We start from the raw sequence: 55134 nt of genomic DNA, 5'->3' as shown, positions 1-55134 counted from the left end.
GTGTTCTGCCGAGTCGGCCCGTCCTTACCTGGAATCTCGCCGAGTCGGCTCGTTATGACGAGCCGACTCGGCCTGGTTTTGCGTCAGGATGCGTCGACTCGGCGTTGGGATCGCCGTCAGCCGACGAGGTGGGGGTCGGGGGCGGTGATGAGGTCGCCTTCGATCCAGACGCTGCGTACGTCGGCAGGGGTGCCTAGGGCGAACATCTTGGCTAGGGCGTCGGCGGGGTCGGCGGCGTGGGCGAGGCCTACGTCGAGGGGGGTGCTGGGGGCGGGCTTGATCCACTGGGCGTCGAAGCGGCGGCCTACGGAGAAGTCGCCGATGGCGGCTCCCAGGCCCAGGGCTTCGGCTCCGGCAACCGTGGCGAGGTGGAGGAGGTGGGTGGGGGTCAGGGGGTGACCAGCTTCGCCGAGGAGCTGCTGGGCGACGTACGCCCCCAGGCCCTCCTTGAGCAGGGAGAACCCGGTCCCGGCGCCGACGTCGGAGCCCATCGCGACGCGCACGCCGTGGGCGCGGTGGCGGGCGAGCGGGAAGAGGCCGCTGCCGAGGGCCGCGTTGCTGGAGGGGCAGTGTGCGACGGCGGCTCCGCGCGCGGCCAGCAGTGCGAGCTCGGGGTCGGTTGGGTGCACGTTGTGCGCCAGTACGGTGCCGGGGCCGACCAGGCCGTGGCGGTCGTAGGAGGTCACGTAGTCGCAGCCGAACAGCGCCTCGACGGTCTCGATCTCACGGAGGTTCTCGTTGACGTGAGAGGTCAGCATCGCCCCGGGCACGGCCCGCAGCACGTCGGCGCAGGCCGCGAGCAGGTCGTCGGTGCACGACAACGAGAATCGCGGGGTCACGGCGTAGCGGGCTCGGCCGACGCCGTGCCAGCGGGCGGCGAGCGCGAGCGACTCTTCCCGCGCGCGAGACGGGTCGGTGAACAGGTCCTCGCGGATGAGCCGGTCGCTGACCACCAGGCCGCTGGTGATCCGCAGCCCGACGCGAGCGGCCTCGGCGAACACCGTGTCCACGGCGGGTGCGAAGTGGCTGCCGAAGACCAGCGCTGTGGTGGTTCCCGCGCCGACCAGGCCGCGTACGAAGTCGGTGGCCACGCCCGCGGCGTAGGCCGGGTCGGCCAGGCGTGCCTCCTCGGGGAGGGCGGTCCGGTCGAGCCAGTCGAGCAGCGGCATGCCGAGGCCGCCGATGACGCGTACCTGCGGGAAGTGGACGTGGGTGTCGACGAATCCGGGCAGCACGAAGCCGCCGGTGAGGTCGACGACCTCCTCCTGGGGGTGCTGTCCGCGCAGGTCGGCGAACGACCCGCGGGCGCGGATCACGCCGTCGCGTACGAGCAGCGCGCCGTCCTGCTCGGTGCGAAGCCGACCACCGGTGAAGGGGTCGTCGGGGGTGTCGAGGAAGGTCCCTCGGTAGAGCGTCATTCGGGATGTCACCTTGATTGTTGTTCGGTCTTCGCGGGGTCGCCCGCGAAGAGTTGCAGCAGCCGGGCCGCGACGCTGACCGCGATCGTGGCCGGCTCCTTGCCGCCGAGATCTGGAAGCCCGATGGGCGTGGTGATGCGGGCGATCGCCTCGGGGACGTGCCCCTCGTCGGCGAGCTTGGCCCTGAACCGGCTCCACTTGGCGCTCGATCCGATCAGCCCGATCGACCCGAGATGCCCGGCACGCAGAGCCGCGTCGCACAGGGCGGCGTCCTCGGCGTGGTCGTGGGTCATGATCAGGACGTGGGTGCCCTCGGGCAACTCGCCGATGACGAGCTCGGGCAGCACCGGCACCTGGTGGACGTGGACGCCGGCAACGGCGTCGTCCAGCCCGCGCAGGTGTTCAGGGGAGAGCTGGGCGGCGCGGGAGTCGACCAGGTGCAGCTCGAGATCGTGGCGGGCCAGGATGCGGGCCAGCTCGACTCCGACGTGGCCCATCCCGAAGACGGCCACGGACGGCACCACGGGCAACGGCTCGAGCAGCAGCTCGACCTCGCCGCCACAGCACTGTACGCCGTGCTGGTAGGGCGCTTTGTCGGAGAGCGACACCTTCATCGACTCGGGTGTGGATAGTCCGTCGGTCAGCATCGCCCGCGCGCGCTCGATCGCGACCGCCTCCAGGTTGCCGCCCCCGACGGTGGCCCAGGTGCGGTCGGCCGAGACGACCATCTTCGCCCCGGCCTCGCGCGGCGAGTGGCCGCGTACGGACGTCAGGGTCACGAGTACGCCGGGAACGCGCTGCTCACGCAGCCGCTGGACGGCCTTCAGCCACTCCATGTCATCACTTCCTCGCGGGGCACGGTCTCGGGCACCTCGGGCGTACGCGCCCGGTCGAGGGCCCAGTAGACCGCCTCGGGCGTTGCCGGGGAGGCCAGGTCGACGCTGGTGCCGGCCGGCCCGAACGCGGCGGCCGCCTCGCGCAGCGCCTCGCGGACCGAGAAGGCCAGCATCAGCGGCGGCTCGCCGACTGCCTTGGAGCCGTAGACGGCACCTTCCTCGTGGGCCTTCTCGAGCAGCTTCACGCGGAAGTCCTCGGGCATCTCGGAGAAGCTCGGCAGCTTGTAGGTGCTCGCCGCCTGCGTCGCCAGCCGGCCCCGGTTCGGCCCGTCGGAGGTGTCCCAGCGCAGGTCCTCCAGGGTCAGCCAGCCGGCGCCCTGCACGAAGCCGCCCTCGATCTGGCCGATGTCGATCAGCGGGCTCAGGCTGTCGCCGACGTCGTGGACGATGTCGACGCGCCGCAGCGTGTAGGCACCGGTGAAGCCGTCGACCTCGACCTCGGAGGCCGCGACCCCGTTAGCGAAGTACTTGAACGGCTCACCCCGCATGACGTTGGGGTCCCAGTGCAGGCCCTCGGTGCGGTAGAAACCGGCCGCCCACAGCTGCACCCGCTGGTGGTAGGCGGCGTTGACCAGCTCGTTCCAGCCGATCTCCCCCGAAGCGGGGGAGAGGCCGTGGACGACGCCGTCATCGAAACGTACGTCGCTGGGGCTGATCCCGAGACGGCCACCGGCGACCTGGGCGAGCCGTTCGCGGATCTGCTCGCAGGCGTTCTTGATCGCGGCCCCGTTGAGGTCGGCGCCGGAGCTGGCCGCGGTCGCGGAGGTGTTGGGCACCTTGTCGGTGCGGGTCGGGGCGAGGCGTACGCGGGACAACGGGAGGCCGAGGGCGGTCGCGGCGACCTGGAGCATCTTGGTGTGCAGGCCCTGGCCCATCTCGGTGCCGCCGTGGTTGATCAGCACCGAGCCGTCCTTGTAGACGTGGACGAGGGCGCCGGCCTGGTTGAAGGCGGTGAGGTTGAACGAGATGCCGAACTTCACCGGCGTCATCGCCAGACCCCGCTTGGTGTGGGGGTGGCGACTGTTGAACTCGGCGATCTCCGCGCGTCTCCGCGTGACCTCGCCAGACGAGGCGACCTGGTCCCAGCAGGCCGCCAGCCGGTCGGCCTGCTTGACCGCTTGGCCGTACGGCGTGGTCTGGTCCTGCTGGTAGAAGTTGCGGCGGCGCAGCTCGAGCGGGTCGATGCCGAGCAGCGGCGCGCACCGGCCGAGCAGGTCCTCCATGACGAGCATGCCCTGCGGTCCGCCGAAGCCGCGGAAGGCGGTCTGCGAGGTCTTGTTGGTGCGCGCGACCCGGCCGTCGACACGGATGTTCGGCACCCAGTAGGCGTTGTCGATGTGGCACAGCGCGCGGGCCAGCACCGGCTCGGAGAGGTCGAGGCTCCAGCCGCCGTCGGCGGTGAGCGTGGCCTCGAGGCCGACGATGTGGCCCTCGTCGTCGAACCCTGCGCGCCAGGTGCTGTGGAAGCCGTGACGCTTGCCGGACATGGTGATGTCCTGGGTGCGGTTGAGGCGGAGCCGCACCGGTCGCCCGGTCAACCGAGCGCCGAGCGCGGCGATGGCCGCGTAGCCGTGCGGCTGCATCTCTTTGCCGCCGAACGCGCCGCCCATCCGCAGGCACTGGACCGTGACCTCGTGGCTCGGGACGCCGAGGACGTGGGCGACGATCTCCTGGGTCTCGGAGGGGTGCTGGGTGCTGCTGTGCACCAGCACCTGGCCGCCCTCGTCGACCAGGGCGAGGGAGACGTGGGTCTCGAGGTAGAAGTGCTCCTGGCCCGCGAACTCGAACTCGCCCTCGAAGACATGGGCGGCCTTCTCGATGGCGGCGACGGCGTCGCCGCGCTCGAGGTTGCGCGGGGTGCCCTGGAAGCTCTCGGCGGCGATCGCCTCCGGCACGGTGACCAGCGATGGCAAGGCCTCGTAGTCGACCTCGACCGCGGCCGCACCCAGCCGGGCGGCCTCGAGTGTCTCGCCCAGGACCCAGCACACCGCGTGGCCGTGGAACATCACCTCGGTGGGGAAGAGCGGCTCGTCGTGCTTGACGCCCGCGTCGTTGACACCGGGTACGTCGTCGGCGGTGAGCACTCGGACGACCCCCGGGACGTCATAGGCCGGGTCGGTCCGGAGCGCGGTGATCAGGGCGTGCGTGTGCGGGGCCTGGACCGGCCAGGCGTGCAGCGTGCCGGCGATCCGGCCGACCAGGTCGTCGGTGTAGAGCGCCTCGCCGGTGACGTGCAGCGCGGCGCTCTCGTGCGGGAGCGGGATCCCGACGATGGGGTTCTCGGGACGTTCGGACAGGGCGCTCATACGGGCACCTCCTCCATTTCGGCAGGGCGGTGGGTGTGGAAGAGCCGCAGCAGCGACTGGCCGAGCATCGCCGAGCGGTAGGACGCGCTGGCACGGTGGTCGTCCATCGGGGTGCCCTCGGTCGCGAGGACGGCCGCGGCGCGGCGTACGGTCTCCTCGGTCCAGGGCCGGCCGACCAGTGCGTCCTCGGTGGCGACCGCGCGCAAGGGCGTCGCGGCGACGCCGCCCAGGCCGATCCGGGCGCGGACGACGGTGCCGTCGACGATCTCGAGCGCGTAGCCCACGGCCACGCTGGAGATGTCGTCGAAGCGGCGCTTGGCGATCTTGTGGAAGCCGACGAGCGGGGCCAGCGGCAGCGGGAGACGTACGCTCCGGATCAGCTCGTCCGCGGCCAGGACCGTCTCGCGGTAGCCGGTGAAGTAGTCGGCCAGCGGGACGACGCGCTCACCGCGCGGCGAGGCCAGGACGACGTCGGCGTCGAGCGCGAGCAGCGCCGGCGGGGCGTCGCCGATCGGGGAGGCGGTGCCGATGTTGCCGCCGATCGTCGCACCGTTGCGGATCAGGCGGGAGGCGAACTGCGGGAAGAGCTCGGCCAGGAGCGGGACCCGGCCGTTGAGCTTGCGCTCGATCTCGGTCAGCGTGAGGGCGGCACCGATCTCCACGTGGCCAGTCCGGAAGGAGAGCTCGCGCAGCTCGGGCAGGCGGTCGACCGCGACGACCAGCGGCGCCCGGCGGCCGCGGATGTTGACTTCCACGCCCCAGTCGGTCGAGCCGGCGACTATCTGCGCCTCCGGCCGTTCGACCAGAAGATCGAGCGCGTCGGTGAGCGACCGAGGCCGTACGAACTCGGCGCCGTCGACGGCGATCCGGGTCGGTCGGACCTCGGGCGGCGGCTGCTGCTGTCGCGCGGCGAACGCGTCGTCGGCCTCGGGTGCGCCGAGCGCGTAGGCGGCGTCGCGGATCGGGCGGTAGCCGGTGCAGCGGCACAGGTTGCCGCTCAGCGCGTGCAGGTCGACGCCGTTCGGACCGTGCTCGTGGTCGCAGGCGGCGGTGCCGTCGGTCTCTGCCGCCGGCTCGCGGCTCGGGCGGTAGTACTCCGCGGCGAGGCTGCAGACGAAGCCCGGGGTGCAGTAGCCGCACTGCGACCCGCCGCGTACGGCGAGCTCCTGCTGGACCGGGTGGAGGTCGCTGCTGGATCCGAGCCCCTCACTCGTGACGATCTCCTGGCCGTCGAGCGCGGCGATCGGCACGAGGCAGGCGTTGACCGAGGTCCACTCGGTCGGCGAGATGGTGCCGGGCCGGGCGACCATCACCGAGCAGGCGCCGCACTCGCCCTCGGCGCAGCCCTCCTTGGCGCCGGTCAGGCCGCGGCCTCGCAGCCAGTCGAGGGTGGTGGTGTGGGTGGCGACCCCGGTCAGGGGCACCTGGTCCCCGTTGACCGTGACACAGGGGGCGCTGGGTGTGGTCATGGCTGGCTCCGGATCGGGTTGCGGGTGCGGGCGCTGTGGATCGGGTTGGCATCGCGCAGGAAGTCGTCGAAGCGGTGGCCGGCGATCTTGGCGATCTCGATCAGCGCGGCGGCGTGCTCCTGGCGTTCGCAGTTCCCGAGCCTCGACCGACCCTCGGCGAGGATCCGGTCGAGCGAGTCGGAGTCGCGTACGGAGATGACCAGCGGGAAGCCGAAGCGCTCGTGGTAGGCGTCGGTGAGCGAGGTGAGTGCCTCCTGGTCCGGCTCGGCCAGGTGGGTCAGGCCGCGCGAGGACTGGTCGCGCAGCGACTCCTCGCCGACCATCCCCTCCGAGACCAGGCGCGAACCCAGCTCGGGGTAGGCCTCGATCAGCTCGCGCTGCTCGTCGACGGAGCCGCTGAAGAGGGCGTCCTGGAAGGCGCGGCGCAGGGCGTGCGTGTCCGCGAACGGCCGCTGCTCCCAGGCCCGCTCGACCATCCACCGCGGCCCCTGGAAGAGACCGTCGAACGTCTCCACGAACTCCGTACGTCCCATCTGGTTGACCTGGTCGAGCCGGACGCCCTCGCCGGGCTGGCCGGCGACGGCCGGGCCGTAGTCCGGGCCGACGTGGTGGAACAGGATGTTGAGCACGATCGCGGTGAGGCTGCCGAGGGTGATGCCGCTGCCGAAGATGATCTCGGCCCACCCCGGGACGGCCTGGGAGACCTCGGGCTGCGCGGTGACGTACATCGCCAGGCCGACGCTGGTCGCCACGATCACCACGTTGCGGTGGTCGTGGAAGTCGACCTTGCTGAGCGTCTGGAAGCCGACGACCGCGACCGTCGCGAACATCGCCAGCGCGGCGCCGCCGAGGACGGGGTGCGGGATGCCGGCGACGATCGCGCCGACCTTCGGGAGGAGTCCGATGAACACCATGATCAGACCCGCGGTGGCGACCACCCAGCGGCTCTTGACTCGGGTCAGCCGGACGAGGCCGACGTTCTCGGCGAAGCAGGTGTAGGGGAAGGAGTTGAAGACGCCGCCGATCGTGGTGGCCAGGCCGTCGGCGCGCAGGGCGCGGGCGATGTCGTTGCGGCCGATCCGCTTCTCGACGATCTCGCCGGTGGCGAAGACGTCACCGGTGGTCTCGACGGCGGTGATCAGCATGACCACGATCATGGACACGATCGCGGCGGCGGAGAACTGCGGCCAGCCGAAGTGGAACGGCGTGGTCACGCCCACCCAGTCGGAACTGGCGACCGCGTCGAAGTGGGCGTCCCCGAGGGCCCAGGCGACCAGGGTGCCGACGACCAGGCCGACGAGCACGGCGACGGTGGCCATGAAGCCCTTGAACACGCGCTGGATGATGACGATCAGGGCCAGGGTGCCCAGGGCGTACGCCAGGTTGCGACCGCTCGTCGGGTCCGCGGTCGGGCCCGCGCCGCCGACGGCGTCCCCGGCCGCGACCGGGAGCAGCGCGATGCCGATGATGGTGATCACCGAGCCGGTCACGACCGGTGGGAAGAACCGGATCAGCCGGCTGAAGTAGGGGGCGATGAAGAACGTCGCCAGACCGGCCACGATCACCGCGCCGTAGATGACGAGCAGCCCGTCGGTGCCGCCTCCGGCAGCGAGCCCGATCGCGATCATCGGCGAGACGGCGGTGAAGGTGACACCCTGGAGCAGCGGCAGGCGTACGCCGACCTTCCAGAAGCCGACCGACTGGATGATCGAGGCGATGCCGCAGGTGAACAGGTCGGCGTTGATCAGGTGGATCAGCTCCTGCTGACTCAACCCGATCGAGTTGGCGAGCAGGATCGGGACGATCACCGCTCCGGCGTAGAACGCGAGCACGTGCTGGAGGCCGTAGACGGCGAGCTTGCCCGCCGGGAGCACCTCGTCGACGGGGTGGGTGGGGCGGCCACCGTCCTTCTTCTGGGGCCGGATCGACCTCAGGACTGCTCTCGCGTTCATCCTCACACCTTTCTCGGGGCGCCCTGGTGGGCAGGTGAGCTGTGACTCTCACCACAGCCTGGTCTCTTGGGGTCCCGAGCGGCACCCGCCGATCATCCGAAGATGGGGTCGGCGTGGATCCGGGCTTTGTGTGATCCTCCAGGATGGCGTTCCGCCGGTTTCCGAGCGGTTTCGGTGGCGTGAAATCAGCGGGGTGGGATCGCCGGTAACACGCTGTTCGTAGGACTATCCGGTCGTTCCGATAGGGCGAGTAGTCCTACGAACGACGTGTTACACCGGCGGCGGATCAGAGCGATCGGAGCGCGAGGAAGACGTCGACCCGATCCTCCATCGTGGTCAGGTCGCGACCGGTCAGCTCCTCGACCCGGGAGATCCGGTAGCGCACGCTGTTGACGTGGAGATGGAGCGACTCGGCCGTACGCGTCCACGACCCGGCGTACGTCAGGAACCGGTCGAGCGTCGGGACCAGATCGCTGCCGGTGCGCTGGTCGTGCTCGAGGACGGGGCCGAGGACGCGCTGCGCGTAGGTGCGGCGGATGTCGTCGGGGACCGTGGCGAGCAGCAGTACGTGGGAGGTGACCTCCTCCGAGCTGGACAGCGCCACCGCGCCGCCGCCGGAGCGCGCGACCCGATGCGCGAACCGAGCCTCCTCGAGCGCCCCGGCCAGTGCGTCGATGCCGCTCTCGCCGCTCAGCCCGACCGACAGCGAGCCGCGGACCAGGGCCGGCGCCAACCGGGTGAGCGAGCGGCGCAGCTGGTCGGTGAGGTCCGGGCGGGACGGGAGGAACGCGACCGCGCAGCCGTCGCGTGCGCTGGCGACCACGGACGGCCCCAGGCCGAGGGCCACGTCCTCGAGCACCGCGGCGACCGCGTCCGGCGGACCACCCGGCCCGAGCTCGGCCACGGCGAGCACGAGCGGCCGCTCGGGATCGAGCCCGGACTGGCGCAGCCCGGTCGCGATCTCGGCAGGTGAGGCACCGGCCTCCAGGTGGGAGAGGGTCGCCGCCGCGAGGGGTCGCCGGACCCGGAATCCCTCGTCGCGCCGGGAGCGGTCCAGCGCGGTGATGGCACCGAACTCGTGAACCATGTCGAGGTCCTCCCGCGGCCAGGTGGTGTGGTCGCCCTCGACCGCCACGGTCCATCCGGTGAGGCGGTCGGCCAGGCCCGATCCGATGGGGAAGAGGGAGTAGCTGCGGTCGCCCACCTCGGCCACGGCGGGCAGCAGGTCGGCGGTCAGGAAGCGGCGGGTCAGCGCGTCGACCGTGTCCGGATCGAGCTCTCCGGGGCCGGGTACGACGTGGCGCCCGCTCGCGGTCAGCACCCGGCACGCGTGGCCGATCTCGGTGGCCACCCGGGCGGCCAGCTCGTCGAGGCTGCGGCCCGAGGCGATGGCGGAGAGGAGCTGGCGCTGGCGGGCCAGGCTGGCCGACATCCGGGCGCTCGCGCCGGCGGCGCCGGCGGCAGCGACGTACTCGGTCACGTCGGCGAACGCCACGTCTCCGGGCACCTCCACCAAGGCGACGTGGTGGCGTCGGCAGGCCTCCACGAGGTCGTCGGGAACCGCGCCGAGCAGGGCCGCTCCGGCTAGCAGACAGGTCGCGCCGCCGTCGGCGATCGAGGAGACGAACGTCTCGCTGTCCTCGGGGCCTCGCCGCCAGACGAGGCCGGTGAGGACGAGCTCCCCGCCGTTCAGATAGCGGCCCGGCTCGAGCAGGTCGATCGTGATCGTCCGCCCCACCGGACGCTCCAGCGAGCCCTCCGGGGCGTGCAGGAGTCGCAGGCCCAGGGTGGGCGTCTCCAACAGCTCTGCCAGTAGCACGGTGCCTCCACGGTCCGCAGTCCGTCAGCCGCGTCTTGGAGGAACGTACAACGCCCGCGCACGTACACGGGAGGCCCGTTGTCGTTTCTTCATCAGTTTGCGGCCGAGTCCTGCACGGGGTTGACGTGACTCCGCTCACATCCTTATATTTCGAATGTCAGAAATCAAATTCCGCATTACGGAAGGAATGGTGAGATGACCCACCAGCTCCGCTACGAGGTGAACTGCTCGATCCTGTTCACCGAGCTCCCGCTGCTCGAGCGCCCCGCGGCGGTGAAGGCCGCCGGCTTCGACGCGGTGGAGTTCTGGTGGCCGTTCGCCGAGGCGGTGCCGTCCGACAAGGACGCGGACGCCTTCGTCGCCGCCGTGCAGGACGCCGGCGTGCAGCTGGTCGGCCTCAACTTCTTCGCCGGTGACATGCCCAGCGGTGACCGCGGCCTGGTCTCCTGGCCGTCCCGGTCGGCGGAGTTCCGCGACAACATCGACGCCACCATCGGCATCGGCGAGCGGCTCGGCTGCACCGCCTTCAACGCGCTCTACGGCAACCGTGTCGACGGCGTCGCCGCCGAGGAGCAGGACGAGCTCGGCGCCGAGAACCTCGCGCTGGCCGCCCGTGCGGCCGCCCGGATCGGTGGCACCGTGCTGGTCGAGCCGGTCAGCGGTGCCGACCGCTACCCGCTGCTCACCGCCGTCGGCGCGGTGGCCGCGATCGACCGCGCCGGCGAGGCCAACATCGGACTGCTCGCCGACCTCTACCACCTCGCCGTGAACGGCGACGACGTCGACGCGGTGATCGCTGCGTACGCCGCTCGGATCGCCCACGTCCAGATCGCCGACGCCCCGGGCCGCAACGAGCCCGGCACCGGCGAGCTCCCGCTCGAGCGGCAGCTCGCCGCCCTCGAGGCGGCCGGATACGCCGGCTGGGTCGGGCTGGAGTACAAGCCCGCCACGACTACGACCGAGAGCTTCGACTGGCTGCCGCGAGACCGCCGCGGCGCCGCGACCGCCACCCGCTGACGACCCCCAGGAGAGATCATCATGACCACCATCGCCTTCATCGGCCTCGGCATCATGGGCAGCCCGATGGCCGCCCACCTGGCCGGCGCCGGTCACACCGTCGCCGGCTTCGACCACAGCCCCGAGCGCACCCGGGCCCTGGCCGCGGCGGGCGGCCGGGCAGCCGAATCCACCGCCGACGCCTGCCGCGACGCCGACGTCGTCTGCATCATGGTGCCGGACTCGCCCCACGTCGAGGAGGTGCTCACCGCCGAGGCCGGCGTCTTCGAGTCAGCCCCCGCCGGCGCGCTGATCATCGACTTCTCCAGCATCCGGCCCGACGTGAGCGCGGCGCTCGCCGAGCAGGCCACGGCGCGTGGCTTCCGCATCCTCGACGCCCCGGTCTCCGGTGGCGAGGCCGGTGCCAAGAACGCGGCCCTCTCGATCATGGTCGGTGGCGAAGCCGACGACTTCGCCACCGCGAAGCCGCTCTTCGACGTCGTCGGCAAGACGATCGTGCACGTGGGCCCGAGCGGCGCCGGCCAGACGGTCAAGGCGGCCAACCAGCTCATCGTCGCCGCCAACATCCAGGCGCTCTCGGAGGCGGTCGTCTTCCTCGAGGCGTACGGCGTGGACACGAAGGCCGCCCTCGAGGTGCTCGGTGGCGGGCTGGCCGGCTCGAGCGTGCTCAACCAGAAGAAGGAGAACATGCTGACCCGCTCCTTCCAGCCCGGGTTCCGGATCGACCTGCACCACAAGGACATGGGCATCCTCACGGCAGCCGCCCGCGAGGCCGGCGTCGTGGTCCCGCTCGGTTCGCTGGTCGCCCAGCTGATGGCGAGCGCACGGGCCAACGGCGACGGCGGCCTGGACCACTCCGCCCTGCTGCGCGGGGTCGAGCGGCTGAGCGGCTCCGTCACCGAGAAGGAGAACTGAGATGGCACGCATGCGCGCGGTCGACGCCGCCGTCCTGATCCTGGAGAAGGAGGGCGCGACCCAGCTGTTCGGCCTCCCCGGTGCCGCGATCAACCCGTTCTACAGCGCGATGCGTGCGCACGGTGGTCTCCACCACGTGCTCGCCCGCCACGTCGAGGCCGCCTCGCACATGGCCGAGGGCTACACCCGGGCGAAGGCCGGCAACATCGGTGTCTGCATCGGCACCTCCGGCCCGGCCGGCACCGACATGGTCACCGGTCTCTACTCGGCCTCCGCCGACTCGATCCCGATCTTGTGCATCACCGGCCAGGCGCCGGTCGCGAAGCTCCACAAGGAGGACTTCCAGGCGGTCGACATCGCTGCCATCGCGGGCCCGCTCACCAAGATGGCGGTCACCGTGATGGAGCCCGCCCAAGTCCCGGGCACCTTCCAGAAGGCGTTCCGGCTGATGCGCGAGGGGCGTCCCGGTCCGGTCCTGGTCGACCTGCCGCTCGACGTCCAGCTGGCCGAGATCGACTTCGACATCGAGACGTACGAACCCTTGCCGATCGCGAAGCCGGCGGCCAGCCGCGCTCAGGCCGAGAAGGCGCTCACCATGATGCTGGCCGCGGAGCGCCCGCTGATCGTCGCGGGCGGTGGCGTGGTCAACGCCGACGCCGCCGACCTGCTGGTCGAGCTCGCCGAGGTCACCGGCGTCCCCGTCGTCCCCACCCTGATGGGCTGGGGCACGATCCCGGACGACCACCGGCTCAACGCGGGCATGGTGGGGCTGCAGACCTCGCACCGCTACGGCAACGCGACCATGCTGGCCAGCGACTTCGTGCTCGGCATCGGCAACCGGTGGGCCAACCGCCACACCGGCTCGGTCGAGACCTACACGGCCGGACGTACGTTCGTGCACATCGACATCGAGCCGACCCAGATCGGCCGGGTCTTCGCACCGGACTACTCGATCGTCTCCGACGCTCGCGCGGCGCTGGAGATCCTCGTCGAGGTCGCTCGCGAGTGGGCGGGCGCCGGGCGCCTCCCGGACCGGGCATCCTGGGCCGAGGAGTGCGCCGAGCGGAAGCGGACTCTGCACCGCAAGACCCACTTCGACAACGTCCCGATCAAGCCGCAACGGGTCTACGAGGAGATGAACCGCGCCTTCGGCACCGGCACCCGGTACGTCACCACGATCGGTCTCTCCCAGATCCAGGCCGCCCAGCTGCTGCACGTCTACCAGCCACGGCACTGGATCAACGCCGGCCAGGCAGGCCCGCTCGGCTGGACCCTCCCGGCCGCCCTGGGGGTCGCGACCGCCGTCCCCGACGGCCAGGTCGTCGCGCTCTCGGGCGACTACGACTTCCAGTTCCTGATCGAGGAGCTGGCGGTCGGCGCCCAGTTCAACATCCCCTACATCCACGTCGTCGTGAACAACTCCTACCTCGGCCTGATCCGTCAGGCCCAGCGCGGCTTCGAGATGGACTACTGCGTCCAGCTCGCCTTCGAGAACGTCAACAGCCCCGAGGTCGACGGCTACGGCGTCGACCACCTCAAGGTGGCCGAGGGGCTGGGCTGCAAGGCGATCCGGGTCACCGACCCAGCCGACCTGGGTGCCGCCTTCGAGAAGGCCAAGGCGCTCCAGGCGGAGTATCGGGTGCCGGTGCTGGTCGAGGTCATCCTCGAGCGGGTCACCAACGTCTCGATGGGCCTCGAGATCGACGGCGTCGTCGAGTTCGAGGAGCTGGCCGAGCGTGGTGAGCACGCCCCGACCGCGCTCGTCCCGCTGGACTGAGTCATGGTCCGTGTGCTGATCGCCTCCGACAAGTTCAAGGGATCGCTCACCGCTGCCGAGGTCGCGGCGGCGGTGAGCGCGGGGATACGCCGGGGACGTCCCGACGTCATCGTCGACGCGATCCCCGTCGCTGACGGCGGCGACGGCACCCTGGCGGCGGCCGAGTCCGCCGGGTTCGACCTCGTCCCGGTCACGGTGACCGGACCGACCGGGTCACCGGTGAGGACCGCGTACGCCCGTCGCGATGACACCGCCGTCGTCGAGCTCGCCGACGCGGCCGGGCTCGCCCGGTTTCCCGGGGCGCCGGACCCGTTGGGCGCCTCCAGCCTCGGGGTCGGTCAGGCGATGGCGGCCGCGATCGACGCCGGCTGTCGCCGGGTGGTGCTCGGCATCGGCGGCAGCGCCAGCACCGACGGGGGAGCGGGTCTGCTCCGCGGGCTCGGCGTCCGGCTGCTCGGGGCCTCGGGCGCTCCGGTGGCCGATGGCGGCGTCGGCCTCGAGGACGTGGCCCGGCTCGACCTCACCGCTCTGTTGCGCCGGGTCGCCGGGGTCGAGATCACCGTCGCCTGCGACGTCGACAACCCGCTGACCGGGCCCCGCGGCGCGGCCGCGGTCTACGGGCCGCAGAAGGGTGCCGACCCCGACCAGGTGCGCCGCCTCGATGCCGCCCTCGGCCACTGGGCCTCGGTTGTCGCGGAGGAGACCGGCACCGACCTCCGGGACCACCCCGGCGCAGGTGCTGCCGGCGGTGTCGGCTTCGCCGCCGTCGCCCTCCTGGGCGCCGAGCTGCGCTCCGGGATCGACCTCGTGCTCGAGCTGGTCGACTTCGGCTCGGGGCTGGAGGGCGCGGCCCTCGTCGTCACCGGCGAAGGGGCTCTCGACGAGCAGACCCTGCACGGCAAGGCCCCGGCCGGGGTCGCCGCCGCGGCTGCACGCGCCGGTGTCCCGGTCGTGGCGGTCTGCGGGGTCAACCACCTCGACCACGACCGGCTGCGGGCGGCCGGGATCGGTGCTGCGTACGCCTTGATGGACATCGAACCCGACCGGCAGCGCTGCCTGAGCGATGCAGCGGCCCTGCTCGAGCAGATCGCAGAGCGGATCGCCGCCGACCATCTCGTCAAGGAGGACGTATGAGCGAGCGTCGGAATGCTCACCGAGGTAACTCGGTGAGCGGTCACCTCCTTCGTGGAGTTCCGCGAGGGGACTGCAGCGAGACCGAGGTAACTCGGTCGGTATCCGAGGAGGCGGCATGAGCGAGCGTCGGAATGCTCACCGAGGTAACTCGGCGAGCGGTCACCTCCTTCATGGAGTTCCGCGAGGGGAGTGCAACGAGACCGAGGTAACTCGGTCAGCATCCGAGGAGGACGCATGAGACTGCTGAGCGTGGGTGCGCCGGGCGCGGAGCGCCCCGCGGCCCTAGACGACCACGACGTGCTCCGAGACTTGTCGGCCGTCGTGCCGGCGATCGACGGAGACCTGCTCGGCGACCCCGAGCGGCTCGCCGCGGTCCGAGAGGCGGTCGCCGCGGGCGTACTTCCGAGAGTCCCCGACGGCACCCGGATCGGACCACCCGTGGCGCGGCCGGGCAAGATCGTCGGGATCGGCCTCAACTACGAGGACCACGCCGAGGAGGCAGGGGTCGCGATCCCGGACGAGCCGGTCGTGTTCCTCAAGCCCTCGACCACGATCGTCGGTCCCTACGATGCGATCGAGCTTCCGCCGGGCTCGACGATGACCGACTACGAGGTCGAGCTGGGTGTGGTGATCGGGCGAAGGCTGTCCCGCTGCCCGGATCCACGACAGGCCCTGGCCGCGGTCGGCGGCTACCTCACCGCCGACGACGTCAGCGAGCGGGCGCGCATCGCGGCCGGGCCGACCTGGGCGAAGGGGAAGTGTGCCGACACGTTCACCCCCATCGGGCCGTGGCTCGTCACGTCCGACGCCGTGAACGACCCGCAGGCCCTCGCCCTGGAGCTGTGGGTCGACGGCGAACGACGCCAGCGTGGTTCGACCGCCCGGATGGCCAACAGCGTCGGCGAGCTCCTCGCCTACCTCAGTACGCTGATGACACTCGAGCCCGGTGACCTGGTGCTGACCGGGACACCTGGCGGGGTCGCAGCGTTGCGGCCCGAGCCCCGGCCCTTCCTGCGCGAAGGGCACGTGGTCGAGGCCGAGGTCGGTGGCCTCGGTCGCCAGCGGACCCGGGTGGTGGCAGTCGATGATGCGGAGGTGACGGTGTGAGTCGAGATCTCGATGTCGTGATCCGGGCGGCGCGGATGGTGACCCCGGAGGGTGAGACAGCAGGCTCGGTCGGAGTTCGCGACGGGAAGATCATGGCGGTCGAGCCAGGCCTGACCGCGGCCCGCGTGGTCGAGCTCGCCGACGACGAGGTGCTGATGCCGGGCGTCGTCGATGCCCACGTGCACGTCAACGACCCGGGCCGGACCGAGTGGGAGGGCTTCGCCTCGGCGACCCGTGCCGCGGCCGCCGGCGGAGTCACCACCATCGTGGACATGCCGCTCAACAGCATCCCGCCCACCTGCGACCTGCCGGCGCTCGACCTGAAGCGCAAGACGGCGGCGAGCCAGGCCTTCGTCGACGTCGGCTTCTGGGGCGGCGCCATCCCCGGCAACGTCGCCGAGCTGCGACCTCTGCACGAGGCGGGCGTCTCCGGGTTCAAGTGCTTCCTGCTGCACTCGGGCGTCGACGAGTTCCCGCCGCTCGACAGTGCACAGCTCGAGCTGGCGATGCGCGAGATCGCCTCGTTCGACGGTCTGCTGATCGTCCACGCCGAGGACGCGCACGCGATCGAGCACGCGCCGGAGGCAGCGGGCGGGACGTACGAAAGATTCCTGCACAGCCGGCCGCGGGGCGCGGAGAACCTGGCCATCGCCCAGGTGATCGAGCTGGCCCGGTGGACCGGCTGCCGCGTCCACATCCTGCACGTCTCCAGCTCCGACGTGCTCGCGATGCTCGCCTCGGCCCGCCGCGACGGCGTCCCGATCACGGCCGAGACGTGCCCCCACTATCTGACCTTCGCCGCGGAGGAGATCCCCGACGGCGCGACGCAGTACAAGTGCTGCCCGCCGATCCGCGAGGCGGCCAACCGCGAGCTGCTCTGGCAGGGCCTGCGCGAAGGCGTCATCGACATGGTCGTCACCGACCACTCGCCCTCGACCCCCGACCTGAAGGCGCTCGACAGCGGCGACTTCGGGGTCGCCTGGGGTGGCATCTCCTCGCTCCAGCTCGGCCTGTCGGCGGTCTGGACCGAGGCCCGGGCGCGCGGGTTCGCGCTCGCCGACGCCGCCCGCTGGATGTCCGAGGCGCCGGCCCGCCACGCAGGGTTGACGACCAAGGGGCAGATCGCGGTCGGCTACGACGCAGACTTCGCCGTCCTCGCGCCCGAGGACTCCTACGTCGTCGACGCCGCGAAGCTCCACCACAAGAACGCCGTCACGCCGTATCACGGCCGATCCCTCGCCGGCGTCGTCCGCGAGACCTGGCTGCGTGGCGAGAAGATCGACATCGAGGCCGCGCCCCAGGGCCGGCTGCTCACCCGAGTCACCCGAGAAGGAGCCCGACCATGAGCGCAGCACACAACCCTTCTGGCCGCTACTACGCCCCGACCGGCGGCCACCCGTCGCAGCGCGAGCTGACCACCGACCGGGCCGTGTTCACCGAGGCGTACGCCGTGCTCCCGCGTGGCACCATGCGCGACATCGTCACCAGCAAGCTCCCGTTCTGGGAGGGCACTCGGCTGTGGGTGATCGCCCGGCCGCTCTCGGGTTTCGCCGAGACGTTCTCGCAGTACATCGTCGAGGTCTCGCCCGGCGGCGGCAGCGACAAGCCCGAGCTCGACCCGGATGCCGAGGGTGTCCTGTTCGTGGTCGAGGGCGCGCTGACGCTCTCGGTCGAGGGGGAGAAGCACGACCTCACCCCCGGTGGGTACGCCTTCCTCCCGCCCGGTTCCACCTGGACGCTGCACAACACCAGCGACCAGGTCGCCCGCTTCCACTGGATCCGCAAGGCCTACCAGCGGGTCGAGGGGATCGAGGTGCCGGAGGCGTTCGTCACCAACGAGACCGACGTCGAGGGCGGCGAGATGCCCGGCACCAACGGCGCCTGGAAGACCCAGCGGTTCGTCGACCCCGATGACGTACGCCACGACATGCACGTCAACATCGTCAGCTTCGAGCCGGGTGGCGCGATCCCGTTCCCGGAGACGCACGTGATGGAGCACGGGCTCTACGTCCTCGAGGGCAAGGCCGTCTACCTGCTCAACAAGGACTGGGTGGAGGTGCAGGAGGGCGACTTCATGTGGCTGCGGGCGTTCTGTCCGCAGGCCTGCTACGCCGGTGGGCCCGACCGGTTCCGCTACCTGCTCTACAAGGACGTCAACCGGCACGCGGTCCTGTCGCGGCAGTTCACGTGATGCCGGTCGCCGTCGTCACCGGTGCCGGCTCGGGCCTGGGCAGGGTGATCGCCCGGGCCCTGGACGGGGCAGGCTTCCAGGTCGCCCTGCTCGGGCGCACCAAGGCCTCGCTCGAGGAGACCGCGTCGGTGATGGCGCGGTCCCTCGTGCTGCCGACCGATGTCACCGACGCCGCCGAGGTGGAGGCGGCGTTCGCCGCGGTCGTGGGGATGTGGGGGCGGGTGGACCTGCTGGTCAACAACGCCGGCACCTTCGGGCCGAGCGGCGACGTCGACGAGATCGCGCCTGAGGAGTTCGCCGCGACGCTCGCCGTCAACGTCACCGGCTCGTTCCTGTGCGCCCGTGAGGCGTTCGCCCAGATGAAGCGGCAGTCCCCGCACGGAGGGCGGATCATCAACAACGGCTCCATCTCGGCGCACGTGCCCCGTCCGGGCAGCACGGCCTACACCACCTCCAAGCATGCGATCACCGGCCTCACCCGCGCGCTCGCCCTCGACGGCCGCGCCCACGACATCGCCGTCGGTCAGATCGACATCGGCAACGCCGCCACCGAGATGACCGCCGGCATCGCCACCGGCGCCCGCCAGGCCGACGGCACCGTACGCCCCGAGCCGACCTTCGACCCGCAGCACGTCGCCGACGCGGTCGTTGCCATGGCCCAGCTGCCGCTCGGCGTCAGCGTGCCCACGATGACCATCCTCGCGACCGGGATGCCCTACGCCGGTCGCGGCTGACGCTCCTCGGGCCGGCGAAAAAGACGACGGCCGGGCCCAATCCGATTCGCCCCGGTGGCCGAAGACCGGGTGACGGCGCCTCTGCGCCGGTCGCCGCTTCGACCCCCGAGGAGCCCGATGAGCAGTCCCGACCACGAACGCCGCCGGATCGCGGTGGTGGGCAGTGGTGTGGCCGGCCTGACCGCGGCGTACATCGCGTCGCGGCACGGCACGGTCACGCTCTTCGAGGCCGACGACCGGCTGGGTGGTCACGCCGACACCCACCGCGTCACCGCGCCCGACGGGAGCGAGCTGGCGATCGATACCGGGTTCATCGTGCACAACCGGCGTACGTATCCGACGCTGCTCCGTCTCTTCGCCGAGCTCGACGTGCCGACGCAGGTCTCGGAGATGTCGATGTCGGTGCGTTCGGAGGCCGCGGGCGTGGAGTACGCCGGTGCGCGCGGGCTGCGCGGGGTGCTGCCCGACCGCCGTGCGTTCCGCCCGGCGCACCTGCGGATGCTCACCGAGATCCCACGGTTCCATCGCGCCGCTCGCACTCTGCTCGCACGAGAGGAGCCCGACGACCGCACCCTCGAGGCGTTCCTGGAAGAGCACGGGTTCACCCCGTACTTCCGCCGCCACTTCATGGCCCCGCTGGTCGCTGCGGTGTGGTCGTGCGACCCGGACACGGCGCTGAGCTACCCGGCCCGCTACCTCTTCGAGTTCCTCGGTCACCACGGGATGCTGCAGGTCTTCGGATCGCCGCGCTGGCGCACGGTCACCGGCGGCTCGGCGACGTACGTCGAGAGGGTCGCCGCCGCGATCCGCGCCCGCGGCGGCCGGGTGCTGACCTCGACGAAGGTCGTGAACGTGGTCGAGACCCGCGCGGGTGTCGAGGTCACCGACGGCAACGGTCACACCGAGCTCTTCGACGCCGCCGTGCTGGCGACTCATCCGGGACAGTCACTGGCGATGCTCGGCGAGCCGACGGCGGCCCAGCGGGAGATCCTGGGTGGGTTCCCGTACTCCGCCAACCAGGCTCAGCTGCACACCGACACCAGCCTGCTCCCGGACAGCGAGCACGTCCGGTCCTCGTGGAACTACCTCGAGCGCCCCGGCCGCGGCCAGGTCACGGTCACCTACGACCTGACCCGCTTGATGCGGCTGCCGGCCCCCGGAGGCGTACGTCACCTGGTCACGCTCGGTGGAGCCGACCTGATCGACCCGGCGAAGGTCATCGCCACCATGGAGTACGAGCATCCGCTCTACACCCCGGAGTCGGTGGCGGCCCAGCAGCGTGCCGACGAGCTCGACTCCGACGCGCTGGTCTTCGCCGGCGCCTGGCGCGGCTGGGGGTTCCACGAGGACGGCGCCCGCTCCGGGGCCCGGGCGGCCGAGCGGCTGGGGCTCTCCTGGACGACCCCCGCGGAGCGGCCCGACGCGACCGGTGTGTACCGCACCACGATCAGCCACACCCGGCGGGGGCCGCTGCGGAACCGGTTCGTGCACCGCTCCCACTGGCAGGTGGTCGACCTGGACCGGCTACCCGATCGCGGGCCCCTCGGCCGCTTCGAGGCACGTGACCATCTCGGCGATCCCGAGCTCTCGATCCGGGAGAACCTCGCCGCGTTCCTGAAGCTCCACGACGTCGACCTGGCCGACGCGCGGGTGCTCATGGCGGCCCAGCCGAGGGCCTTCGGGTTCAGCTTCAACCCGATCAGCGTCTACTGGTGCACGGCCCCCTCCGGGGAGCCGCTGGCCACCGTCGTCGAGGTGCACAACACCTACGGCGACCGGCACGCCTACCTCGTCCACCCCGACGAGCGGCATCGGGCACAGGTCGCCAAGGCGATGTACGTCTCGCCGTTCCACGGCGTCGACGGCCACTACGAGCTGACCGTGCCGCCACCCGACGGGCGACTCCGGGTCGCCGTCCGGCTCACCACCGAGGACGGGACCGTCTTCGACGCCTCCGTCCGCGGCTCCCGGGTCGAAGGGCGGTTCGGGGACACGCTCCGTTCCGCTCCCGCCGCGCTTCTCGGCGCGGTCTGGATCCGCATACACGGCGTAGCGCTGTGGCTACGTCGCCTACCGGTCCGGAGACGGCCGCCGCACCACCAGGAAGGTGTCTGATGAAGACCATCGAAGCCCCCACCGCCCAGGCCCTGGAGGGCGACCGCTGGCCGATGCTGGCGGAGATGCCCACAGGCCCGGTGGCCCGTGGCGCCGCGGTGGCCGCGGCGACCTTGTTCCGGGCCGCCACGAGGCGGCTCGGGATCAGCGTGAGCGAGGACGGCAGCCCGGCCGACATCGTGCTGCACCGGCCCGAGGAGTTCTACGCCAGGGTCGGCCGGCACGGGCTGATCGGCTTCGGCGAGGCGTACCTGACCGGTGCCTGGGACGCCCGGGAGCTGGGGGAGACGCTGACCGTCCTGTGCCGCGACGTCACGGGTCTGCTGCCCGGATGGGCACAACGGGCGAGCGCGGTCTATGAGCGGCGCCGTGGGGCGAAGGACCTGAACACCCCGGAGAACGCGCGCGAGCACATCGGGCACCACTACGACCTGTCCAACGACTTCTTCGCGCTCTTCCTCGACCCCACGATGAGCTACTCCTCGGCGCTGTTCTCCTCGCTGCCGTCCACGGAGGACCTGGCGACCGCACAGCACCGCAAGATCGACCGGATCCTCGACGAGGCGGGAGTCAACGCGGGCACCCGTCTGCTGGAGATCGGGACCGGCTGGGGAGAGCTGGCCCTGCGGGCCGCCGCCCGGGGTGCGCAGGTCACCTCGGTGACCCTCTCCGTCGAGCAGGCCGCGCTTGCCCGGCAGCGGATCGCCGCGGCGGGGCTCGGTGACCGGGTGGACGTCGAGCTGCGCGACTACCGCGCCGTGGTCGGGACGTACGACGCGGTGGTCTCGGTCGAGATGATCGAGGCGGTCGGGGAACGGTTCTGGCCGGCGTACTTCGCGAAGATCGACGAGGTCCTGGCCCCGGGCGGCACCGCGGTGATCCAGGCGATCACGATGCCGCACGAGCGGATGCTGGCCACCCGGAACACGGAGACCTGGATCACCAAGTACATCTTCCCCGGTGGGCTGCTGCCCTCGACCGAGGCGATCACCGAGGTGACCGAGGCGCACACCGGACTCCGGGTGCGTAGCCGGCTCTCCTTCGGTCCCCACTACGCCGAGACCCTGCGGCGCTGGGACCAGGCTCTGCGCGACCGCGCCGACGAGGTGAGGGAGCTCGGGTTCGACGAAACCTTCCTGCGGATGTGGCACTTCTACCTGGAGTACTCCCGGGCCGGGTTCGCGGCCGGCTACATCGATGTCCAACAGCTCACGTTCACCCGGGACGAGACCCCGACCGGCGAGGGCCGGTCAGGGCCGCGGTAGCTGATCAGGCCATGGCCAGCAGGATCAGGCCGAGCGCCGAGCCGGCGAACACGATGGTGTTGCGGGCCTTCTGGAGGGTCCAGGTCCAGTCCGGGAAGCCCGCCTCGGCGACCTGGAGCAGGGCCGGAACATCGACGCCGGCCAGCTCGGGGTCGTTCTTGCGGCGGAAGGCGGCCTGCACCGAACGCACCGCGGTCAGGTTGCTGTAGACGATGACGCAGTTGCCGAGGAACAGCAGCGACAGCACCACCAGATTCACCGGGCGCATCCAGTCGAACCCGGCGAGGGTGAGACCCGCCGCCGTCACGAGTAACAAGGCGATGCCGCCAGGTGCCCACCACTCGTGCCCGCTGGCGTCGAACCGCATGCCGTTCTCGCGCAGGGCGCTGGTGCGTACGCCTTGACGGGCGAGCTCGGCCTCGGCGTCGGCCATGGCACGGGCGCCGTAACGGTGCCGCACGATCGGGATGCTCAGGAACGCCGCGGCGGCTGCTAGCTCGACGGCGATGATGACTGCGTTCATGGTGGTGCTCCTCTTCGCTGGTTTCGGTGAGCACCACTGTCCGGGTATGACGCTGCGTCAAGGTCAAGGGCTACTTCTGGAATGGATCGAGGCCCCGACCGGCGGGGGAACCGGTCAGGGCCCCGAGCATGGGGCGCCGCGGCGGGGTCAGCCGCCGTGCTGCTCGAGGCTGTGCTGTTCCAAGATCTGCGCGATCTCGGTGAACCCGCGGTTGCGGGCGTGCTCGAGCGGGGTCACGCCGTCGCGGTCGGCGATGCTCGGGTCGGCGCCGTTCTCGAGCAGGCTGCGGACGACCCGCTGCCAGCGGTCGGAGCCCTCGCCGAGGATCACTGCCTCGAGGAGTGCGGTCCAGCCGAGGTCGTTGACGTGGTCGAGGTCGATCTTGGTGCGAGCGACCCGCTCGACATAGTCGGCATGACCGCGCTCGCTGGCGGGGATGATCGAGAGACCGCCGTAGCGGTTGCGTACGGTCAGGTCCGGGTCGACGCCGAGCAGCAGCTCGGCCATCGGGACGCTCCCGGTCACACCGGTGACCAGCCAGGGCGTGTCGTGCTGGCCGTCGAGGGCGTCCGGGTCGGCACCCAGGTGCACGAGCAGACGGGCCGTGGTGAGGTGGTCGTCGGTGACGGCGAGCAGCAGCGGCGTACGCCGGTTGCCGTCTCTGGCCTCCAGATCGGCGCCACCCCGGAGGGCCGCCGCGGCCGAGTCCGCATCGCCGGCCGAAGCGGCCCGCAGAAGCTGAGGATCACCATCGGCGACCCGGGAAGAAGCCGTACGCAGCGTCGAGACGATCGCGTCGAAACCGCGCTCCTCGGCGTGCTCCAGGGCGGTCTTCCCGTCCCGGCCGGCCTCGATCGAGATGTCCACGCCGGCCGCGACGAGCACCCGCACGGTGTCGGCCGCGTCCGGGCCGTCGTCACCCAGGACGACCGCCTCGTGCAGCGCGGTCCAGCCCAGGTTGTTGACGTGGTCGAGGTCGATCCCGGCCTTCACCAGACGCCCCACGATGTCGGCGTGGCCGCGTTCGGCGGCGCGGATCAGCGCGGTGCCGTCGTAGGAGTCCTTGGCGTTGATCTCGGCGCCGTTGCGGAGGGTCAGGTCGAGCAGGTCGACGTAGCCCTCGCTCGCGGCGATGAGGTACGCGCTCTGCTGGGTGTCGTCCTCGTGGTTGACGTCCGCACCGGCCTGGATCAGCTCGCGGGCGCGGGCGACGTCGTTGTCCCACGCGGCCTTGATCAGCTCTGCGTTCATCCGCTGTTGCTCCTCGGGGTCGGGGGTGTTCTCCGCCCTTGTCGTCGGGGCGGGAGCCGAGCTCGACGGAGAGCTCGATGGAGACGGTTCGGCGGTCTCCGGCGGCGCCGCGGCGCAGCCTGCCAGAAGCACGGTCAGCGCGGCGGCGGCCGGCGACCACCGCAGGGGAGAGACGGTCATCGCGGCATCCGTGCGGTGACGATCTCGTACGGCCCCTGCGCGGCCTGCTCGTCGAAGTGGCTGTCGACCAGCAGCATCCGGCCGTTCAGCAGCTTCCCGGTGGTGAGGACGCGGTCAGGGTCGGTGGCGCGCGAGGAGACGTGGTCGGCCGAGGTCGCGGAGCGGTTCAGCTCGAGGTGCACGATCTGCTTGTCGAAGTTGCGGATCACGACGAGGTCGCGGCCCTGCCGGATCAGGCCGTCGGCGTTGCGCAGGTTCGCGCCGTCGGTGTCGATCGCGCTGACCTCGCCGGTCGCGATCGAGAAGCGCCACAGCTGCCCGGTGTTGCCCTGGGCGACCACGAACGCGGAGCGGTCCTGGCTGAGCACGATGCCGCCGAGGTTGAAGCCTTCCTGACGGGTGATCAACGAGCTGCCGTCGGCCCACTCGGTCGCCTCCCAGCCGTCGACACCCTCGGCGACGCGGATGATCGTGGGGTCGTTGGAGTTGGTGAAGTACGCAGCCCCGTCCGGGCCGATCGCGACGTCGTTCAGGAACGCGTCGTTGTCGGGAACGCGGAGCGCGGCCAACAGCTCGCCCGACGGGCTGTAGACCCACAGGTCGGGACGGTCGTTGCCGGTGCCGTTCGGGCCGCCGGCGATGTAGATGCGGCCCTCGTCGTCGACGGTGATCCCGCGGGCGGTGTAGCGGCCGTCGGTGCCGTCACCGGCCAGCCACTCCTCGGCCTGGGCACGGTCGGCGGAGCCGCGCTGGATCTCGCCGCCGGTGACCTCGCTGACGTAGAACCGGCCCGACTCCTGGTCCACGCCGATGCCCTCGAACTTCGAGCCGCCCTGTGCGGACGGGTCGCCCTCGAGCAGGTAGCTCGCCGGTCGGCCGTGGCCCTGAGCGGCGTTGGCCGCGCTGCCCATGCCGATGCCGGCGACGGACAGGGTGGCCGTGGCGGCGATGCCGGCCAGGCCGGCGAGGGCGGCGAGGGCGGCGAGGGCGGCGATTCGGGACGTACGCATGGTGGTTCTCCTCCGGTTGTTCGGGCTGATGCATCAACCATCGCTGCCGGAGAGGGGCCCGGGCATCGGGTGACCGGCGACGTCTGGATAGCCGTCCGGCGACACTCCGGATAGCCGATCGGATGATGCCTGGACCTCGTGACCGGCCTAGCCTGGAACGACCATGTCAACCGACGCCGTACCCAGTTCGCGAGCCGGTGGGATCCTGGCCGGCCAGTCGCTGCTGGACCGCTGGCTCCACATCTCACTGGTGGTGCTCGTCGTCGCCTCGGTCGCTCGCTATCTGCAGGGGCACGGCTTCGGCGACCAGGCCGAGGTGGTCCTGCCCGGCGCCGCCCTCCTCCTGATCGCGTACGCCGCGGGCCGCCGTCTCGCCGGCACGGCCGCGGTCGTGTGGCTGGCCGCTGTGGTCGCCTGCTGGACGGTGCTGGCGCTGATCGCGCCGTCGTTCTCGTGGGCCGCGGTGCCGCTGGTCTTCCTCGCGCTGCGGATCCTACCGTTCCGGTGGGCGGTGGCCGCCACAGCGTTCCTGGTCGCGGTCGTCGCGGTCGCCTGGAGCCGGATGACCGGCCTGGCCGACCCGACCGTCCTCCTCGGGCCGGTCTGTGTGGCCGTGCTCGCGGTGACCGCCTACCGGGCTCTCGAGCGCGACGCGGTCACCCGGCGCGCGCTCCTGGCAGACCTCGAGGCGGCTCAGGACGAGGTCGCCGACGCCGAGCGCCGAGCCGGTGTCGTGGCCGAGCGTGCCCGGCTGAGCCGGGAGATCCACGACAGCGTCGCCCAGGGCCTGACCAGCATCAACCTGCTGCTCCAGGCGGCCGACCAGGAGTGGGAGTCGCGCCCGGCCGATGCCCGTGGCCACGTCGACCAGGCGGCCGCCATGGCCCGCTCCTCGCTCGACGAGGCGCGACGGGTCGTCCGCGACCTCGCCCCCACCGAGCTGACCGGCGGATCGGCGCTGGTCACCGCCGTACGCCAGGTCGCCGACGACGTCGCCGCCACCACCGGGCTCAGCGTCCCGGTCCACGTCCACGGCGACCCGCACGAGGTCGGCGGCCGCGTCGCGACGGCCGTCGTCCGCACCCTGCGCGGCGCCCTCGCCAACGTCGCCGAGCACGCCGGCGCGACCACGGCGGTCGTCTCCCTCACGTTCCACGAGGGCGCGGTCGCCCTGGACGTACGCGACGACGGGACCGGGTTCGAGCCGGCCCGACTGAAGGAGTCCGATGGGCTGCGCGGACACGGCCTGGCCGGAATGCGGGCCCGCGCCCGCCTGCTGGGTGGAGACTTGGTCATCGAGAGCGCCCCGGGCGAGGGCACGGTGCTCGCGGCCTCGTTCGCGGCCGGACAGGCAGCATCCACTCAGGGGGAGGAACGTCGTGGCTGAGCAACGCATCCGGGTGGTGCTGGTGGACGACCATCCGGTCGTCCGGGCAGGCGTACGCGCCCTGGTCGATGCCCAGGACGACCTGGACGTGGTCGGCGAGGCGGCCGACTCGGCCCAGGCCGTCGCGGTCGTCGGCGAGACGAAGCCGGACGTCGTGCTGATGGACCTCAGCCTCGGCGACGGACCGGGCGGTGCGGAGACCACCCGGCTGGTCCGCGAGCTGCCGTCGCCGCCGCAGGTGCTGGTGCTGACGACCTATGACACCGAGGCCGACGTGCTCGACGCCGTCGACGCCGGTGCGGCGGGCTACCTGCTCAAGGACGCGCCGCCCGACGAGCTGTTCCGCGCCATCCGGGGCACCGCACGAGGAGAGACGGTGCTGGCGCCCTCGGTCGCCACCCGGCTGCTGCAGCGGGCCGCCTCGCCGGCACCGAAGGTGAGCCCGCGCGAGGTCGAGATCCTGCGGCTGCTCGCCAAGGGCCTGGGCAACAAGGAGATGGCCCGCGAGCTGCTGGTCAGCGAGGCGACGGTCAAGTCACACCTCTCCCACATCTACACCAAGCTCGGCGTCGACACCCGAGCCGGCGCCGTCGCCACGGCCATTGAGCGCCGCATCCTGCGACCCTGACCGGGCGACGGCGAACCGGGCTTCAGCAGGTCGCGAGCAGCATCGGCTCCAGCAGGAGGCCGAGGTCGTAGGGCGGCTCGGTGGCGCCGGTGTAGTCGCGGCCGGTCCAGGCGAGGGTGACCTGACGTTCGCCGTCGCGCGAGCTCCAGTTGATCGACTGGGTGCCGAAGTGGGCGCCGTCGTGGCCGTAGAGGTATTCACCCTCCGTGCAGGGGTCGGCGACGCGATAGATGCCCAGTCCGTAATCGGGGTCGGCGCTGCCCGAGCGAGGGGGGAGCATGGCGTCGACCGAGGCCGGTGAGACCAGCTCACCGGTCAGCAGCGCCTCGTTGAGCGAGGCCAGGTCACGGGTGGTGCTGGTCGCGGCGCCGGAGGCGTGGAAGACGCTCGGGTCCAGGTCGGTCAGGGCCCGCCATCCGGTCTGGTCGATCTTGGCCGCACCCTCGAGGAACGGTCCGCGGTTGTGCGAGGTCTTCGGGTAGTCGGTGCGGAGCATGCCGGCCGGCCAGAAGATGCGCCGGTGGAGCAGGTCATCGAGATCTCGGCCGGTCTCCTTCTCGAGCATGACGCCGAGGGCGACGTAGCCGTAGTTGGAGTAGGAGAAGTCGGTGCCCGGCTCGAAGAGCCAGGGGACCGAGCGCATCGCGGCCAGGTGCTCGGCCTCGGTGTAGTGCTGACCGACGGCGTCGATGAGCTGCTCCAACGAGTCGGGGTCCTCGACGCGGGTCAGCAGCAGCTCCTCGGGGCCGCGCGGGGCCCCGGAGCGGTGGCTGAGCAGATGCTCGATCGTGACGCCGGCAGGAAAGATCCCGGGCAGTACGTCCTCGGCCGGGGTGTCCAGACTCCAGGTGCCGCGCTCGACCTCCTGCATGACCAGGGTCGCGATCATCGTCTTGGTGTTGCTGGCGACGTGGAACCTGTCGAAGGCCCGGACGTCGCGCTCGGTGCCCGCCTCGCGTACGCCGCCTGTCCCCGTCCACGTCAGACCCGGAGCCTCGACCCGGGCGGTGACGCCGAGGGCGCCGTCGGCGACGACCGCGTCGACGGCTCGGTCGAGCTCGGCGGCAGCCGGAGTCGACGAGCGGGTCTTGAACCCCTGCTGCTTGGCCGCCGCCCGCTCGGCGATCGCGGTCGCTTCCCGGGTCAGCGCGGTCGGGTCCGGCGCTAAGGCCGCGGCCCCGCGATCAGGATCGGGATCGGGCTGGGCGTACGCGGCCGGCACGGCCGTCAGAGGAAGAAGCACCGCGGCGATCGCTGCGGCGCCCGTGCGGACGATGGTCCGAGACATGGCTGCTCCTGTCGTCGTTGACGTTTCGCAGCCATCGTTGCGGGCCCGGACGTACGCCCACATCAGCCTCGAGGCGGAGATCGAGGCGGCGCGGGTCAGTCTCGAAGCTGACGCCGCAGGGCGCGCGCGGCCTTGCCCTTGCGGGAGAAGAGGTCGCGTCGCTCGGCGGCGGTCATCGCGGCCAGCTTCTCGACGACCGAGGACGGGAAGCCGGCGACCTCGGGGGACTCGCTGGTGGGCACGGTGGTGTGCACGACCGGGGCACCGGGGACGCCACCGGCGCCTTCGTCGTAGAGGTGGACCAGCGAGATCGCCTGGTGGCCGGAGACGGCCGAGGAGAACCGGTCGGCGGTCGCGGGGGCGGCGGCGAAGCAGCTCGCGGAGGCGACCGAGACCGGGATGCCGGCGAAGGTGGTGTTGGTCGAGTAGTGCAGGTGACCGGCCAGGATGGAGCGTACGTCGCTGCCCGCCAGCACCGGGGCGAGCCGGTCCTGGCCGTCGAGCTCGATGATCACGCTGGCATCGTTGAGGGGGAGCGGCGCCGGTGGATGGTGCATCGTCAGCAGCGTGCCGTGTGGCGCCGGCTCCTTCAGCACCCCGGCCAGCCACTCGAGCTGCGAGTCGTCGATGTCGCCGTGGTGCCAGCCGGGCACGGTGGTGTCCAGGGCGATGATCCGCAGGCCCGCGACCTCGTGGACGCGACCCTGCGGGGCGTCCGAGGCCTCCCCGAAGAGCACCTCGGAGTAGACCTCGCGTTCATCGTGGTTGCCCATCACCCAGACGATCTCCGCGCCGAACTCGGCCGCGACCGGCTCCACCTGCTCGCGAAGACGCACGTAGGCACCGCGCTCGCCCAGGTCGGCGAGGTCGCCGGTGAAGACGATCGCCTGCGGCGGCGTGGGCATCCCGCGCAGCCGCGCCAGGGCCCGCTGGAACCCGGGCGCGGGGTCCACCTTGCCGTAGATCCGCCGCTCGTCACCGGCGTAGAGATGGGTGTCGGAGAGGTGGGCGATCGTGTGGCGTGGAGCGGGATACTGGCCGAACTGCACCTGGCCAGACTAGCGCCGAAGCCGCGCGCTCAGGCCGACCCCGACCAGCGCGGCGGCCGCTCCGCAACCGACGGCGAACCAGGGCAGGCTCGTCGGGATGCCGAGATGCACGGTGATGCCGAGGATGCGCGAGAGCCCCCAGGGGATGAGCGCCAGCTGGTCGTTCCAGACGGTCAGGGCACGTTCGGTGCCCATCATCGCGACACCCGCGCCGCCGAGGACGACCGGGACCCCGGCCGCGATCAGGACGCGTCCTACGGCGGCCCGACGAGTGAACCCGTAGGCACTTCGCAGAGCCAGCGCCGTGGCGACGAACAGCAGGCCGAAACCGGCGAACGCGACGGTGATGTAGAACGTCCGGGGGGCCGGCTCGGTCCAGAAGAGATACCAGTAGCGCCCCGGTCCGCGGTTGGCGAGGGCGGCCATCAGGATCACCGACCGGACCAGGGCGATCCCGCCGACGACCGCCCAGAGCGCGAAGGGGTCGCGACGCCCGATCAGGAGCCGTAGCGTCAGCGCGAACAGCAACCAGGCGCCCAGCGTCACGACGAGATGCGCAGGCGCTGCGAACCACGTCAGCGTCGCCCGGCCGAGAACCAGCACCACCAGGGGCAGAACCAGGACCGCCGCCCGCTCCCAGCGTCGCGGCGGCACCTCCCGCAACGCCCGCCCCAACCGCCACGGCCGAGTCACCGCGATCCGCAACGGCCTGACCAGGATCAGCCCGGCCACGGAGAGCACGAGCAGCCCACGGGCGAGCCAGGCCATCGCCGGATCCCGGTCGGCCCGCCTCGCCCCGATGTCGGCGGCGGTGAACTGGAAGGCGGGGTGGGCCTGGTCGTCGCCGTAGGTCGACACGTGAGACGCGCGGGACTTCTCGAACGCCGCCCGCGCCGACTGCCATCGCTCGCGTGCCTGGGATGTTCCGGCGTCGAGCCATTCGGCGTGATACATCGTCATCGCGCGGTAGTCGTCGAGGACACGGAACAGGTTGATCTCGTAGTCGATCGAGGCGAGGAGCTCCTTGCGCAGCAAGGGATCTCGCCAGGTCGACGGATCGGTCCCGGCGATGATCCGCCGCATCGACTCGGCCGTCTCGATCGCGTCCCGGCCGCCCTCGGCGGCCTCCTCCAGGCGGTCCTTGCTGATCGCGTAGACGCTGCTGAGGACGGCCGTGTCGCCGGTGACGATGTCCCACTCGAACAGCCAGGTCTGGGGCGGGATCTCGAGACCGAGCGCGCGCACCCGGTTCTCGGCGAACGGCTCGATGTAGAGCCCGTCGAGCACGGCCTCGCGCGAGAGCGCCATCGCCTCCCCGATCGCCTGCACCGTGTCCGGGTCTGAGCTGAACGTCTCGCGCGCCCAGTCGGCGGTGATCTCGCCCGGATCGGCCGAGGTGTCCCAGGCGAGCCGTGAGGCTGCGTACGAGTTCAGGTCCCACAGCTGCCAGAAGCCCTCGCGGAGGTAGAGCGTCCGCGGCCCGGCGTGGATCGGGCCGCCGTCCTGGTTCCAGGTCCACACCCCCTCGATGTCGGGGTTGGTCGTGACCAGGTGGGTCAGGGCCGCCGAGTAGGCGGCAGCCAGGTCGTTCGGGAGCGCGCCGAACCCCTCGAACTCGCGCCGGCTCTGCAGCTCGACGATGCGCCGGTGGCCGCCGACCTCGAGGGTCGGGTTCAAGGGGAGGAAGGAGTAGAAGTCGCCGGCGACGTGCTTCGTCGAGACGATCAGCGCATCGCTGTGCACGTCACCGAGAACCTCCTCGTACGAGGCGGGGTTGGTGTGCAGGTCGCCGACGGCGCCGACGCCGACGCTCCAGGTCCGAAAGATGATCTCTCGATCCTGGCGCTCGGCGACGGTCGTGAACGCGTCGAGCATCGCCTTGACCGCCGTGGGCGTCGTGACCTCGATCTGCGACCAGTAGTCCCAGCCGGGCAGCTGGTAGATCCGGCCGCCCTCGCCGATGCGGATCATCAACCCGTCGACGTAGGGCATCTCGGCGAGGAGCTCCTCGAGCCCGGCGGCGTAGATGTCCCAGAGCTCCGGGTCCTCGGCGTCGAGACCGTGCTCGTCGAGGTAGCGCTGGAGCGGCGTGGACAGGGCGAGCATGTCGGTACCGAGGTAGACGCTCATCCCGGCGTCGTGGGCGTAGCGCCACATCGAGCCGAAGTGCTCGCGCATCGCGAGCGCTCTGGCGACGTGCGGATCCTCGGCGGTCGGATAGATCTCGTCGCCATAGAACTCGTCACCGTCCCCGAAGCGGTCGAACGTCACGTACTCGAGGAATCCGGGCATGACGATGCCGTTGTAGCCCCGGGCGAGCTGATGATCGACGTACGTCCGGAACTGCTCGGCGTCCTCGGCGAGCGCCTCGGTGTCGACGAACGGGGCGTCCGAGAGGATCGCGTCGGAGAACTGGCCGCTGTTGTGCGAGTACTCCTCGCCCGTACGCCAGTCGGTGGCCTTCCCGGGAACGCCGGCCGCACCCTTGTCGACCAGGCGCAGCGGGAGGTCCGGCTGCTGCACCTCGCCGTCCTCGTCGGGGGCGAGGAGCGGACGGGCCGTGCGTACGCGGTCGGCCAGCTGGAAGAGCCCGGCTGCGGCGCCCGCCGCGTCGGTGGCCTCGAGGTGGATGTCGGGGCCGTCGCTCGTGGCCCGGTAGGCCTCGGGCCCGGCGCCCTCGCCGAGGTCGGTCCCCGTCGCCACGGTCAGCGTGCCGTCGGCCTCGGCTCCGGAGTCGTCGACGGCCTTCCGGAACGCCGCGGCCGCGTGCCGGACCCGGGGACCCGCCTCGTCCTCGGCCAGCTGTACCCGGCCGACGGTGGGTGCGGTCGCCGTCCGTGCCGGCGCGACGCTCGCCGTCTCGGGCGCTGCCGCGACCGGCTCGGCGCTGATCCCGAGGAAGCCGGAGACCTGGGTGGCGAGCACGAATCCGACCGCCAGCAGGAGGACGAGCGAGGCGATCAGGATCGCCGGTGCCCGTCGAGCACGCGTTCTCACGCGTGGATCGTAGGGGACGGTTGGATGTTGGCGGGCAGCTTCCAAGAGCCACTTGGAGGTTCCCGTCAACTTCCAACTCGAACGATCTCTGAGTGGTAAGTTGACCGGCCATGGATCCGGAGAGGTACGACGCTCCGCAGTTCGGCCGGGCGACCCGTGAACCGGGGAACAAGTGGGCCTACTGGTACTACCGCCCCGCCCACATCCCGCGTGACCTGGCGTTACAGCCACTCACGGTGAAGGCGCTCTCGGACGCCGACGCCGCGCTGGGGCGCCTCCAGGGAGTGAGCGCGCTGATCCAGGATCCCGAGCTGCTGATCGGGCCCTACCTGACCCAGGAGGCGGTCGCCTCCTCCCGGATCGAGGGCACCCAGACCTCGCTGGAGGAGGTCCTCCAGGACGAGGTCAGCGGTCAGGCGACCAGGAGCGAGGACGTCGCCGAGGTCAAGGCCTACCTCGCCGCGACCCGCCAGGGCTTCGAGCTCATCGAGAGCTGGCCGCTCAGCCAACGGCTCGTCCTCGAGCTCCACAAGACGCTCCTGACCGGCGTCCGGGGGCACGAGCGCCACCCTGGTGAGTTCCGGCGGACCCCGGTCTGGGTCGGGTCGCCGACCGACAACCCCATGACCGCCGCGTACGTCCCGCCCCTCCCTCCCGACCTGCCGGAGCTGATCGCCGACTGGGAGGCGTACGTCAACGTCCCCGACCTCAGCCCGACGCTGGTGCGGTGCGCGCTGATGCACTACCAGTTCGAGACGATCCACCCGTTCCTCGACGGCAACGGGCGCATCGGGCGGCTGCTGATCAACCTGATGCTGATGGAGGAGGGGCGGATGACCACGCCGCTGCTCTATCTCTCGGGCTACATCGAGGCCCACCGCCAGACCTACTACCAGCGGCTGCAGAGCGTCCGGGAGCGTGGTGAGATGCAGCAGTGGCTGCAGTTCTTCCTCACCGCGGTGCGACGCTCGGCCGAGGACGCCACGACCAGATCCGAGCGCCTGGTCGCGCTCCGGGAGAGCTATCTCGACGAGGCCGCCACCTCCCGCGCCAACCTGTCCGGGCTGGTCACGCTGCTGTTCGCCAACCCCTACCTGACCGTCAAGCGCGTCCAGGACGCGACCGGCCTGACCAACCAGGGTGCCCGCAACCTGATCCAGGACGCCGAGCGGCGCGGGTGGATCGAGGCGGCCGGCCGGTCGGGTCGAGGCGGCCGTCACTACTGGATCGCCAGAGCGGTGATGGACGTGATCGAGGAGCCGTTGGCGTACGACTGAACCTGAAGACTGAACCTGACGGAAAACGTGCAGGTGGCCCTGGCTGTGCACGAATGCACGCCCAGGGCCACCTGTGTGCCGTTGCCGAGCGGTCGGTAGGGGGTGATCACTCGGCCACGGTCAGTTACCTCAGAAGGAGCCGAGAGGAGCCATCGGGTTCGGGACCGCGCCGACGGGGAGGCCGTCGAGGGCCGGGTTCTCCATGGGGAGCAGGAAGGAGACCTGGTCCAGCTCGCTGTCGGACAGCTCGCTCGGGAGCGCCCCGCCCGTGATCTTGTCCATGACGATGCCCGGGGCACCGACGTAGGCACCGGAGACGACCAGGGCGGCACCGTTGCCGACCTGGTGCGCGCCACCGTCCCAGTTCACCCAGGCCTTCTTCTGCGCCGGGCTCAGCTCGTCGCCGGTGGCACCCATCAGGATGAGGCCCGGGGCGCCGACCCAGGCGCCGGAGACCATGCGAGCGGCGCCGCCGGTGGCCTGGCCGGCGCCACAGATGAAGCTGGCCCAGGCCTTCTGGCTCGAGGGCGAGAGGTCCGAGGCGCCGGAGGAGTTCTCCGCGATGCACTCGGCCTCGGTGCGGTTGTGGTGGGTGCCCTCGTCCGCCGTGGCGGTACCGGCGGTCAGTGCGATGGCGACACCCGAGAAGGCGGCGACGGCCGCGGTGCGGCGGAGCAGCCCTGTCATCTTGTTCATTTCGTACCTTTCATCGATCAATTCGAATTGAAACATCACGCACGGACGCGACCCCCGGATCGATGCAGTATCGATACGTTCGCATCCGGGAAGTGATGCTAGGAGCATCAACGGTTGTCACGGCAACTCGACACGGCTGATTTCATGTCAAATAGTGACGAATGAAATGTAATGACGTAATTTTCGACAAACTGCAACGTTCTTGTTTGAAGGTGCGTAAATGCGCAGATGGCCCGGCCGTGCAGGAGTGCACGCCTGGGCCATCTGTGGACGGAGCCGATCGAATCGTGGTGGGAGCTACGATCGGTCGGCCTCGGTCATGCCGGCTCTCAGAAGGAGCCGAGAGGAGCCATCGGGTTCGGGATCTGCTCGGTCGGAACACCGTCGAGCGCCGGGCTGCCCTCAGGGATGAGGAACGAGACCTGCTCGAGCTCGGCCGGCGACAGGTCGCCCGGGGTCGCCCCGCCGGCGATCTGGTCGAGGATGATGCCCGGCGCGCCGACGTAGGCACCCGCGACCATCATCGCGGCACCCTCGCCGATCTTCTGCCCGCCCTCGTCCCAGTTCGCCCAGGCTGCAGCCTGCTCCGGGGTGATCGGGGAGCCGGTGGCGCCGGCGAGGATCAGGCCGGGAGCGCCGACCCAGGCACCGCTGACCATCTGGGCAGCGCCGCCGGTGATGTACGAGCCGCCGAGGATGAAGTCGGCCCAGGCCTTCTCGGACGAGGGAGAGAGGTCCGCGGTCGCGGTGCTGACGGCAGTGGTGGTGTCAGCGGTGACCGGAGCGGCCTCGGCTGCTCCCATGGTCAGTGCGAAGGCGACACCCGAGAAGGCGGCGACGGCCGCGGTGCGGCGGAGCAGCCCTGTCTTCTTGCTCATTTCATACCTTTCGTCGTCAATTCGAATTGATCGCAACGCGGTCTATGAGTCGGAAACACTCGCTTACGACACGTCCGCGTGCGCTTCATGACGCTAGGGACACCCAGTGGCCGGATGTCCGTGCGACACGGCATCGCAATTACCAAGTAGAGGTAAACGTTCCATACCGCCTGGTAATACCGTGCCGGGTTGGGTTAATCGCTTCTCGGGGCGGGACGGGCACGCTAGATTGCCGCGTCCTCTTCTCGGGACCCCCACCATGAAGGCCTCGATGAGCTCGGCACCGTACGCACCAGTGATCACTGATTCCCGTCGACCGAGGAAGGGCGGCAAGGTCGTCCTGTCGGTCCTCCTCGGCCTCTTCGGCGCGCCGCTCCTTCTCCTCGGAGCGGGCCTGGCCATCGCGGCCGGTCCCGACGACGTGGTGATGGGCAAGGAGACGCCGATCGAGCAGGGCGCGGCGTACTCCACGCCGGAGGCGTTCGCCTTCGACCGGCTTCCGGTGACCGTCCGTGTGAAGGCGATGGGGGAGGCGTACGTCGGTGTGGGCAACCCCGTCGACGTCCTCGACGTCGTCAAGGGCACCGATGCCGTCGAGATCGCCAAGACCCCGTTGACCAGGGTCAGCGGTTCCGCCGGCTCGGGGGAGGTCGTGCCGGATGCGTCGCAGGCGCCGTGGTGGCGCGAGAAGGTCTCGGGCTCCGGGACTCAGGAGCTGAACGTGACGCTCACCGGGGAGCCGGTCTCGTTCCTGGCCGCGAGCCGGGACGGTGCGCCGATCAAGCTCGCCTTCGGATATCGGATCGACGGGCTCTTCGTGGTCGCCCTGGGTGTTGCCGGCCTCGGTGCTCTGCTGGTGGTCGGCGCCGTCGCCCTGCTGCTGACCGGGAGGCGGGAGCGCCCGGACGAGTGGCAGCCGCCCCGGCCGTCGGCTTCGTACGCCCACCCGCCCCACCCCGCCCACGCTCAGCCGATCCACCCGGCTCCGGTCCACCCGGCCATGCCACGCCCACCCGCCGGAGGGCTCTACCGCCGTCTGGGCATGGCGGCCGGGGTCGGTGTCGTGGCGTTCTCGCTCACCGGGTGCTCGATGCCAGCGTCCGTCGAGCTCGACGCAGCCAGCAAGGTCTCGCTGCGGAGGGACGACGTCGCGGACCTCATCAAGGACTGGAACAAGCGCAACAACAAGGCGATCAAGGCCAACCAGCCCGGGAGGTGGAAGGCCGAGGCATGGGCCCGGGCCGACAGTGGCCCGGTTCTGGCCAAGGACCAGCTCACCTCCGCGGTGAACGAGGGCTTCGACGTCCGGGACCGTCCGCCCACCTGGACGGCGGTGCCGGGACGGGTCTGGTCCGTGCAGCTCGGCGAGTACCCGATGTGGGCCGTCGTGGAGGTCAGTGTCAAGGGTGCGAAGAAGCCGAAGCTGACCCGCCTGGCCGTCTACGAGCAGCAGGACGCCCTGTCCCCCTGGAAGGTACGCAGCAGCGTCGGGGTCAAGAAGAAGGCCGTTCCGCCCGAGGTCGAGGGCGCTGCCCCGCTCTCGACCTCGGCGACGAAGCGGGTCGAGGAGATCGCCGCGGAGATCGACGCCTACCTCGAGAAGCCTAGGAAGATCGATGGCCTCGACGGGTTCAAGAAACTCGCCGAGCCAGGCGACGAGATCTCCGCGTACGCCTCGGACATGGGTGTCGACATGGTCAGGACGACCGCCGAGCCGTTCGACAGGGCGAGCACCCGCATGGTGCAGACGTCCGAGGGCGTCCTCGCGATGTTGGACTTCACGACCGACACCGTCGTCGGCGGCCAGGGCACCGAGTGGGAGTGGAACCCGCCCTATGACGAGTTCCGCAGCCGGGCCGGCAAGAACCTGTCCATCCGGACCGCGGTGACGGTCGCGGTGCTGGTTCGGACGGACGGCGACCCGTCGGTCCTCGGGGTCGAGTACGGCGAGATCATGGGCGCGAAGGTGAAGGGCTGACCCTCAGGGTTCATCCGCTGATCGCGCGGTGCTCGCGTCGGCGGCAGACGGGCTTTCCTCGCGGGGCCTAGCGTCGAAGCATGGATCATGCTGCGGCCGTGAGCCTGGCCATCGGCGCATGCGTCCTGTTCTCGCTCTCCGCCGCGGTTCAGCAGCGCGCCAGCGCGCTCGCGCCCGGACGAAGCGGCGGGATCTCAGGTGTCGAGCAGCTGATGCTGGCGCTGGTGCGCAGCCCGCTGTGGGTCGTCGGCGCGGTGATCAACGCGATCGGCTTCGGGGTGCAGGCGGTCGCGCTCCATCTGGGGTCGGTCTCGGTGGTGCAGTCGGTGATGCCCACGCAGCTGCTCTTCGCGCTGGTCTTCGCCTCGATCGCCGCCCGTCACTGGCCGACGGCTTACGACTGGGTCAGCGGGGCCGCGATCTGTGGCGGCGTGATCCTGCTGGTCACCGACGACCACCGCGGTGGCACCTATGCCGACGTCGGTCGCGTCGCGCTCTTCGCCGGGTGCGTGGCGGTCGTGATCTGCGTACTCCTGCTGGTGGCCCATCGGTTCCCGCCGCCGATCGCGGCCGCGACCACGGCGGTCGCGGCCGGCTGCTCGTTCGCGACGACCTCGGTGCTGCTGAAGATCACCGCCGACCGGGCCGCCGCCGACGGGTTCCCCGGGTTGCTGACGCTACCGGCGTTCTACGGCCTGCTGTGCACCTGCGGCCTCGGGATCGTGCTCACCCAGGCGGCGCTCGCCGCCGGCCCGCTGCCGTGGGCGATGGCGGCCATGACCATCACCAACCCCACCGTCTCGTACGTCGCCGCGGTGGTCGCCTTCGGTGCCTCCGCCCCCACACTGTGGGTCGCGGTGAGCGCCGGGGCGCTGCTGGTCACCGGGATCGTCGGGCTCGCCCGGTCGCGATCTGCGGACAGGTGGACCCCGGTGCAGCCGGAGCCACCCGGGACCTCCCCGGAGCGATTCACCGCTCGGAGGTGAACCGCTCGAAGGCGTGCCTCAGGCTCGCTCTTGCATCGATCGCGGCCACGAGCGCCGCCTGGTCGACCTGGGCTTGAGGTGCTCGGGCAGCGCGCTGATGTAGGGCGCGGCGTGCCGGCATTCACCACAGGTGACGTCTCGATAGTCGTAGGAGGTCGGCGGATCTTCTCCGTACGCCCGACACACCGGCCCGAAGGAGTCGGCGAAGTGCGTGCGCTGTTGCGTCGTCAGCTCGCTCATGTGCGCCTCACGTGGTCGTTGGCCTGGAAGGGTCACAGCAGGGTAACGGCTTCCCAACAGGAGGTGCGCTCCGACACTCTGACGATCCGGCCCCGTTCACGCATAGCGCCGGGAGCGCCGAGCAGCTTGCCGCTGCCGCGAGCGCGCGAGGAGATAGGTCGGCGCGGTCTCCCGAGCGAGGCGGGAGTGAAGCTCCAGCATCTCCTCGATCGTGCGCGACCACGGGAACTGCTCGGCCCGCTCGCGAGCCGCGTGACGGGTCGCCATCACCGGTCGCTCGGCGACGTCGATGACCGCGTCGGCCAGCGCCGCCGGGTGGGCGGCCGCCCAGGCCCCGCACCGGGGATCGATGAGCTCGCGGGCGCCGCCGCGGTCGGCGGTCACGACCGGCGTACCGCTGGCCAGGGCCTCCAGGACGGCCAGTCCGAAGGTCTCGCGGGGGCAGACCGAGAGGGCCACATCGGCCTCGGCCAGCGCTCGGGCGATCCGGTGGCGGTCGGAGACGTGCCCGTGGAAGACGACCGGCGCGCCGGCGGCGAGGGCCTCGATCTCGGCACGGTGCGGCCCGTCGCCGTAGACGTCCATGCGTACGTCGAACCCGCGCCGATGCAGCTCGACGGCGGTGGCGACGGCGAGGTCGGGGGACTTCTCGCGGGAGAGGCGTCCGACGTGGATGAGTCTCAGGGTGTCGTCGCGGTGCCCGAGCGAGGGGGAGAAGTTGTCGAGGTCGACGCCCAGCGGCACCTGGGCGATCGGGCACCCGACGGTCGCGGCCAGCGGCTCGAACTCGTGCCGGGCGTAGTCGGAGGTCACCAGCACCTGGTCGAAGGAACGCACGAGCATCCGGTTGAGCAGCGCGGTGGAGACCTTCGAGGTGGCGTCCATGCCGGTGTAGGTGGGCATGTACTCGTCGAGGCGCTCGTGGGAGAAGAGGACCGTCCCGATCCCCTGACGCCGAGCCCAGCGGGAGACGGGCAGCATCGTGAACTTGTCGCTGACCTCGAGGCTCGTCGGGTTGAAGCGGGTCAGCACGTCGGTCACCCGCCACGGCTCGATGATCAGCCGGTAGCCGCCGCCCACGCGCGGCGCTCTCAGCTGCACCACCTCACCGAGGGCGGTCGTGGTGACCGAGTCGTACGGGCCGGGGACGACGAGAAGCCGGTCGTGGCCCGCCTCGAGATAGCCACGGGCGAGGGCCTCCAGAGCCGTCTTCATGCCGCCGGAGGTGGGGCCGACGAAGTTCGCGAGCTGAGCGATGAGCACGGGCCACATCGTGTGGCATCGAGGTAGCCCTCCGGCGACCTCGATGTGACGCAGGCATGGCGAGTAGCGTTCAGAGCATGACCAACCTGGACGCACACCCCACGCCCATCGAGTGTGTCGGTGGGACCGGCGACGAAGGCGTCGAGATCCAGATCATCACTCCGCGCGACGTGCCCCTGGGCGGTCCGCGAGCGATGAACGTACGCCGCACCCTGCCCGCCCGCGCTCGCTCGCTGATCGGCGCGTGGTGCTTCCTGGACCACTACGGTCCCGATGACGTCGTCGTCTCCGGCGGGATGGAGGTGCCGCCCCACCCGCACACCGGGCTGGCGACGGTCTCCTGGCTGTTCACCGGCGAGATCGAGCACCGCGACTCGGTCGGCACCGTGGCGATGGTGCGCCCGGGCGAGGTCAACCTGATGACCGCCGGACGCGGGATCTCCCACTCGGAGAACTCCACCCCCGAGACCACCGTCCTGCACGGCGCGCAGCTGTGGGTCGCGCTGCCGGACGAGTTCCGCGACGTCGAGCCGGGGTTCCAGAACCACGCGCCCACGCCGATCGAGCGCGACGGCGCGACCGTGCGGGTCTTCATGGGGTCGCTCCTCGGCGTCACCTCGCCGGTACGGACCCACTCCGAGATCCTCGGTGCCGAGATCCTGCTCGAGCCCGGCACCCGGCTCGAGATCCCGGTCGACGACCGGTTCGAGCACGGCGTACTCGTGGACACCGGCGAGGTGTCGATGACCGGTCTGGGCGCGTCCGGTCCGGCCTCGGCCGAGGTGGAGAAGGACTCTCTCGCCTACGCCCCTCCCGGTGCCACCACGCTGATCCTGCAGGCCGGTGAGGCGTGGACCCGGCTGCTCCTCCTCGGCGGTACGCCGTTCGGCGAGTCGATCATCATGTGGTGGAACTTCGTCGGGCGCACCCACGAGGAGGTCGTCGGCTACCGCGAGGAGTGGCAGGGCCAGGTCACCCGCGGTGGCGGCGAGCTGGTCGAGGACTCCCAGGACCTGGCCGAGGGCCGTTTCGGCGTCGTCGAGGGCAACCACCAGCGGCCGATCCCGGCACCCCCGCTTCCCAACGCACGCCTGCGCTCGCGGTCTTAGGCGGCGTCGAGCGTCGTGCTTAGACTGCAGTCGTGAGTGACGAATCCTCAGACCCAGGGGTCGTGCTGGCCGTGGCGGTGGGCCGCAGCCGCAGCCAGGCGGCGGTCTTCGACCTCGCCGGGCGCGAGCTGGCCGGAGACACCCGTGACCACGAGGTCGGCATCTCCGCCGAGGTGCTGATGCCCGAGGTCGTCGAGCGGATGACCAAGATGGTGACCTCGATCGACCTGCCGGTGCTGGCGATCGGGATGAGCCTGCCCGGTGTGGTCAACCCCGATCTCGGGATGAGCATCGACACCCCGGCGATGGGCGGCTGGGACGGCGTCCAGCTGGCCCCCTACTTCACCGCGCTGACCGACGCGCCGCTGATCCTCGCCCATGACGCCCACGCGCTGGCGCGCTCGGAGCTCTTCAACTCCGACCATCCCGTACGCAACGCCCTGGTCGTCAAGGCCTCGACCGGTCTCGGCATGGGCATCATCGTCGACGGCAAGGTCGTCACCGGCGCCCTCGGAGCGGCCGGCGAGATCGGCCACACTCGCATCGACGCGGCCGGTGACCGGCCCTGCCGCTGTGGCTCGACCGGCTGCCTGGAGACGGTCGCGGCCGGCTGGGCGCTGGCCCAGCGGCTGACCGACTCCGGCGTCCCCGCCGGTCACGTACGTGACCTGGTGGCCGCCGCGAACGACGGTGACGCCGTCGCGCGCGGGCTGCTGCGCGAGGGTGGGCGACAGCTCGGCGAGGTCGTGGCCGCGGCCGTCAACCTGCTCAACCCGGAGGTCGTCGTCATCGGCGGTGACATGGCCGGCGCGTTCGACCTCTACACCGCCGGGGTGCGCGAGAGCGTCTACGCCCGCTCCAACCCGATCGCCACCCGCGAGCTCACCTTCATGGCCCAGCTCCACGGCGACTCCTCGGGCCTGGTGGGCTGCGCGGCGATGGCGATCGAGTCTCTGACCCCGTGATCGTCGGCCTGCTCTGGCTGCTCGGGTGCCAGCTGGCCGGAACCGCGATCGTCGAGCTGACCGGGATCCCGCTGCCTGGACCCGTCGTCGGGATGCTGCTGCTCTTCGTCGCCCTGGTCCTGCGGCGCCGTGACGGCGAGGACGACCCGGTCATCCAGGTTGGCGACTACTTCCTCTCCCACCTGCAGCTCTTCTTCATCCCGGCCGGTGTCGGTGTGATCGCCTACCTCGCGGTCATCCGCGACGCGGCGCTGCCGATCGTCGTCGCACTGATCGGCTCCTGGATCCTCGGCCTGGCCACCGTCGGCTGGGTGCTCAGCCTGTTCCTGCGCCGCGTGCCCGAGGTCGCAGGCACCGAAGGCGCGCCGGGGGAGGAGATCGAGTGAGCGTCATCCTGTGGCTGTTCGTGACGGTGGCGGCGTACGAGTTCGGGCGGTGGCTGCGGGCGCGGACCCGTTCGCCGCTGGCCCAGCCGGTGGCGGTGGCGATCGTGATCGTCGGCACCCTCCTGGCGGTCAGCGGCACGACCTACGACGACTACGCCGACGCCACCACCTTGATCAGCTTTCTGCTAGGCCCGGCGACGGTCGCGCTGGCGATCCCGCTCTACCACCAGGTCGCGCGGCTGAAGGGGATGGTGGTGCCCGTCCTGGTCGCGCTGACCGCCGGTGCCGTCGTGTCGATGGTCAGCGGCATCCTGCTGGTGCGCTGGCTCGGTGGCGGCGACGTGCTGGAGCGGACGATGGCTCCGAAGGCCGTGACGACGCCGGTGGCGATCGAGCTGGCCGACCGCCTGGGCGGCTATCCGGAGCTCGCGGCGGCCTTCGCGATCGTGATCGGAATCGTCGCGGCGATGGTTGCGCCGCGGGTGCTGACCCTGATCGGCATCCGTGACCCGCGGGCCCGCGGCGTCGCCGTCGGAGCGGTCTCTCACGGCATCGGCACCTCCCGGATGCTGGAGGAGAGCCGCGTCGAGGGCGCCTTCTCCGGACTGGCGATGGGGCTCACCGCGGTTGTGACATGTCTCCTGGTTCCGCTGGTGGCGTACCTCCTCCTCTGAGGCTGCCGCGGGCTTAACGTTGACGGCATGGCTCGAGTGCACGCCTTCACCGACGACGTACTCGGCACTCTCGACGCGGTCGGGGTCGCCGATGCCCTGCGGCGCGGTGACTTCAGCACCCTCGAGGCGGTCGAGGCGTCCATCGCCCGGATCGAGTCGGTCGACCCGGAGCTGGGGGCGATGGCCTACCGCACCTTCGACCGCGCCCGGGTCCAGGCCCGCTCGCCGCGGGCCGGCTTCTTCGCCGGAGTGCCGACGCTGGTCAAGGACAACACCGACGTGCTCGGGGTGCCGACGCGCAACGGCACCGACTCGTACGTCGCCGGCCCGGCGACCCGCAACGAGGAGGTCGTCAAGCTGCTCGGGAAGCTCGGTCTGATCTCGCTCGGGAAGAGTCAGCTCTCCGAGTTCGGCTTCTCCGCGACCGCCGAGCATCCCCGGTTCGGACCGGTGCGCAACCCGTGGGACACCGCCCTGGCCTCCGGGGCGTCCTCGGCCGGAGCCGGTGCGCTGGTCGCCGCCGGCTCCGTCCCGCTCGCCCACGGCAACGACGGTGGCGGGTCGCTGCGTATCCCGGCCTCGGCCTGCGGCGTGGTCGGCTTCAAGCCGACCCGCGACCGGCTCCCGAAGAACCCGCTGTACGGCCTGCTGCCGGTCAACCTCGTCGTCGACGGCGTCCTGACCCGGTCCGTGCGTGACACCGCCGCCTTCCTGCGGGAGGCCGAGCGGGTCCACCACACCCATCTGCCGCCGATCGGCGACGTCACCGGCCCGTCGGCGAAACGGCTGCGGATCGCGATGTACACCGAGGCGCTCGGCCGCTCGGCCGCCCCGGAGGTCGCCGACCTCGTCCGGAAGACCGCCGCGGTGCTGGAGGAGCTGGGCCACACCGTCGAGGAGGTCGCCCCGCCGGTGCCCGCCGGGTTCGATGCTGACTTCGTCCTCTATTGGGGCTCGCTCGCGGTCGCGCTGGCCAACGCCGGGCCGCTGCGTGGCCGCACCTGGGACCGCACCCGCCTGGACAACCTCACCCTCGGCCTCTCCGCCGCGACCCTCAAGAACGCGCGCACGTTGCCCGCCGCGATCAATCGGCTGCGCCGCTCCACGGTGCTCGCGGAGGGGTTCCATGCGGCGTACGACGTGGTCCTGACGCCCACGGTCTCCCACGCCACTCCGGAGATCGGCTATCTCGCGCCGACGCAGCCGTACGAGCTCGTCCTGAAGCGGCTGATGGACTGGGTCGCCTTCACTCCGTGGCAGAACGTCACCGGCGGTCCGGCGGTGTCGCTGCCGGTCCAGCGGACCGCTTCCGGGCTGCCTCAGGGGATGATGTTCGGCGCCGCTCCGGGGGCCGAACGTACGCTCCTGGAGGTCGCTTTCGAGCTCGAGGAAGCGATGGGCTTCGCCGATTTGTTGAGTGCGCCGGCCCTGCCGTAACGTTCTCTTTCGCAACGCCCCTTTAGCTCAGTCGGCAGAGCGTCTCCATGGTAAGGAGAAGGTCTACGGTTCGATTCCGTAAAGGGGCTCTGGAGTTCGGGACCCGCGGTAGAAATACTGCGGGCCTGATTCCTGTTGAGGCGGGGTAGCTCAGGCGGTTAGAGCGCACGACTCATAATCGTGAGGTCGCGGGTTCGATCCCCGCCCCCGCTACCGCCAAAGACCGCATCACCTCGATCAGCACTGTAAGGAAACTCCTGTGGCCAGCAAGAGCAGCGACGTTCGCCCGAAGATCACCCTCGCTTGCACCGAGTGCAAGGAGCGGAACTACATCTCGAAGAAGAACCGTCGGAACGACCCCGACCGCATCGAGCTCAAGAAGTACTGCCCGCGTGACCGCAAGCACACCGTGCACCGCGAGACCCGCTGACGCCTGTCTTCTAGGTAGAGCGCGACGCTGATCTGCGCTCCGAACGCCCCGCCCCCGCCACTGAATTCCAGATGGCCGGGAGGCGGGGCGTTCGTCATTTGCCGAGTTGGCGCTCCGGTCGGCCGAGTTGGCGCGGGCATGCCATCTCGGCCGACGTACGTGACGCTTCGGCCGACGTGGGTGACTTCTCGGCGGGCCACTAGAGTTGGCCGTATGGCAGTTGATGGGTCGCTCGTAGGGCGCGCGTTTCCTCCGACCAGGCCCTATCGGGTCACCGACGAGAAGGTGCGGGAGTTCGCCGCCGCCGCCGGCGTGAGCTGGGAGAGCGGGGACCCGGTTCCGGCGACGTTCCCGATCGTGCTCGCCTTCGACGCGATGAACGCCTTCCTGGACGACGTCCAGGTCGAGCTGTCGCGGATCGTGCACGGCGAGCAGAAGTTCTCCTACGCCCGCCCGATCGCGTCGGGGGACGTGCTGGTCGCGACCCTGAGCGTCGCCTCGCTGCGACAGATCGGCGGCAACGACATCATCGGCACGGTCTCGGAGATCACCGACGACTCCGGGGCGGTCGTGTGCACCACGTCCGCCACCCTGGTCCACCGAGCGGCGGAGGTCGCGTGATGACGCTCGAAGCAGGCGCCGAGCTGGCCCCGAAGACCTATCCCGTCACCCGGGCGTCGCTGGTGCGCTACGCCGGCGCGAGCGGCGACTTCAACCCGATCCACTGGTCCGACCGGATCGCCACCGCTGTCGGCCTCCCCGGCGTGATCGCCCACGGCATGTTCACCATGGCGCTGGTCGCCCGCGCGGTCTCGGAGTGGACCGACGGAGCCGAGGTCGTCGACTTCGGCGCCAAGTTCACCAACCCGATCGTCGTGCCCGATGACGACGAGGGCACCTCGGTGACGGTCAGCGGCACCGTGAAGTCGGTCGAGGACGGGCTGGCGACGATCGCCCTGACGGTCGTCTCCGGCGACCAGAAGGTCCTCGGCATGCCGAAGGTCTCCGTACGTGTCTGAGTCCTTGTCGAACCACACCACCTTCCATCTCGGCGGACCGGCGGCGGAGTTCGTCACCGCGACCACCGAGGCGGAGATCATCGAGGCCGTGACGGCGGCCGACGCTGCCGGGAAGGATCTGCTCGTCCTCGGCGGCGGCAGCAACCTGGTCGTCGCCGACGCCGGCTTCCCGGGCACCGTCATCAAGCTGGCGACCACGGGGGTGTCGGCGGAGCCGGTCGAGGGTGGCGTACGCGTCACGGTGGCTGCCGGCGAGACCTGGGACGACTTCGTGACGACCGCAGTCGACAAGGGCTGGAGCGGTGTCGAGGCGCTCTCCGGCATCCCCGGCAGCGTGGGCGCGACTCCGATCCAGAACGTCGGGGCGTACGGCCAGGACGTCTCCCAGACCATCACCTCGGTCAAGGTGTTCGACCGCGAGCTTCGCGAGGTGCGGAGCTTCACCGCCGAGGAGTGCGGGTTCGGCTACCGCTGGTCGCGTTTCAAGGCTCTGCCCGGGCGGCACGTGGTCCTCGAGGTCACCTTCCGGCTGGGCACCGACGGTGAGACCGGCTCCCCGATCGCGTACGCCCAGCTCGCCGGCGCGCTCGGCGTCGAGCAGGGCACCAGGGTGCCGTCCAAGCAGATCCGCGAGGCCGTACTCGCCCTGCGCCGCAGCAAGGGCATGGTCATCGACGAGGCCGACCACGACACCTGGTCGGCGGGCTCGTTCTTCACCAACCCTGTGGTCGCACCCGAGGACGTGCCCGAGGGTGCTCCGGCCTACCCGCAGCCCGACGGCACCGTGAAGACCTCTGCGGCCTGGCTCATCGACCACGCCGGGTTCAAGAAGGGCCACGGCAACCGACGCGTGTCGCTCTCCACGAAGCACACCCTCGCCCTCACCAACCGCGGCGAGGGCACGACCGAGGATCTGCTCGCCCTGGCGAGAGAGGTACGCGACGGGGTCGAGGCGGCGTACGGGATCGTGCTCGTCAACGAGCCCGTCATGCTCGGCGTGGAGCTCTAGGAGCGACCAGCCCGGACTCGTAGGCGAACACCACGAGCTGGGCGCGGTCGCGCGCGTGCAGCTTGGTCATGGCCCGGTTGACGTGGGTCTTGGCGGTCAGCACGCTGATCACCATGGCCTCGGCGACCTGGTCGTTGGTCATGCCTCGGGCGACCAGGGCGACCGCCTCGCGCTCCCGGTTGGTGAGGTCGGCGAGCCCGAGGGGAGCCTCGGCAGGGCTGGGCTGGCTCACGTAGTGGTCGATCAGCGCGCGGGTGACCGACGGTGCCAGCAGGGCGTCGCCTCGTGCGGCGACCCGCACCGCGTGCACGAAGTCCTCCGGCTGGACGTCCTTGACGAGGAAGCCGGCGGCGCCGGCGCGCAGGGCTTCGAGGACGTACTCGTCCATGCCGTAGTTGGTCAGGATCACCACGTGCACGTCACCCAGCGCCGGGTCGGCCGCGATCCGCCGGGTCGCCTCGAGACCGTCGGCCACGGGCATCTGGATGTCGACCATCGCCACATCCGGCAGGTGCTCGCGGGCGAGCGCCACCGCCTCGATGCCGTCGGCCGCCTCGGCGACCACCTCGATGTCGTCCTCGATGTCGAGGAGAGCCCGGAAACCGCTGCGGATGAGCGGCTGGTCGTCGACCAGGAGCACCCGGATCACGACTGCCGCTCCACCGGCAGCCGCGCCTCGACCATGAACCCGCCCTCCTCGCGGGGCTGTGCCCGCAGCTGACCTCCGAGGGCGGAGACCCGCTCCCGCATTCCCAGCAGACCGATGCCGGGCACCGTCGTGGCCGGTGCACCGGTGCCGTTGTCCTCGACCCGGATCCCGAGCGAGTCGGGCCGATGGTCGATGTGGACCGACGCGGTGGTCGCCGCGGCGTGGCGGGTCACGTTGGTCAACGCCTCCTGGACGATCCGGTAGGCCGTCCGGCCCACCGCGACCGGCACCGAGCCGGGCTGCCCGTCGACGGTCAGCGTGACGTCCAGTCCGGTGGACCCGGCGGATCCCACCAGGTCGCGTACGTCCTCGAGCCCCCGCGGCGGGTTCGGATCGTCGTCACGCAGCGCCGTCAGCGTGGCCCGCAGCTCCCGGGCCGCCTCGCGCCCGGCCTCCCTGATCGCCAGCAGCGAGTCGGGGACCTCCTCGCCGCGCCGCTGGGCCACATGGACGGCGGCCTCGGACTGGATCTTGATGACCGAGATCTGGTGGGTGAGGGAGTCGTGCAGCTCGCGGGCGATGTGGAGGCGCTCGTCGTCGGCCCGGCGCTGGGCCGCGGCCTCTCGGGTGCGCTCGGCCTCGTCGGCCCGCCGCTCGGCCTGCCTGAGCGCCTCGCCGGCGGCGCCTGCCGCGATCAGCCAGGCGATCTCCAGGGCTCCGCGAGCCTGCTCGGAGGCCGCGCCGACGTCACCCACGGAGGCGTACGCCACCAGGAACAGCCCGCTCTGCATCACCACCGCGACCAGCACGGTGACCAGCCGGTGCCCTTCCCGCACGGCTGCGTAGACCGCGACCAGGAACGCGATCACCGCGACATCGAGTCCGAGTGCCTGGAAGGCCAGCCCACAGGCGCCGCTGGCGACCAGCACGGCGACCGGCGCGCGGCGCCGGACGACCAGGACCAGGCCGCTCGCGACCAGCGCGGCGTAGCCGAGCAGCTGCCCGGAGCCGGGCTGGTCGCCGCTCAGCGCCGCAGCCAGCTGGGCCACGGCCACTCCTACGGCGATGACCCAGTCCCCGACTGTGATCCGCCGCCTGGCCATGCGAGCAGGATATGCCCGCGACGCCGCCCCGCGAGTCCGTCAGGCGCAGCACCTCCGGCTACCACGTACGCAGTAGCGGCGGCGCCGAAGAGTCCACGCAGGCAGGACGACGCAGCCGTGCGCCGAGGAGACGATCGAGTCATCCGATGGAACTCGACCAAGGAGTCTCACATGTCCCTGAACGATGTGCTCGTCAACGCTGCCGGCACGGATGTCGGCGCCTACACCCTGACCACTGCCCGGCTCTGGGCGACGCTCGCCGCGTTCGTCGGCCTGGCCGGAGTCGTGGCCGGCGCGACGGCGCTGGCCCGTGCCGTACGCGGCGTCGGCAACCGTGGCCGCAACGGCGCCGTCATGGCGCTCGCCTGTGGCGCGATCGCCCTGGTCGTCGGCGTGGTCAACCTGATCGTGGCCGACGGCGGACCCGGCACCGGCAACGGCGTGGTCGGCGGAGGGATGGCGATCGTCCTCGGCCTCGCCGCCGTAGTCCTCGGCGCCCTCACCCTGCGCAGACCCCGCCGAGTCGGCGCGTCCTGACCGAAACCATCGCCGAGTCGGCGCGTCAGAACGAGCCGACTCGGCCGGATTTTTGGTCAGTTCAAGCCGACTCGGCGGCTCATCGGCGTGTCAGGGAGACGAGCACCTCGTGGTGGTCGGTGTTGGGGAACATGTCGAGCAGCCTTGCTGACACCGGCTTCAACGAGGGCATGTCGCCCAGGTCGCGGGCGAGGGTGTCGACGTTGCACGAGGAGTAGACGACGTGCTCGACCCCCGACTGCTCTAGCCATCCGGCGAGCGAGGGGCCGATGCCGCGCCGGGGTGGGTTGACGATGACCAGCTCGGGCGCGGCAGCGGCCGAGAGGGCGTACGCGGTCGCATCCCCGGCCACCCAGCTGGTGCCCGGCAGCCCGAGCTCGGCGGCGGTCGAGGCGGCGGCCTCGATGGCCTGCTCGCTGGACTCGACTCCGAGCACCTCGCGCCCGGGCGCGGCGACGTGCAGCCCGAAGCCGCCGACGCCGCAGTAGAGATCCCATACCGAGCTCGGTGACACCGAGGAGACCAGGTCGCGGGCATGGCGGTAGAGGGCCGCTGCCACGGAGGTGTTGGTCTGGAAGAACGAGTGCGGGCGCAGCCGCAGCCCGATCCCGTTGACCTCCATCGTGAGCGCCTCGCGGGCGGTCAGGAAGATCTCCTCCGGGCCTTCGATGACGGCCTTGTGCTCCGGCTGGACGTTCACCGAGGCGACACCGATCGGAAGCGCGTCCAGCAGGGCAGGAAGGTGCTTGCGCAGCCGCGACAGCGCCTCGGTCGACCGCAGCACCCAGCGCACCATCAGCTCCCCGCCAGGCGCCTCGGTGACGATCACGTGCTTGAGCTCACCGCGCCGCTCCGGCACCGAGTAAGGGGTCAGCCGCGCGGTCGTGACGAACCGGGACAGGACCGGCAGCGCGGCCTGCAGCCCCGGGGTGTGCAGCCCGCACGCGAGCAGGTCCACCCCGAGACCGTCGTGGGACAGGATCCCCAGCGTCGGCGCCTCCACCGAGCCGGCGACGACCATCTTCGCCTTGTTGCGGAAACCGGCCTCCGGGCTGGAGACCGGTTCCTCCCAACGTACGTCCCCGAGAGCTTCGGCGACCCGTCGCTGCTTCTGGGCGAGCTGGTCGGCGTACGCCATCTCCAGCCAGCGGCAGGAGCGGCAGGCGCCGGAGGTGAAGTAGCCGCAGTCCATCCGTCAGATGCGACTGAGCATCGCGTTGACGCTGTCGAACGTCGTGGTGCTGGTGTCCTCGGAGACGACGACGAGCATCACGATGATGAAGATGACGTAGGCGACCCAGAAGAGCAGGTAGAGCGCCCCGAAGATCGTCCCGATGATGCCGGTGATGAAGCCGGCCTGAGCGTTGCCGCGTCCGCCGTAGGCTGCGGGGTTGGCGTCGATCTCGGCCATCACCCGCTTGCCCTTGATCCATCCGAACGGCGCGATGAAGACGCCGATCCCGCCGCACATGACCGACAGGCACAGCCCGACGATCCCGAAGATCATCGCCGAGTTGGCCTCGGGGTGCGGAGGCTGTGGGAAGCCGTACGGCGCCGGCTGGTAGCCCGGTGGGGGCGTGTTCGTCATCGCTCAGAACTCGCTGTCGTACGGCTCGTACCCGCTGTCATAGCCCGAGTCGAACCCGCCTGCGATGCCGATGATCACGAAAATGGCGATCGCAAGGATGCCTAGGATCAGGAAGATGGTGCCGATGATGCCCAGGATGAAGCCCGCCTGCGCCGAGCCCCGGCCGGTGAGGGCTCCGTTGGACGCGTCGATCCGCTTCTTCGAGGCCAGGCCCATGAAGAGGGCGAACGGCGAGAGGATCAGCGGGAGGTAGCAGGTCACGATGCCGGCGATGCCGATGATGCCCAAGACCATCGCCGTCGTCGCGCTCGAGTCCGGGCGGCCGACCGGACCTGCGTACGCGGCCGGAGCGCCGTAGGGAGCCTGGCCGTAGCCCGGCTGACCGCCGTATGCGGGCGGCGGAGGCGTCCCGTAGGACGGAGCCGGCGGAACCGGCGGCTTCTGGTCGAAGCTCGCGCCACCGTAGGGGTTCGGCGGCTGCTCACCGTACGTCTGGCCGTACATCGGCTGGGTCGGCGCAGGCGGCGTCGACGCAGGCGGATTCGCCACCTGGGTCGCGTCGGAATCGGCCGGCTCGGACGGGGTCGGCGCAGGCGGCGTGGCGGCGTCGGCCGGCTTGTTGGGATCGGGCTGATCGTCGGACGGGTTCGTCATGGCCGACATTCTGTCTTAACTTGTCGGATCCGTGGGGTGCGAGGGCGTGCTCAGCCAGTCGTCGATCTCGGCGAGCAGACCCTTCTTGGTCGATTCGGGCGCGGTCGAGGCGGTGATCGACATCCGCGCCAGGTCGGCGAGGGTCTCGTCGGACAGCTCGTGAGCAGCCCGCATGGTGGCGTACTGCGCCGCCAGCCGGGAGCCGAACAGCAGCGGGTCATCGGCCCCCAGCGCCACGGTCGCACCCGCGTCGAGCAGCTGCGGCAGCGGCACCGAGGTCAGGTCGGAGTAGACGCCGAGCGACACGTTCGAGGTCGGGCAGACCTCCAACGCGACGCCCGCCCGCACGATCTCGTCGAGCAGCGCCGGATCCTCGGCAGCGCGTACGCCGTGACCCAGCCGGGTCGCGTGCAACGACCGCAGCACGGTGCGGATGTGCTCGGGACCGCGCAGCTCACCGCCGTGCGGCATCAGCCGCAGACCGGCGCGCTCGGCGATCTGGAAGGCGTGGTCGAACTCCTCGGTCCGCCCGCGCCGTTCGTCGTTGGAGAGCCCGAAGCCGACCACACCCTGGTCGACGTACTGCCCGGCCAGGCGCGCCAGCGTGCGCGCGTCCATCGGATGCCGGGTGCGGTTGGAGGCGATGATCACCGCGATCCCGAGCCCGGTCGCCCGCTCGGCGTCGCCGACGGCGTCCAGGACAAGGTCCGTGAAGGCGGTGATCCCGCCGAACCTCGCCCCATAGCCCGACGGGTCGACCTGGATCTCGAGCCACCTGCCCCCGTCGCGTACGTCGTCCTCGGCGACCTCCATGACCAGCCGTCGGATGTCCGCCTCGGTGCGCAGCACCGAGCGCGCCACGTCATAGAGGCGCTGGAACCTGAACCAGCCCTTCTCGTCGGCCGCGCTCAGGGTCGGCGGCCAGTCCGCGACCAGCTGCTCGGGCAGCCGGATCCCGTCGCGAGCAGCCAGCTCGAGCAGGGTCTGGTGGCGCATCGCACCCGTGAAGTGCAGGTGCAGATGCGCCTTCGGCAGCGTACGTAGGTCGCGTCGGTCGGCAGCGATTGGCACAGAAGTCACGCGAGCAGCTTCTCCACAGCAGCCAGCTTCACGCACACCGTGACGACCTCCATGGCCCCGCTGACCTGCTCCAACGGTGGGAAGGACGGCGCCAGCCGGATGTTGGTGTCCTCCGGGTCGTGCTTCCCGGGGAAGGCCGAACCGGCCGGGGTCAGGGCGACGCCAGCACTCTTGGCCAGCTCGATCACCTTGGTCGCGGTGCCGGGGAGCACGTCGAGGCTGACGAAGTAGCCACCGGCGGGCTTGGTCCAGGTCGCCACCCCGAGCGAGCCGAGCTCGTCGGTGAGCGCGTCCTCGACGGCCGCGAACCGCGGCGCGAGCAGCTCGCGGTGCTTGGCCATGTGCTCACGTACGCCGGCGGCCGAGCCGAAGAACTCCGCGTGCCGGAGGTGGTTGACCTTGTCCGGGCCGATGGCGCCGTTGCTCAGGTGGTCGAGCCACCAGGCGACGTTCTCCTTCGAGCCGCCGAAGAAGCCGACGCCCGCGCCCGCATAGGTGACCTTGGAGGTCGAGGCGAAGACCAGCGGACGGTGCGGGTTGCCGGCCGCGTTGGCCAGCGAGACGATGTCGGCGGTCTTGGTCTCGGCCGGGGTCAGGTGGTGCAGCGCGTAGGCGTTGTCCCAGAAGATCTTGAAGTCGGGGGCCGCCGTCGGCATCGAGGTGAGCCGCTCGGCGATCTCCTGCGAGGTGGTGTCACCGGTCGGGTTGGCGTAGGTCGGGACCAGCCACATGCCCTTGATCGTCGGGTCGTCCTTGACCAGGGCAGCGACGGCGTCGGCATCGGGCCCGTCGGCGTGCATCGGCACGGTCAGCATCTCGATGCCGAACCACTCCAGGAGCGTGAAGTGACGGTCGTAGCCCGGCACCGGGCAGACGAACCTGACCGTCTCCTCCCGGCCCCACGGCCGCTCGCTGTCGACGCCACCGTGAAGCCACAGGTACATCAGCGTGTCGCGCATCATCGTGAGGCTCGAGTTGCCGCCGGCGATGAGCTGGGCGGTCTCCAGGCCGAGGAGCTCTGCGTAGATCTCACGGATCTCGATGCCGCCCGCCAGGCCACCGTAGTTGCGGGTGTCGGTGCCGTCCGGGGCCGTCGTCGACTTGGGGAGATGGAGCAGGCCGTCGGAGAGGTCGAGCTGGTCCGCGGAGGGCTTGCCCCGGGTCAGGTCCAGCTTCAGGCCCTTGGCCACCAAGTTGTCGTACGCCGTGCGCTGCTCCGTTGCGAACGCTTCGAGTTCCTCGCGCGAGAGCTCGGCGAGGGGACGGGGATCTGAGGTCATGCGGTCAATCCTATGGGTCACGGGGGCCCAGTTTGGAACGCGTGAACACGAGTGCGTAGACTCACCGTTGGTGGTCTTCCCACATGGTTAGCCGCGCCCTCAACCGCGCGTCTGATGCAGACCTCCGTAGGGCACTAGCTCAACTGGCAGAGCATCGGTCTCCAAAACCGAAGGTTGGGGGTTCAAGTCCCTCGTGCCCTGCAAAGCCGGACCAGCGATGGAAACGTTTCGAGAGAAGGTGGCGGCGTGACGGACAGCAAGGCAGTCCCGACTCCGAACGACAAGAAGGAGAAGCGCACCAGTCTCCCGACGTTCTACCGTCAGGTCGTGGCCGAGCTCCGCAAGGTCGTCTGGCCGACGCAGCAGCAGCTCTCGACGTACTTCGTCGTGGTTCTGGTCTTCGTCCTGGTCATGATGGCGATCACCGCGGGCCTTGACCTCGGGTTCGGCAAGTTGATGTTCTGGGTGTTCGGCGGCCGCGACGCGTGATCGCGTGGGCCCCGGCCCGCAGAGCACACCCGAAATACACATTCAACGGTTTGGAGCAGGACGTGTCTGAGCAGGACTACACCGAGGAGACCGAGGTCCTCGAGACGGCCGAGGCCGCCTCCGACGTGCCTGCAGAGGCCGAGCTCGACGCGGCCGACGAGTCCGACGACGCTGTCGAGGCCGAGGACTCCTTCGACGAGATCGTCGAGGGCGAGGCGCCCGAGGCCGCGGACGACGACCCGCTCGAGGCCTTCCGCCGCGAGCTGTGGGCGAAGCCGGGCGACTGGTTCGTGATCCACACCTACTCCGGCATGGAGAACCGGGTGAAGTCCAACCTGGAGAACCGCATCGTCTCCCTCAACATGGAGGACTACATCCACGAGATCGTGGTCCCCACCGAGGAGGTCCCGGAGATCAAGAACGGCCAGCGCAAGATGGTCAAGCGCACCGTTCTCCCGGGTTACGTGCTGGTCCGGATGGACCTCACCGACGAGTCTTGGGCGGCCGTACGCCACACCCCGTCGGTCACCGGTTTCGTCGGCCACAGCCACCAGCCGGTGCCGCTGTCGATGACCGAGGTCGAGAACATGCTCGCCCCCGCCGTCGTCGCCCAGGCCGAGGCCGAGGCTGCCGCCGCCGGTGAGGCCGCGTCCGCCGCCTCCGGCGCCACGGGCACCGCCAAGAAGCCCGTCGAGGTCGTCGACTTCGCCGAGGGCGACTCGGTCACCGTCGTCGACGGCCCCTTCGCCACCCTCCACGCGACCATCACCGAGCTCAACGCCGAGTCCCAGCGCGTCAAGGCGCTCGTCGAGATCTTCGGCCGCGAGACCCCCGTCGAGCTCTCGTTCAACCAGATCGAAAAAGTCTGAGCCTATGACCTGCGACGAAGTCGCAGGTCATAACGCGAAAAGGTCGAGCCGGTCGAGACTCAGCTTCTGAGAATCATCAACGCGGAACGCCCGGGCACAAAGCCCGGGCG

Annotated in this window: 50 protein-coding genes and 3 tRNA genes; 30 read left to right on the top strand and 23 right to left on the bottom strand. The window is 70.8% G+C overall.

The features are described from left to right. Positions 1-116: 116 nt before the first annotated feature. From ACFV9G_RS17895 to ACFV9G_RS17870, 6 genes are all read right to left on the bottom strand, one after another. Positions 117-1418 carry a guanine deaminase gene (locus tag ACFV9G_RS17895; protein ID WP_378728845.1) on the bottom strand — a complete coding sequence of 434 codons (1302 nt, stop codon included), beginning with the start codon at positions 1416-1418 and terminating at the stop codon, positions 117-119. 8 nt (positions 1419-1426) lie between these two features. Beyond that, the gene (xdhC, locus tag ACFV9G_RS17890; RefSeq protein WP_378728844.1) at positions 1427-2254 is read right to left on the bottom strand and encodes a xanthine dehydrogenase accessory protein XdhC; all 828 of its coding nucleotides are present in this window, start codon (positions 2252-2254) and stop codon (positions 1427-1429) included. Further along, entirely contained in the window at positions 2242-4620 is a 2379-nt protein-coding gene (gene xdhB / locus ACFV9G_RS17885) for a xanthine dehydrogenase molybdopterin binding subunit (protein ID WP_378728843.1), read from the bottom strand. Before xdhB ends, xdhC begins: the two co-directional genes overlap by 13 nt. Beyond that, the gene (locus ACFV9G_RS17880) at positions 4617-6089 is read right to left on the bottom strand and encodes a xanthine dehydrogenase small subunit (RefSeq protein WP_378728841.1); all 1473 of its coding nucleotides are present in this window, start codon (positions 6087-6089) and stop codon (positions 4617-4619) included. Before ACFV9G_RS17880 ends, xdhB begins: the two co-directional genes overlap by 4 nt. Beyond that, positions 6086-8041, bottom strand: coding sequence for a 2-oxo-4-hydroxy-4-carboxy-5-ureidoimidazoline decarboxylase (uraD, locus tag ACFV9G_RS17875; protein ID WP_378728840.1), 1956 nt, complete (start codon positions 8039-8041; stop codon positions 6086-6088). Before uraD ends, ACFV9G_RS17880 begins: the two co-directional genes overlap by 4 nt. Before the next feature lie 286 nt (positions 8042-8327). Continuing rightward, positions 8328-9860: a PucR family transcriptional regulator gene (locus ACFV9G_RS17870; protein WP_378728839.1), complete on the bottom strand. Its 1533-nt coding sequence runs from the start codon at positions 9858-9860 to the stop codon at positions 8328-8330. Between the two features lie 195 nt (positions 9861-10055). On the opposite strand from ACFV9G_RS17870, the gene ACFV9G_RS17865 reads away from it, so the two are divergent. The 10 genes from ACFV9G_RS17865 (at position 10056) to ACFV9G_RS17820 (ending at position 22115) form a co-directional block, all read left to right on the top strand. Then, positions 10056-10877, top strand: a complete 822-nt coding sequence (locus ACFV9G_RS17865; protein ID WP_378728838.1) for a hydroxypyruvate isomerase family protein — start codon at positions 10056-10058, stop codon at positions 10875-10877. A 21-nt stretch (positions 10878-10898) separates the two neighbouring features. Then, positions 10899-11792, top strand: coding sequence for a 2-hydroxy-3-oxopropionate reductase (locus tag ACFV9G_RS17860; protein ID WP_378728837.1), 894 nt, complete (start codon positions 10899-10901; stop codon positions 11790-11792). Position 11793: 1 nt separating this feature from the next. Continuing rightward, complete coding sequence (gene gcl / locus ACFV9G_RS17855) at positions 11794-13569, top strand: glyoxylate carboligase (RefSeq protein WP_378728836.1); 1776 nt, start codon at positions 11794-11796, stop codon at positions 13567-13569. A gap of 3 nt (positions 13570-13572) precedes the next feature. Further along, complete coding sequence (locus tag ACFV9G_RS17850) at positions 13573-14703, top strand: glycerate kinase (protein ID WP_378728835.1); 1131 nt, start codon at positions 13573-13575, stop codon at positions 14701-14703. A 234-nt stretch (positions 14704-14937) separates the two neighbouring features. Further along, entirely contained in the window at positions 14938-15810 is an 873-nt protein-coding gene (locus ACFV9G_RS17845; protein ID WP_378728834.1) for a fumarylacetoacetate hydrolase family protein, read from the top strand. After that, complete coding sequence (allB, locus tag ACFV9G_RS17840; protein ID WP_378728833.1) at positions 15807-17156, top strand: allantoinase AllB; 1350 nt, start codon at positions 15807-15809, stop codon at positions 17154-17156. Before ACFV9G_RS17845 ends, allB begins: the two co-directional genes overlap by 4 nt. Continuing rightward, entirely contained in the window at positions 17153-18001 is an 849-nt protein-coding gene (locus tag ACFV9G_RS17835; protein WP_378728832.1) for a bifunctional allantoicase/(S)-ureidoglycine aminohydrolase, read from the top strand. Before allB ends, ACFV9G_RS17835 begins: the two co-directional genes overlap by 4 nt. Next, positions 18001-18735: an SDR family oxidoreductase gene (locus ACFV9G_RS17830; protein WP_378728831.1), complete on the top strand. Its 735-nt coding sequence runs from the start codon at positions 18001-18003 to the stop codon at positions 18733-18735. Before ACFV9G_RS17835 ends, ACFV9G_RS17830 begins: the two co-directional genes overlap by 1 nt. 117 nt (positions 18736-18852) lie before the next feature. Beyond that, positions 18853-20850: an FAD-dependent oxidoreductase gene (locus ACFV9G_RS17825; protein ID WP_378728830.1), complete on the top strand. Its 1998-nt coding sequence runs from the start codon at positions 18853-18855 to the stop codon at positions 20848-20850. Then, complete coding sequence (locus ACFV9G_RS17820) at positions 20850-22115, top strand: class I SAM-dependent methyltransferase (RefSeq protein WP_378728829.1); 1266 nt, start codon at positions 20850-20852, stop codon at positions 22113-22115. Before ACFV9G_RS17825 ends, ACFV9G_RS17820 begins: the two co-directional genes overlap by 1 nt. Before the next feature lie 4 nt (positions 22116-22119). Here ACFV9G_RS17820 and ACFV9G_RS17815 read toward each other — a convergent pair whose 3' ends face one another. The 3 genes from ACFV9G_RS17815 to ACFV9G_RS17805 form a co-directional block, all read right to left on the bottom strand. Then, a complete protein-coding gene (locus ACFV9G_RS17815) occupies positions 22120-22638 on the bottom strand; it encodes a hypothetical protein (RefSeq protein WP_378728828.1) in 519 nt (172 codons plus the stop codon). A gap of 147 nt (positions 22639-22785) precedes the next feature. Continuing rightward, positions 22786-24069 (bottom strand): ankyrin repeat domain-containing protein, encoded by a 1284-nt coding sequence (locus tag ACFV9G_RS17810; protein WP_378728827.1) that lies wholly within the window; start codon positions 24067-24069, stop codon positions 22786-22788. Further along, positions 24066-25079 (bottom strand): SMP-30/gluconolactonase/LRE family protein, encoded by a 1014-nt coding sequence (locus ACFV9G_RS17805; RefSeq protein WP_378728826.1) that lies wholly within the window; start codon positions 25077-25079, stop codon positions 24066-24068. The genes ACFV9G_RS17810 and ACFV9G_RS17805 overlap by 4 nt, the downstream gene beginning before the upstream one ends. 163 nt (positions 25080-25242) lie before the next feature. Between ACFV9G_RS17805 and ACFV9G_RS17800 the strand changes: the two genes are divergently transcribed. Further along, complete coding sequence (locus ACFV9G_RS17800; RefSeq protein WP_378728825.1) at positions 25243-26466, top strand: sensor histidine kinase; 1224 nt, start codon at positions 25243-25245, stop codon at positions 26464-26466. Next, positions 26459-27094 (top strand): response regulator, encoded by a 636-nt coding sequence (locus ACFV9G_RS17795; protein WP_378728824.1) that lies wholly within the window; start codon positions 26459-26461, stop codon positions 27092-27094. Before ACFV9G_RS17800 ends, ACFV9G_RS17795 begins: the two co-directional genes overlap by 8 nt. Positions 27095-27116: 22 nt before the next feature. Here the strand turns inward: ACFV9G_RS17795 and ACFV9G_RS17790 are convergent, their stop codons facing one another. The 3 genes from ACFV9G_RS17790 to ACFV9G_RS17780 form a co-directional block, all read right to left on the bottom strand. Continuing rightward, the gene (locus ACFV9G_RS17790; protein ID WP_378728823.1) at positions 27117-28382 is read right to left on the bottom strand and encodes a serine hydrolase domain-containing protein; all 1266 of its coding nucleotides are present in this window, start codon (positions 28380-28382) and stop codon (positions 27117-27119) included. A gap of 95 nt (positions 28383-28477) precedes the next feature. After that, entirely contained in the window at positions 28478-29431 is a 954-nt protein-coding gene (locus ACFV9G_RS17785; protein ID WP_378728822.1) for a metallophosphoesterase, read from the bottom strand. Between the two features lie 9 nt (positions 29432-29440). After that, positions 29441-32428, bottom strand: coding sequence for a hypothetical protein (locus tag ACFV9G_RS17780; protein ID WP_378728821.1), 2988 nt, complete (start codon positions 32426-32428; stop codon positions 29441-29443). A gap of 110 nt (positions 32429-32538) precedes the next feature. Here ACFV9G_RS17780 and ACFV9G_RS17775 point away from each other — a divergent pair, with 110 nt between their 5' ends. Beyond that, positions 32539-33705 (top strand): Fic family protein, encoded by a 1167-nt coding sequence (locus ACFV9G_RS17775; protein ID WP_378728820.1) that lies wholly within the window; start codon positions 32539-32541, stop codon positions 33703-33705. 129 nt (positions 33706-33834) lie between these two features. On the opposite strand, the gene ACFV9G_RS17770 is transcribed toward ACFV9G_RS17775, so the two are convergent. Together ACFV9G_RS17770 and ACFV9G_RS17765 are read right to left on the bottom strand one after the other, a co-directional pair. Next, complete coding sequence (locus tag ACFV9G_RS17770; RefSeq protein ID WP_378728819.1) at positions 33835-34401, bottom strand: type III effector; 567 nt, start codon at positions 34399-34401, stop codon at positions 33835-33837. 329 nt (positions 34402-34730) lie between these two features. Further along, a complete protein-coding gene (locus ACFV9G_RS17765) occupies positions 34731-35279 on the bottom strand; it encodes a type III effector (RefSeq protein WP_378728818.1) in 549 nt (182 codons plus the stop codon). A 271-nt stretch (positions 35280-35550) separates the two neighbouring features. Between ACFV9G_RS17765 and ACFV9G_RS17760 the strand changes: the two genes are divergently transcribed. Next, the gene (locus ACFV9G_RS17760; RefSeq protein ID WP_378728816.1) at positions 35551-37257 is read left to right on the top strand and encodes a hypothetical protein; all 1707 of its coding nucleotides are present in this window, start codon (positions 35551-35553) and stop codon (positions 37255-37257) included. 80 nt (positions 37258-37337) lie between these two features. Further along, the gene (locus ACFV9G_RS17755) at positions 37338-38243 is read left to right on the top strand and encodes a DMT family transporter (protein WP_378728814.1); all 906 of its coding nucleotides are present in this window, start codon (positions 37338-37340) and stop codon (positions 38241-38243) included. 18 nt (positions 38244-38261) lie between these two features. Here ACFV9G_RS17755 and ACFV9G_RS17750 read toward each other — a convergent pair whose 3' ends face one another. Next, the gene (locus ACFV9G_RS17750; protein ID WP_378728813.1) at positions 38262-38483 is read right to left on the bottom strand and encodes a hypothetical protein; all 222 of its coding nucleotides are present in this window, start codon (positions 38481-38483) and stop codon (positions 38262-38264) included. 96 nt (positions 38484-38579) lie between these two features. Beyond that, positions 38580-39755, bottom strand: a complete 1176-nt coding sequence (locus ACFV9G_RS17745; RefSeq protein ID WP_378728812.1) for a glycosyltransferase — start codon at positions 39753-39755, stop codon at positions 38580-38582. Positions 39756-39823: 68 nt separating this feature from the next. Here ACFV9G_RS17745 and ACFV9G_RS17740 point away from each other — a divergent pair, with 68 nt between their 5' ends. The 11 genes from ACFV9G_RS17740 to ACFV9G_RS17690 all read left to right on the top strand — a co-directional run bounded on the left by ACFV9G_RS17740 (position 39824) and on the right by ACFV9G_RS17690 (position 46775). Further along, complete coding sequence (locus ACFV9G_RS17740; protein ID WP_378728811.1) at positions 39824-40855, top strand: pirin family protein; 1032 nt, start codon at positions 39824-39826, stop codon at positions 40853-40855. 32 nt (positions 40856-40887) lie between these two features. Beyond that, positions 40888-41820 (top strand): ROK family protein, encoded by a 933-nt coding sequence (locus tag ACFV9G_RS17735; protein WP_378728810.1) that lies wholly within the window; start codon positions 40888-40890, stop codon positions 41818-41820. After that, positions 41817-42206 carry a CidA/LrgA family protein gene (locus ACFV9G_RS17730; RefSeq protein WP_378728809.1) on the top strand — a complete coding sequence of 130 codons (390 nt, stop codon included), beginning with the start codon at positions 41817-41819 and terminating at the stop codon, positions 42204-42206. Before ACFV9G_RS17735 ends, ACFV9G_RS17730 begins: the two co-directional genes overlap by 4 nt. Continuing rightward, entirely contained in the window at positions 42203-42880 is a 678-nt protein-coding gene (locus ACFV9G_RS17725; protein ID WP_378728808.1) for an LrgB family protein, read from the top strand. The genes ACFV9G_RS17730 and ACFV9G_RS17725 overlap by 4 nt, the downstream gene beginning before the upstream one ends. A 27-nt stretch (positions 42881-42907) precedes the next feature. Next, positions 42908-44317, top strand: coding sequence for an amidase (locus tag ACFV9G_RS17720; protein ID WP_378728807.1), 1410 nt, complete (start codon positions 42908-42910; stop codon positions 44315-44317). A gap of 16 nt (positions 44318-44333) precedes the next feature. Beyond that, positions 44334-44406: transfer RNA gene (locus tag ACFV9G_RS17715), tRNA-Thr, on the top strand. A gap of 50 nt (positions 44407-44456) precedes the next feature. After that, positions 44457-44530: transfer RNA gene (locus ACFV9G_RS17710), tRNA-Met, on the top strand. 46 nt (positions 44531-44576) lie between these two features. Next, a complete protein-coding gene (gene rpmG / locus ACFV9G_RS17705) occupies positions 44577-44747 on the top strand; it encodes a 50S ribosomal protein L33 (RefSeq protein ID WP_045551858.1) in 171 nt (56 codons plus the stop codon). A 213-nt stretch (positions 44748-44960) separates the two neighbouring features. Further along, positions 44961-45368, top strand: coding sequence for a MaoC family dehydratase N-terminal domain-containing protein (locus tag ACFV9G_RS17700; protein ID WP_378728806.1), 408 nt, complete (start codon positions 44961-44963; stop codon positions 45366-45368). Continuing rightward, positions 45368-45766 carry a MaoC/PaaZ C-terminal domain-containing protein gene (locus tag ACFV9G_RS17695; RefSeq protein ID WP_378728805.1) on the top strand — a complete coding sequence of 133 codons (399 nt, stop codon included), beginning with the start codon at positions 45368-45370 and terminating at the stop codon, positions 45764-45766. Before ACFV9G_RS17700 ends, ACFV9G_RS17695 begins: the two co-directional genes overlap by 1 nt. Continuing rightward, the gene (locus tag ACFV9G_RS17690) at positions 45759-46775 is read left to right on the top strand and encodes a UDP-N-acetylmuramate dehydrogenase (RefSeq protein ID WP_378728804.1); all 1017 of its coding nucleotides are present in this window, start codon (positions 45759-45761) and stop codon (positions 46773-46775) included. The genes ACFV9G_RS17695 and ACFV9G_RS17690 overlap by 8 nt, the downstream gene beginning before the upstream one ends. Here ACFV9G_RS17690 and ACFV9G_RS17685 read toward each other — a convergent pair. Together ACFV9G_RS17685 and ACFV9G_RS17680 are read right to left on the bottom strand one after the other, a co-directional pair. Then, a complete protein-coding gene (locus ACFV9G_RS17685; RefSeq protein WP_378728803.1) occupies positions 46753-47424 on the bottom strand; it encodes a response regulator in 672 nt (223 codons plus the stop codon). The two genes, ACFV9G_RS17690 and ACFV9G_RS17685, sit on opposite strands and share 23 nt — an antisense overlap. Beyond that, positions 47421-48527 carry a sensor histidine kinase gene (locus ACFV9G_RS17680; RefSeq protein ID WP_378728802.1) on the bottom strand — a complete coding sequence of 369 codons (1107 nt, stop codon included), beginning with the start codon at positions 48525-48527 and terminating at the stop codon, positions 47421-47423. Before ACFV9G_RS17680 ends, ACFV9G_RS17685 begins: the two co-directional genes overlap by 4 nt. A gap of 171 nt (positions 48528-48698) precedes the next feature. Here ACFV9G_RS17680 and ACFV9G_RS17675 point away from each other — a divergent pair, with 171 nt between their 5' ends. Then, positions 48699-49064: a DUF6223 family protein gene (locus ACFV9G_RS17675; protein ID WP_378728801.1), complete on the top strand. Its 366-nt coding sequence runs from the start codon at positions 48699-48701 to the stop codon at positions 49062-49064. Between the two features lie 79 nt (positions 49065-49143). On the opposite strand, the gene rlmC is transcribed toward ACFV9G_RS17675, so the two are convergent. From rlmC to ACFV9G_RS17650, 5 genes are read right to left on the bottom strand one after another with little or no spacing between them, the layout of a single operon-like run. Beyond that, a complete protein-coding gene (gene rlmC / locus ACFV9G_RS17670) occupies positions 49144-50256 on the bottom strand; it encodes a 23S rRNA (uracil(747)-C(5))-methyltransferase RlmC (RefSeq protein WP_378728800.1) in 1113 nt (370 codons plus the stop codon). 3 nt (positions 50257-50259) lie between these two features. After that, the gene (locus ACFV9G_RS17665; RefSeq protein WP_378728799.1) at positions 50260-50652 is read right to left on the bottom strand and encodes a DUF4190 domain-containing protein; all 393 of its coding nucleotides are present in this window, start codon (positions 50650-50652) and stop codon (positions 50260-50262) included. Positions 50653-50655: 3 nt separating this feature from the next. Further along, positions 50656-51306 (bottom strand): DUF4190 domain-containing protein, encoded by a 651-nt coding sequence (locus ACFV9G_RS17660; protein ID WP_378728798.1) that lies wholly within the window; start codon positions 51304-51306, stop codon positions 50656-50658. Positions 51307-51321: 15 nt separating this feature from the next. After that, the gene (locus ACFV9G_RS17655; protein ID WP_378728797.1) at positions 51322-52386 is read right to left on the bottom strand and encodes an adenosine deaminase; all 1065 of its coding nucleotides are present in this window, start codon (positions 52384-52386) and stop codon (positions 51322-51324) included. Further along, a complete protein-coding gene (locus ACFV9G_RS17650) occupies positions 52383-53666 on the bottom strand; it encodes an aminotransferase class I/II-fold pyridoxal phosphate-dependent enzyme (protein ID WP_378728796.1) in 1284 nt (427 codons plus the stop codon). The genes ACFV9G_RS17655 and ACFV9G_RS17650 overlap by 4 nt, the downstream gene beginning before the upstream one ends. Positions 53667-53794: 128 nt before the next feature. Between ACFV9G_RS17650 and ACFV9G_RS17645 the strand changes: the two genes are divergently transcribed. From ACFV9G_RS17645 to nusG, 3 genes are all read left to right on the top strand, one after another. Continuing rightward, positions 53795-53867 (top strand) — tRNA-Trp (locus tag ACFV9G_RS17645). A gap of 45 nt (positions 53868-53912) precedes the next feature. Next, the gene (gene secE / locus ACFV9G_RS17640; protein ID WP_378728795.1) at positions 53913-54155 is read left to right on the top strand and encodes a preprotein translocase subunit SecE; all 243 of its coding nucleotides are present in this window, start codon (positions 53913-53915) and stop codon (positions 54153-54155) included. Between the two features lie 62 nt (positions 54156-54217). After that, entirely contained in the window at positions 54218-55024 is an 807-nt protein-coding gene (gene nusG, locus ACFV9G_RS17635; protein WP_378728793.1) for a transcription termination/antitermination protein NusG, read from the top strand. The last annotated feature ends 110 nt before the right edge of the window (positions 55025-55134 follow it).

It is taken from the genome of Nocardioides sp. NPDC059952 (assembly GCF_042730435.1).
Classification (GTDB): domain Bacteria; phylum Actinomycetota; class Actinomycetes; order Propionibacteriales; family Nocardioidaceae; genus Nocardioides.
Note: the sequence above shows the minus strand (reverse complement) of the source record. Positions and strands in the feature narration are given on the sequence as shown.

Coding starts and splice junctions, on each gene's coding strand:
- ACFV9G_RS17895 (WP_378728845.1), bottom strand. CDS start 1,418: ATGACGCTCTACCGAGGGACCTTCCTCGACACCCCCGACGACCCCTTC.
- xdhC (WP_378728844.1), bottom strand. CDS start 2,254: ATGGAGTGGCTGAAGGCCGTCCAGCGGCTGCGTGAGCAGCGCGTTCCC.
- xdhB (WP_378728843.1), bottom strand. CDS start 4,620: ATGAGCGCCCTGTCCGAACGTCCCGAGAACCCCATCGTCGGGATCCCG.
- ACFV9G_RS17880 (WP_378728841.1), bottom strand. CDS start 6,089: ATGACCACACCCAGCGCCCCCTGTGTCACGGTCAACGGGGACCAGGTG.
- uraD (WP_378728840.1), bottom strand. CDS start 8,041: ATGAACGCGAGAGCAGTCCTGAGGTCGATCCGGCCCCAGAAGAAGGAC.
- ACFV9G_RS17865 (WP_378728838.1), top strand. CDS start 10,056: ATGACCCACCAGCTCCGCTACGAGGTGAACTGCTCGATCCTGTTCACC.
- ACFV9G_RS17860 (WP_378728837.1), top strand. CDS start 10,899: ATGACCACCATCGCCTTCATCGGCCTCGGCATCATGGGCAGCCCGATG.
- gcl (WP_378728836.1), top strand. CDS start 11,794: ATGGCACGCATGCGCGCGGTCGACGCCGCCGTCCTGATCCTGGAGAAG.
- ACFV9G_RS17850 (WP_378728835.1), top strand. CDS start 13,573: ATGGTCCGTGTGCTGATCGCCTCCGACAAGTTCAAGGGATCGCTCACC.
- ACFV9G_RS17845 (WP_378728834.1), top strand. CDS start 14,938: ATGAGACTGCTGAGCGTGGGTGCGCCGGGCGCGGAGCGCCCCGCGGCC.
- ACFV9G_RS17835 (WP_378728832.1), top strand. CDS start 17,153: ATGAGCGCAGCACACAACCCTTCTGGCCGCTACTACGCCCCGACCGGC.
- ACFV9G_RS17830 (WP_378728831.1), top strand. CDS start 18,001: ATGCCGGTCGCCGTCGTCACCGGTGCCGGCTCGGGCCTGGGCAGGGTG.
- ACFV9G_RS17825 (WP_378728830.1), top strand. CDS start 18,853: ATGAGCAGTCCCGACCACGAACGCCGCCGGATCGCGGTGGTGGGCAGT.
- ACFV9G_RS17820 (WP_378728829.1), top strand. CDS start 20,850: ATGAAGACCATCGAAGCCCCCACCGCCCAGGCCCTGGAGGGCGACCGC.
- ACFV9G_RS17815 (WP_378728828.1), bottom strand. CDS start 22,638: ATGAACGCAGTCATCATCGCCGTCGAGCTAGCAGCCGCCGCGGCGTTC.
- ACFV9G_RS17810 (WP_378728827.1), bottom strand. CDS start 24,069: ATGACCGTCTCTCCCCTGCGGTGGTCGCCGGCCGCCGCCGCGCTGACC.
- ACFV9G_RS17805 (WP_378728826.1), bottom strand. CDS start 25,079: ATGCGTACGTCCCGAATCGCCGCCCTCGCCGCCCTCGCCGCCCTCGCC.
- ACFV9G_RS17800 (WP_378728825.1), top strand. CDS start 25,243: ATGTCAACCGACGCCGTACCCAGTTCGCGAGCCGGTGGGATCCTGGCC.
- ACFV9G_RS17790 (WP_378728823.1), bottom strand. CDS start 28,382: ATGTCTCGGACCATCGTCCGCACGGGCGCCGCAGCGATCGCCGCGGTG.
- ACFV9G_RS17775 (WP_378728820.1), top strand. CDS start 32,539: ATGGATCCGGAGAGGTACGACGCTCCGCAGTTCGGCCGGGCGACCCGT.
- ACFV9G_RS17770 (WP_378728819.1), bottom strand. CDS start 34,401: ATGAACAAGATGACAGGGCTGCTCCGCCGCACCGCGGCCGTCGCCGCC.
- ACFV9G_RS17765 (WP_378728818.1), bottom strand. CDS start 35,279: ATGAGCAAGAAGACAGGGCTGCTCCGCCGCACCGCGGCCGTCGCCGCC.
- ACFV9G_RS17760 (WP_378728816.1), top strand. CDS start 35,551: ATGAGCTCGGCACCGTACGCACCAGTGATCACTGATTCCCGTCGACCG.
- ACFV9G_RS17755 (WP_378728814.1), top strand. CDS start 37,338: ATGGATCATGCTGCGGCCGTGAGCCTGGCCATCGGCGCATGCGTCCTG.
- ACFV9G_RS17750 (WP_378728813.1), bottom strand. CDS start 38,483: ATGAGCGAGCTGACGACGCAACAGCGCACGCACTTCGCCGACTCCTTC.
- ACFV9G_RS17745 (WP_378728812.1), bottom strand. CDS start 39,755: ATGTGGCCCGTGCTCATCGCTCAGCTCGCGAACTTCGTCGGCCCCACC.
- ACFV9G_RS17740 (WP_378728811.1), top strand. CDS start 39,824: ATGACCAACCTGGACGCACACCCCACGCCCATCGAGTGTGTCGGTGGG.
- ACFV9G_RS17720 (WP_378728807.1), top strand. CDS start 42,908: ATGGCTCGAGTGCACGCCTTCACCGACGACGTACTCGGCACTCTCGAC.
- ACFV9G_RS17700 (WP_378728806.1), top strand. CDS start 44,961: ATGGCAGTTGATGGGTCGCTCGTAGGGCGCGCGTTTCCTCCGACCAGG.
- ACFV9G_RS17695 (WP_378728805.1), top strand. CDS start 45,368: ATGACGCTCGAAGCAGGCGCCGAGCTGGCCCCGAAGACCTATCCCGTC.
- ACFV9G_RS17680 (WP_378728802.1), bottom strand. CDS start 48,527: ATGGCCAGGCGGCGGATCACAGTCGGGGACTGGGTCATCGCCGTAGGA.
- ACFV9G_RS17675 (WP_378728801.1), top strand. CDS start 48,699: ATGTCCCTGAACGATGTGCTCGTCAACGCTGCCGGCACGGATGTCGGC.
- rlmC (WP_378728800.1), bottom strand. CDS start 50,256: ATGGACTGCGGCTACTTCACCTCCGGCGCCTGCCGCTCCTGCCGCTGG.
- ACFV9G_RS17665 (WP_378728799.1), bottom strand. CDS start 50,652: ATGACGAACACGCCCCCACCGGGCTACCAGCCGGCGCCGTACGGCTTC.
- ACFV9G_RS17660 (WP_378728798.1), bottom strand. CDS start 51,306: ATGACGAACCCGTCCGACGATCAGCCCGATCCCAACAAGCCGGCCGAC.
- ACFV9G_RS17650 (WP_378728796.1), bottom strand. CDS start 53,666: ATGACCTCAGATCCCCGTCCCCTCGCCGAGCTCTCGCGCGAGGAACTC.